The sequence below is a fragment of the Candidatus Palauibacter sp. genome, assembly GCF_965197445.1.
Classification (GTDB): Bacteria; Gemmatimonadota; Gemmatimonadetes; order Palauibacterales; family Palauibacteraceae; genus Palauibacter.
In genome coordinates, this window is sequence record NZ_CBDANE010000004.1 from 346,030 (window position 1) to 403,700 (window position 57,671).

The 57,671-nt window shown below is 68.8% G+C and carries 51 protein-coding genes, 2 pseudogenes and 1 riboswitch (2 of these 54 only partly in view); of the genes and pseudogenes, 51 read left to right on the plus strand and 2 right to left on the minus strand.

All coding sequences use genetic code 11. The annotated features are described in order from the left end of the window. The 14 genes from ACN9M6_RS05300 to ACN9M6_RS05365 form a co-directional block, all read left to right on the plus strand. On the plus strand, positions 1–1,871 hold the 3' portion of the coding sequence (locus ACN9M6_RS05300) for a hypothetical protein (protein ID WP_419161878.1). The gene continues 1,495 nt to the left of window position 1, outside the view; only the last 1,871 of its 3,366 coding nucleotides appear in the window; its start codon lies beyond the left edge, outside the window; its stop codon occupies positions 1,869–1,871. Between the two features lie 5 nt (positions 1,872–1,876). Then, on the plus strand, positions 1,877–3,664 hold the full coding sequence (locus ACN9M6_RS05305; RefSeq protein ID WP_419161879.1) for a hypothetical protein: 1,788 nt from the start codon (positions 1,877–1,879) through the stop codon (positions 3,662–3,664). Next, on the plus strand, positions 3,664–4,932 hold the full coding sequence (locus ACN9M6_RS05310) for an asparagine synthetase B (protein ID WP_419161880.1): 1,269 nt from the start codon (positions 3,664–3,666) through the stop codon (positions 4,930–4,932). Before ACN9M6_RS05305 ends, ACN9M6_RS05310 begins: the two co-directional genes overlap by 1 nt. 87 nt (positions 4,933–5,019) lie before the next feature. Beyond that, a complete protein-coding gene (locus ACN9M6_RS05315) occupies positions 5,020–5,916 on the plus strand; it encodes a hypothetical protein (RefSeq protein WP_419161881.1) in 897 nt (298 codons plus the stop codon). A 153-nt stretch (positions 5,917–6,069) separates the two neighbouring features. Next, positions 6,070–8,763 (plus strand): valine--tRNA ligase, encoded by a 2,694-nt coding sequence (locus tag ACN9M6_RS05320; RefSeq protein WP_419161882.1) that lies wholly within the window; start codon positions 6,070–6,072, stop codon positions 8,761–8,763. 98 nt (positions 8,764–8,861) lie between these two features. After that, a complete protein-coding gene (locus ACN9M6_RS05325; protein ID WP_419161883.1) occupies positions 8,862–10,526 on the plus strand; it encodes an Ig-like domain-containing protein in 1,665 nt (554 codons plus the stop codon). Continuing rightward, positions 10,523–11,908, plus strand: coding sequence for an L-seryl-tRNA(Sec) selenium transferase (selA, locus tag ACN9M6_RS05330; RefSeq protein ID WP_419161884.1), 1,386 nt, complete (start codon positions 10,523–10,525; stop codon positions 11,906–11,908). The genes ACN9M6_RS05325 and selA overlap by 4 nt, the downstream gene beginning before the upstream one ends. After that, the gene (purN, locus tag ACN9M6_RS05335) at positions 11,901–12,569 is read left to right on the plus strand and encodes a phosphoribosylglycinamide formyltransferase (RefSeq protein ID WP_419161885.1); all 669 of its coding nucleotides are present in this window, start codon (positions 11,901–11,903) and stop codon (positions 12,567–12,569) included. The genes selA and purN overlap by 8 nt, the downstream gene beginning before the upstream one ends. A 6-nt stretch (positions 12,570–12,575) precedes the next feature. Beyond that, the gene (purH, locus tag ACN9M6_RS05340) at positions 12,576–14,165 is read left to right on the plus strand and encodes a bifunctional phosphoribosylaminoimidazolecarboxamide formyltransferase/IMP cyclohydrolase (RefSeq protein ID WP_419161886.1); all 1,590 of its coding nucleotides are present in this window, start codon (positions 12,576–12,578) and stop codon (positions 14,163–14,165) included. Positions 14,166–14,279: 114 nt separating this feature from the next. Further along, complete coding sequence (gene msrP, locus ACN9M6_RS05345; protein WP_419161887.1) at positions 14,280–15,314, plus strand: protein-methionine-sulfoxide reductase catalytic subunit MsrP; 1,035 nt, start codon at positions 14,280–14,282, stop codon at positions 15,312–15,314. Between the two features lie 221 nt (positions 15,315–15,535). Further along, on the plus strand, positions 15,536–16,573 hold the full coding sequence (gene coxB, locus ACN9M6_RS05350) for a cytochrome c oxidase subunit II (RefSeq protein WP_419161888.1): 1,038 nt from the start codon (positions 15,536–15,538) through the stop codon (positions 16,571–16,573). Further along, positions 16,570–18,396: a cytochrome c oxidase subunit I gene (gene ctaD / locus ACN9M6_RS05355; RefSeq protein WP_419161889.1), complete on the plus strand. Its 1,827-nt coding sequence runs from the start codon at positions 16,570–16,572 to the stop codon at positions 18,394–18,396. Before coxB ends, ctaD begins: the two co-directional genes overlap by 4 nt. Then, positions 18,396–18,965, plus strand: coding sequence for a cytochrome c oxidase subunit 3 (locus tag ACN9M6_RS05360; RefSeq protein WP_419161890.1), 570 nt, complete (start codon positions 18,396–18,398; stop codon positions 18,963–18,965). Before ctaD ends, ACN9M6_RS05360 begins: the two co-directional genes overlap by 1 nt. 7 nt (positions 18,966–18,972) lie before the next feature. Beyond that, positions 18,973–19,269 (plus strand): cytochrome C oxidase subunit IV family protein, encoded by a 297-nt coding sequence (locus ACN9M6_RS05365; protein ID WP_419161891.1) that lies wholly within the window; start codon positions 18,973–18,975, stop codon positions 19,267–19,269. On the opposite strand, the gene ACN9M6_RS05370 is transcribed toward ACN9M6_RS05365, so the two are convergent. Next, complete coding sequence (locus ACN9M6_RS05370) at positions 19,266–20,039, minus strand: DUF4159 domain-containing protein (protein WP_419161892.1); 774 nt, start codon at positions 20,037–20,039, stop codon at positions 19,266–19,268. The two genes, ACN9M6_RS05365 and ACN9M6_RS05370, sit on opposite strands and share 4 nt — an antisense overlap. A 157-nt stretch (positions 20,040–20,196) precedes the next feature. Here ACN9M6_RS05370 and ACN9M6_RS05375 point away from each other — a divergent pair, with 157 nt between their 5' ends. The 37 genes and pseudogenes from ACN9M6_RS05375 (at position 20,197) to selB (ending at position 57,575) form a co-directional block, all read left to right on the plus strand. Then, positions 20,197–21,336: a thiamine pyrophosphate-dependent dehydrogenase E1 component subunit alpha gene (locus tag ACN9M6_RS05375; protein WP_419161893.1), complete on the plus strand. Its 1,140-nt coding sequence runs from the start codon at positions 20,197–20,199 to the stop codon at positions 21,334–21,336. After that, complete coding sequence (locus tag ACN9M6_RS05380; RefSeq protein WP_419161894.1) at positions 21,333–21,791, plus strand: hypothetical protein; 459 nt, start codon at positions 21,333–21,335, stop codon at positions 21,789–21,791. The genes ACN9M6_RS05375 and ACN9M6_RS05380 overlap by 4 nt, the downstream gene beginning before the upstream one ends. Further along, positions 21,779–22,711 (plus strand): ribonuclease Z, encoded by a 933-nt coding sequence (rnz, locus tag ACN9M6_RS05385; protein ID WP_419162257.1) that lies wholly within the window; start codon positions 21,779–21,781, stop codon positions 22,709–22,711. Before ACN9M6_RS05380 ends, rnz begins: the two co-directional genes overlap by 13 nt. A 52-nt stretch (positions 22,712–22,763) precedes the next feature. After that, the gene (gene aroA / locus ACN9M6_RS05390; RefSeq protein WP_419162258.1) at positions 22,764–24,743 is read left to right on the plus strand and encodes a 3-phosphoshikimate 1-carboxyvinyltransferase; all 1,980 of its coding nucleotides are present in this window, start codon (positions 22,764–22,766) and stop codon (positions 24,741–24,743) included. Between the two features lie 229 nt (positions 24,744–24,972). After that, positions 24,973–26,829, plus strand: a complete 1,857-nt coding sequence (locus ACN9M6_RS05395; RefSeq protein ID WP_419161895.1) for a 30S ribosomal protein S1 — start codon at positions 24,973–24,975, stop codon at positions 26,827–26,829. Beyond that, entirely contained in the window at positions 26,810–28,720 is a 1,911-nt protein-coding gene (locus ACN9M6_RS05400) for an ABC transporter substrate-binding protein (RefSeq protein ID WP_419161896.1), read from the plus strand. Before ACN9M6_RS05395 ends, ACN9M6_RS05400 begins: the two co-directional genes overlap by 20 nt. Before the next feature lie 2 nt (positions 28,721–28,722). After that, a complete protein-coding gene (locus ACN9M6_RS05405; protein WP_419161897.1) occupies positions 28,723–30,264 on the plus strand; it encodes an acyl-CoA carboxylase subunit beta in 1,542 nt (513 codons plus the stop codon). 16 nt (positions 30,265–30,280) lie between these two features. Beyond that, positions 30,281–31,771 (plus strand): acetyl-CoA carboxylase biotin carboxylase subunit, encoded by a 1,491-nt coding sequence (locus ACN9M6_RS05410; protein ID WP_419161898.1) that lies wholly within the window; start codon positions 30,281–30,283, stop codon positions 31,769–31,771. A 10-nt stretch (positions 31,772–31,781) separates the two neighbouring features. Continuing rightward, entirely contained in the window at positions 31,782–32,285 is a 504-nt protein-coding gene (locus ACN9M6_RS05415; RefSeq protein ID WP_419161899.1) for a biotin/lipoyl-containing protein, read from the plus strand. Then, complete coding sequence (locus ACN9M6_RS05420) at positions 32,282–33,844, plus strand: acyl-CoA mutase large subunit family protein (protein WP_419161900.1); 1,563 nt, start codon at positions 32,282–32,284, stop codon at positions 33,842–33,844. Before ACN9M6_RS05415 ends, ACN9M6_RS05420 begins: the two co-directional genes overlap by 4 nt. Positions 33,845–33,855: 11 nt before the next feature. Next, positions 33,856–34,188 carry an FmdB family zinc ribbon protein gene (locus ACN9M6_RS05425; RefSeq protein WP_419161901.1) on the plus strand — a complete coding sequence of 111 codons (333 nt, stop codon included), beginning with the start codon at positions 33,856–33,858 and terminating at the stop codon, positions 34,186–34,188. Beyond that, positions 34,185–35,894, plus strand: a complete 1,710-nt coding sequence (gene argS, locus ACN9M6_RS05430; protein WP_419161902.1) for an arginine--tRNA ligase — start codon at positions 34,185–34,187, stop codon at positions 35,892–35,894. The genes ACN9M6_RS05425 and argS overlap by 4 nt, the downstream gene beginning before the upstream one ends. Continuing rightward, positions 35,891–36,841, plus strand: coding sequence for a PfkB family carbohydrate kinase (locus ACN9M6_RS05435; protein WP_419161903.1), 951 nt, complete (start codon positions 35,891–35,893; stop codon positions 36,839–36,841). The genes argS and ACN9M6_RS05435 overlap by 4 nt, the downstream gene beginning before the upstream one ends. Further along, positions 36,838–37,863, plus strand: a complete 1,026-nt coding sequence (purM, locus tag ACN9M6_RS05440; protein ID WP_419161904.1) for a phosphoribosylformylglycinamidine cyclo-ligase — start codon at positions 36,838–36,840, stop codon at positions 37,861–37,863. Before ACN9M6_RS05435 ends, purM begins: the two co-directional genes overlap by 4 nt. Continuing rightward, positions 37,860–39,020, plus strand: coding sequence for a bifunctional diaminohydroxyphosphoribosylaminopyrimidine deaminase/5-amino-6-(5-phosphoribosylamino)uracil reductase RibD (gene ribD / locus ACN9M6_RS05445; protein WP_419161905.1), 1,161 nt, complete (start codon positions 37,860–37,862; stop codon positions 39,018–39,020). The genes purM and ribD overlap by 4 nt, the downstream gene beginning before the upstream one ends. A gap of 19 nt (positions 39,021–39,039) precedes the next feature. Next, positions 39,040–39,648 (plus strand): riboflavin synthase, encoded by a 609-nt coding sequence (locus ACN9M6_RS05450; protein ID WP_419161906.1) that lies wholly within the window; start codon positions 39,040–39,042, stop codon positions 39,646–39,648. 49 nt (positions 39,649–39,697) lie between these two features. Further along, positions 39,698–40,912 carry a bifunctional 3,4-dihydroxy-2-butanone-4-phosphate synthase/GTP cyclohydrolase II gene (locus ACN9M6_RS05455; protein WP_419161907.1) on the plus strand — a complete coding sequence of 405 codons (1,215 nt, stop codon included), beginning with the start codon at positions 39,698–39,700 and terminating at the stop codon, positions 40,910–40,912. Continuing rightward, the gene (gene ribH, locus ACN9M6_RS05460) at positions 40,909–41,409 is read left to right on the plus strand and encodes a 6,7-dimethyl-8-ribityllumazine synthase (protein ID WP_419161908.1); all 501 of its coding nucleotides are present in this window, start codon (positions 40,909–40,911) and stop codon (positions 41,407–41,409) included. Before ACN9M6_RS05455 ends, ribH begins: the two co-directional genes overlap by 4 nt. Beyond that, positions 41,406–41,840, plus strand: a complete 435-nt coding sequence (gene nusB, locus ACN9M6_RS05465; protein WP_419161909.1) for a transcription antitermination factor NusB — start codon at positions 41,406–41,408, stop codon at positions 41,838–41,840. The genes ribH and nusB overlap by 4 nt, the downstream gene beginning before the upstream one ends. A gap of 29 nt (positions 41,841–41,869) precedes the next feature. After that, positions 41,870–42,991 (plus strand): glycosyltransferase family 4 protein, encoded by a 1,122-nt coding sequence (locus tag ACN9M6_RS05470; RefSeq protein WP_419162259.1) that lies wholly within the window; start codon positions 41,870–41,872, stop codon positions 42,989–42,991. Further along, entirely contained in the window at positions 42,988–43,335 is a 348-nt protein-coding gene (gene hpf, locus ACN9M6_RS05475) for a ribosome hibernation-promoting factor, HPF/YfiA family (RefSeq protein WP_419161910.1), read from the plus strand. The genes ACN9M6_RS05470 and hpf overlap by 4 nt, the downstream gene beginning before the upstream one ends. Next, the gene (hprK, locus tag ACN9M6_RS05480) at positions 43,332–44,288 is read left to right on the plus strand and encodes an HPr(Ser) kinase/phosphatase (protein ID WP_419161911.1); all 957 of its coding nucleotides are present in this window, start codon (positions 43,332–43,334) and stop codon (positions 44,286–44,288) included. The genes hpf and hprK overlap by 4 nt, the downstream gene beginning before the upstream one ends. Continuing rightward, a complete protein-coding gene (locus tag ACN9M6_RS05485) occupies positions 44,281–44,679 on the plus strand; it encodes a PTS sugar transporter subunit IIA (protein WP_419161912.1) in 399 nt (132 codons plus the stop codon). The genes hprK and ACN9M6_RS05485 overlap by 8 nt, the downstream gene beginning before the upstream one ends. 11 nt (positions 44,680–44,690) lie before the next feature. Next, positions 44,691–45,164 carry a PTS sugar transporter subunit IIB gene (locus ACN9M6_RS05490; RefSeq protein WP_419161913.1) on the plus strand — a complete coding sequence of 158 codons (474 nt, stop codon included), beginning with the start codon at positions 44,691–44,693 and terminating at the stop codon, positions 45,162–45,164. Beyond that, positions 45,164–45,862, plus strand: coding sequence for a hypothetical protein (locus tag ACN9M6_RS05495; protein WP_419161914.1), 699 nt, complete (start codon positions 45,164–45,166; stop codon positions 45,860–45,862). Before ACN9M6_RS05490 ends, ACN9M6_RS05495 begins: the two co-directional genes overlap by 1 nt. After that, positions 45,859–46,587: a PTS system mannose/fructose/sorbose family transporter subunit IID gene (locus ACN9M6_RS05500; RefSeq protein ID WP_419161915.1), complete on the plus strand. Its 729-nt coding sequence runs from the start codon at positions 45,859–45,861 to the stop codon at positions 46,585–46,587. Before ACN9M6_RS05495 ends, ACN9M6_RS05500 begins: the two co-directional genes overlap by 4 nt. Before the next feature lie 79 nt (positions 46,588–46,666). After that, positions 46,667–46,975, plus strand: coding sequence for an HPr family phosphocarrier protein (locus ACN9M6_RS05505; RefSeq protein ID WP_419161916.1), 309 nt, complete (start codon positions 46,667–46,669; stop codon positions 46,973–46,975). Then, positions 46,972–48,720 (plus strand): phosphoenolpyruvate--protein phosphotransferase, encoded by a 1,749-nt coding sequence (gene ptsP / locus ACN9M6_RS05510; RefSeq protein ID WP_419161917.1) that lies wholly within the window; start codon positions 46,972–46,974, stop codon positions 48,718–48,720. Before ACN9M6_RS05505 ends, ptsP begins: the two co-directional genes overlap by 4 nt. 94 nt (positions 48,721–48,814) lie before the next feature. Further along, positions 48,815–49,960 (plus strand): methionine adenosyltransferase, encoded by a 1,146-nt coding sequence (gene metK, locus ACN9M6_RS05515; RefSeq protein WP_419161918.1) that lies wholly within the window; start codon positions 48,815–48,817, stop codon positions 49,958–49,960. 18 nt (positions 49,961–49,978) lie between these two features. After that, complete coding sequence (locus ACN9M6_RS05520; protein WP_419161919.1) at positions 49,979–50,518, plus strand: bifunctional nuclease family protein; 540 nt, start codon at positions 49,979–49,981, stop codon at positions 50,516–50,518. Between the two features lie 86 nt (positions 50,519–50,604). Further along, positions 50,605–50,738, plus strand: a riboswitch (cobalamin riboswitch). A 99-nt stretch (positions 50,739–50,837) separates the two neighbouring features. Further along, a pseudogene (locus ACN9M6_RS05525) lies at positions 50,838–51,137 on the plus strand (ABC transporter substrate-binding protein); the annotation flags it as partial. Positions 51,138–51,184: 47 nt separating this feature from the next. Then, positions 51,185–51,763 (plus strand): annotated as a pseudogene (locus tag ACN9M6_RS05530) (ABC transporter substrate-binding protein); the annotation flags it as partial. Then, on the plus strand, positions 51,751–52,749 hold the full coding sequence (locus ACN9M6_RS05535) for a FecCD family ABC transporter permease (protein WP_419161920.1): 999 nt from the start codon (positions 51,751–51,753) through the stop codon (positions 52,747–52,749). The pseudogene ACN9M6_RS05530 and the gene ACN9M6_RS05535, both read left to right, overlap by 13 nt. Continuing rightward, a complete protein-coding gene (locus ACN9M6_RS05540; RefSeq protein WP_419161921.1) occupies positions 52,742–53,587 on the plus strand; it encodes an ABC transporter ATP-binding protein in 846 nt (281 codons plus the stop codon). The genes ACN9M6_RS05535 and ACN9M6_RS05540 overlap by 8 nt, the downstream gene beginning before the upstream one ends. 189 nt (positions 53,588–53,776) lie before the next feature. After that, positions 53,777–54,907: a hypothetical protein gene (locus tag ACN9M6_RS05545; protein WP_419161922.1), complete on the plus strand. Its 1,131-nt coding sequence runs from the start codon at positions 53,777–53,779 to the stop codon at positions 54,905–54,907. 24 nt (positions 54,908–54,931) lie between these two features. After that, a complete protein-coding gene (gene recO, locus ACN9M6_RS05550; RefSeq protein ID WP_419161923.1) occupies positions 54,932–55,672 on the plus strand; it encodes a DNA repair protein RecO in 741 nt (246 codons plus the stop codon). 7 nt (positions 55,673–55,679) lie between these two features. Next, positions 55,680–57,575, plus strand: coding sequence for a selenocysteine-specific translation elongation factor (gene selB, locus ACN9M6_RS05555; protein WP_419161924.1), 1,896 nt, complete (start codon positions 55,680–55,682; stop codon positions 57,573–57,575). 16 nt (positions 57,576–57,591) lie between these two features. Here the strand turns inward: selB and ACN9M6_RS05560 are convergent, their stop codons facing one another. Beyond that, positions 57,592–57,671 carry the 3' portion of a C4-type zinc ribbon domain-containing protein gene (locus tag ACN9M6_RS05560; RefSeq protein WP_419161925.1) on the minus strand. The gene runs 283 nt beyond the window's last position, so the window shows 80 of its 363 coding nt (coding positions 284–363); the start codon falls outside the window, past its right edge; the stop codon is at positions 57,592–57,594.

Genomic DNA, 57,671 nt, shown 5'->3' on the forward strand with positions numbered 1-57,671 from the left:
TGTCGGACGTCTTCCTGCTGCGTGTGCCGACCTTCACGGAGATTCGCGATGCGCGCGCCGAGCAGACGGCGGAGCTGTCCGACGCGGCGCAGTCGCTGGAGGACGCGATGGATGCGTTGTCCGAGGCCGCCGCCGATGCGGCTCGGCAGACGGACGCCGAAGCCGACGACAGCGAGGAAGTGCGATTCGAGGCCACGGAGGAGGCGAGAAGCGTACTCGACGAGGCCCAGCGATCGGAGGAGGAACTCGCCGAGTTCGCGGAAGACCTCGATTCGATGCGGGAAGAGCTTGAGGCCTCGTCGCTGTCGGACCCCGCGCTGCAGGAGCAGTTGCGGCGCCTGGCCGAACGGTACCAGGAACTGGCTGGCAGCGGACTCGAAGAGCAGATCGAAGCTTTGGCGGAGGCGTTGCAGAATCTGGACCCGGAGGCGGTCCGGGAAGCGCTGGAGCGCCTGGCCGAAGACTACGAAGCCCTGCGCGAACAGGTGGACCAGACGCTCGGGACCCTGGAGCAGGCCGCGCTGGAGCAGGCGATGAAATCGGCACAGGCCAACGCGGACGAACTGGCCCGTGAACAGCGGGACGTGGCGGAGGAGTCCGATGCCGAGGCGTTTCAGCGCGAGCAGCAGGCGCTGGCCGAGCAGGCCGAAGCTCTTGCGGAGCGCCTGTCGGAACTGGAGCAGGAGTTGGCGGCCGCCGACCGGGAGGCCGCCGCCGACTCGGCGCGCGTGGCGGGCGAGCGCACGCAGGAGGCGCTCGGAAAGATGGCCGACGCCCAGAGCCAGTCGGGGGAGGCGAGCGCCAGCGGCCAGAGCGAGGTAGGCGAAGCCGAGCGACAGGCGGCAGAGGAGGCGGCGGAAGCTCTGGAACAGGCGGCAGGTGCGCTCGGCTCGGCTCAGCAGGAGATGAGCGGGGAGCAGGGCGAGTCCGCTGTCGAGTCCCTGGCCCGCGCGAGCAGCGAGGCGCTCACCCTGGCAGAGGAAGAGGGTCGTCTGTCCGACCGGACGAGGGGAGAGGACACCGCCGATCCCGAGTCCTGGCGGGCTCAGCAGAGTGCAGTCCGACAGGGGCTCGAGAATCTCGTGGAAGGTCTCTCGGAGGCGGGGAACGAGGCTGCCATGCTCGACCAGCGTACAGGAGCGGCCGCGGGCGAAGCCGCCGAGCGCATGGACCAGCTGCTGGAACGGCTGGCCGGCGACGGCGCCAGGCGTCTTCCCTCCAGGGCGGACACGGAGGCCATCCAGGAATCGCTGAACACGCTGGCCCGACACCTGCTGGCCAGCGAAGAGGCGGCGCGAGCGGCGCAGCAGGAATCCGCCGGGCAGGACGCGGCCGAGCAGATGAACCAGCTAGCCCAGCAGCAGCAAGCGGTGACGCAGCAGACGAGTTCGCTTCTGGTGCCGGGTCCGCGTCCGTCTGGAGAGGAGCGCCGTCGCGAGGAGGTCGTGCGTCGCCAGGAAGAGATCGCGGAAGAGCTCGGGCAGCTCGAAGACCCGGAGGGCGACCTGCTGGGAAGGCCTGAAGAACTGGCGGAAGAGGCCGCGGAGCTTTCCCGAGATCTGGAACTGCAGGGGCCGACCCAGGAAACACTCGAGCGACAGCGCCAGCTCTTCCGGCGCATGCTGGACGCCGGGCGCTCGCTCGAGGATGAGGACCTCGACCCCAACCAGAGGGAATCCCGCCAGGCGACGGCCTCGCCGCGTGCGCCGCCGCCGATCGACCCCGCTCTGCTGCGGGGACGCCGGTTCCCGCTCCCGTCCGAAGCTGTGCTCCGGGAACTGCCGTTGTTCTATCGATCGCTGATCTTCGAGTATTTTGATCGTCTGAACCGCGTGCCGCCGGCCGGAGCCGGTGCGCGTCGCGAGCCCTGACCGGGATGCGCTCCCGCTTCCGCGTACGCGGATTTCGAACCGCCGCCGCCCTCGCGGCCGCCTGCGCCATGCAGGTCGTGAACGCCCCGGTTCTGGAGGGTCAGGCGTCGGCCGCGTCGGAGCAGCGGACGGTGGCCCGGGCTGAACGCCTCCGTGCCGCCGGGCGCCCCGCCGAGGCCTCGGCGGCTCTGCGCGAGCACCTTGATCGAGCTCCCGCCTCACCGGCCGCCCTCGCGTTGTTCGGCGAGCTGGCTCTGGAGACGGGGGAGGCGCGGACGCTCGTGCATTACGCGGAAGCCGCCCTCGCGGCCGCGCCGGAAGATCAGGTGGCCCGACTCTGGTGGACGCGGGCGCTGACCGGCGCGGACATGCCCGACTCCGCGCTCGCGGTCACTGAGCGCTGGCTCGCCGATGGGTCCGGGCGTGGCGAGGCGCGGCTCGCCCGCGCGGATGTCCAGCTCGCGGTGGGCGACTCCGCAGGAGCGGCCCGTACACTGGGTGGCGCGTTGGTACCGTCGCGCGAGCTCCTCACACGTTTGGCGGATATCCTCCTTGCCTCGAGCGATGGCGACCGAGTCGCGGCGGCGTGGGCCGAACTCCTCGCGCTCTCCCCACCGGAGACGGACGAAGTCGAGCAGGATCTCCGCCGGGCGGGAGAAGCAGGGGAGGCGCACCTCGACCGGCTTTGGGAGCGGCTGCGCGGACGGACGGATGATGCCGCCCGAGCGGGAGCGATCATCGCGTTGCGCCTGGGCGATCCCGCCCAGGCGCGGGAGTTGGCCGATGGGGTGCGCGGGGCCGGCGACATCGAGGACGCGGCGTTTCTGCGCGAGTACGTGCGGGAAGCCGACGCGGCCGCCCTGTCGGCCGAGATCGCCTGGGCCGCTCAGCTCCTCGCCGGGCTGAGCCCGCGGCCGGTCGACCGATTGCGTTGGCAGGCCCTGGCTGCCGAACAGTCGCTCGTCGCCGGCGACACGGGAGCGGCCAGGCGAGCGCTCGAGGACCTGACCCGCGAGAGCGACCCGGGCGACGGTCCTCACCAACTCGCCTCACGTCGGCTGTTCGGCCTGCTTGCGGCGGAATCCGCCTCGCTCGATGCGGCGGCGGCCGCTCTCGACCGGTACGTGAGGCAGTATCCGGACTCGACCCTGGCCGAAGCCTCAATGCGGGGCCAACTCGCGTTGGGTCGCGCCCGGGCGGGGGAGCTGGTCAAGGCCGAGGCGGTCCTGTCCGAAGCGCGGACCCGCCTTCGGGTCGCCTCGACCGGGCCGCTCGACGCCGCGGCCGCGCGGCTGTCGCTGTACGCCGGACGGCGCGACTCCGCCCACGAGCGGGCGAGGCGCAGCGTGCGCGAGGTCAAGATCGAGGCAGCCGAAAGAACGCGCCGCCTCGAACTGCTGACGCTCGTGCAGGCTGCGGACACGGCAGAGGTGCGGATCGCCGGAGCCGCCGCGCTCGGGCTTCTGGCCGACCCGGAGGCGTTCGACCCCGGGCCGGCCCTCCGCGATCTGGCCGGCGCCCCCGCATCGAGCGGCCGCCCCGTCGTGCTGGCCTTCCTGGCCGACGAAGCGGCGGCGACGGGCCGGCACAGGATCGCGGAAGCACTCCGCCGACAGGTCGTCGAGCGACATCCCGCAAGCCCGCAGGCGCCCGCGGCACTCCTCGACCTCGCTCGCGCGGCGCCCCCGCCCGAAGCCGCCCTGTGGCTCGAACGGCTCATAGTCGGGTACCCCCGAAGCGCGCTCGCACCTGTGGCACGCCGACTCCTGACCGAACTCGACGGAGGCCTCTGATGACAGGGAGATTCTTGTGCCGAGCCGTGCTGGCGGGCCTGGCTCTTCTCGCGGGCGCGGCCGGCCTCCGGGCTCAGCTCCTCGTCCCCATGGACCGCGAACAGGAGAATCACCTGAAGGCCTACGGATATGCTTTCGGGATTCTTTCGGAGGGGCAGTCGGCCGAGTGGCTGCTCAACTACCGTTCGGGTTCCTTCCTCGTGTCGGACCTTCCCGCCAACCGGCGAAGGGCCGCTTTGATGGGAGTGACGGTCGAGACGCTCAGCGGCTCGGAGGTGGCGGGGATCCGCCGTGAGATCGAGACCCGCAACATGGAGACCGTGCCGCTGGAGAAGGCGCCGCTGATCGCCGTCTATACGCCGCCGAACAGTTCTCCGTGGGATGATGCCGTCACGATGGCGCTCGAATACGCCGAGATCCCGTACGAGAGAATCTGGGATCCCGAGGTGCTGTCAGAGGAACTGGAGAACTTCGATTGGCTGCACCTGCACCACGAAGATTTTACGGGGCAGTACTCCAAGTTCTATCTGACCTACGCCTCGTCGGCCTGGCTCCAGGAAGAAGTGACGCGAAACGAGACGATCGCCCGCGAACTCGGGTATCCGAACGTGCCCGCGCTGAAGAAGGCCGTTGCGGCCCGTCTCCGGGCATACGTGGAAGGCGGTGGGTTCCTGTTCGCAATGTGTACGGCGACCGAGACGCTCGAACTGGCGCTCGCAGCCGCTGGAACCGACATCGCGGCCTCCTTCGCCGACGGCTCGCCTCCGGACCTGGCGGCGAGCGACAAGCTCCGCTGGGGGGACGCGCTCGCCTTCCGCGACGCGGTGCTCGTGACGGATCCTACCCTCAGCGCCTTCAGTGATATCGATGGGCACCAGGTCAACACGCCCTGGCGGGTCGATCTGGGCAGCTTCTCCCTGTTCGAGTTCAGCGCCAAGTTCGACCCGGTGCCGGCGATGTTGACGCAGAACCACAGGCGCGTGCTGCCCGACTTCTATGGCCTTACGACCACGTTCCGCGAAGAGCGCCTTCAGCCGGGTGTGACCGTGCTCGCCGAGGAGGAGGCGCGCGGGCGCGTGAAATACCTGCACGGGACGTTCGGCGAGGGCACGTTCACCTACCTTGGCGGACACGACCCTGAAGATCCGCGGCACCTGATCGGTGACGCCCCGACGGACCTGGATCTTCACCGGCATTCGGCCGGCTATCGACTCATCCTCAACAATGTCCTCTTCCCGGCGGCGAAGAAGAAGAAGCTGACCACGTGAACGGTGCTCCCCGTGGGACCCGCCGCCAGGTGACGGAGGCCGAGGCGGAGGCAGCGGCGCCGTACCGCGCGGCCGGCTGAGAGACCGGTGCCTTCCGTCAGAACCACGAAGGCCAGGGGTGCCTCGGACCGGAAACGCGAGCGCGAACGGATCCAGCGGCGGACGGTGGCGGCCGGCTTCGCCGCTTCCATCCTGGTTCACGTACTGTTCGTCGTGTTCGCGGGCCGCATTCGCGTCGAAGCGCTCCCGCTGAGACTTCCCCCGGTCGAGACCGTGCCGGCCCCGAACGCCCTCGTCGTCGTGGAGATCGCGCCCCCTGAACTCGAGGACACCTTGGAGGATCCCCGGCCGGAGCCCGTGCCGCCGCCCGAGGAAACGCCGCCGGAGCCCGAGCCGGTGGAGCCGGAAGAGGAGGAAGAGGAGGAGCCCGAGGAGGTCGAGGAAGGTGACCCACTGCCCGGGGCGCCGGGCCTTATCCTGCCCGGCCGTCCGACCCCTGCGGGAGAAGGGGAGGGCAGGAGCAACGCCTCTCGCCTCAAACTGCGTTACAGCGATGCGCGCCTCTGGTTCGACCCTCAGTCTCCGCGATTGATCGGGGAACGGCTGGTTCAATTCGCGCGCGCGGACAGCGCGGTGCGGGCCATCCTGCGGGACTGGCTCGACAGCCTGACCCTCGACCAGGAGCTGTGGCAGCGGGCGATGGACTGGACGGTCGAACGAGACGGGAAACGCTGGGGGTTCTCGCCGGAGGGCATCCATCTCGGCGACGTGATGATCCCGATTCCCATCGGCTTCGCCCCTACGGGTCCGCAGCGCCGGGCCTACGAGCAGGCGATCCGCGACCTGACGGCGATCCAGCTCCAGAATCTTCGCGACGACGTAGAGGCGGCGGAGGCGTTGGCGCGCGAACGCATGCGGGAGCGTTCCGAGGAGGAGGTGCGGCGGCGGCGCGGCGACACGCTGCGCGTCCGCGGACCTCCCTGACCGCCCGCCGTCCGGTGACGCGCCCGTCGAGCCTCTCCCGGCATGGACTGCTATACTGAGGCGCGCACCGGACTCCGGGGTCCGCCGGGGCCTCGTCCCCGTCGCTCCGGCGTCGTCACGCAAACACCGCAACCGTCAGTCAGGAGCCGTCCCTTGGGGGACTCGCAACCCGCGACCGAACTCTCTTCACGTTACGATCCGGCAGGGCTCGAAGGACCGATGTACGAGCGCTGGGTTGACGCCGGCCTCTTCCATGCCGCTCCCGAGGACGCCGAGCGACCCTATGTGATCGTGATCCCGCCGCCCAACGTCACCGCGGCACTCCACATGGGACACGGGCTCAACAATACGCTGCAGGACGTCCTCATCCGTCGGCGGCGCATGCAGGGGTACGATGTTCTCTGGGTGCCCGGTACCGATCACGCGGGCATCGCGACCCAGAACGTGGTCGAGCGGCAGTTGCGCGGCCGGAATCTCACCCGTTTCGATCTCGGACGGGAGGCCTTCGTCGACCGCGTGTGGGAGTGGGTTGAGGAGTACGGCGGGCGAATCATCGATCAGCTGCGCACCATCGGCTGCTCCTGCGACTGGCAGCGCACGCGGTTCACGCTCGACGAAGGGCTCTCCAACGCGGTGCGCGAGGTCTTCGTCCGTTTGTACGAGAAGGACCTCGTGTATCGGGGCCGCTACATCATCAACTGGTGCCCTCGCTGCCGGACCGCCCTCTCAAACGAGGAAGCGGAGCACCGCGACCTGGACGGCAAGCTCTTCCGCATAAAGTACCCACTGGTTGCCGGCGGCCACGTGGAAGTCGCGACCACGCGTCCCGAAACGATGCTGGGCGACACCGGGCTCGCGGTGTCCCCCGACGATGACCGGTATTGCGAACTCGTCGGCCGGGAAGCGGAGCTGCCACTGGTCGGTCGCCGCCTCCCGATCGTGGCGGACGACCACGTCGACCCCGGCTTCGGTTCGGGCGTGGTGAAGGTGACGCCCGCCCATGACCCCAACGATTTCGAGATCGGGCGACGGCACGGTCTCGAAGCCGTCGATGTGATGACGGACAGCGGTGCCATGAACGACGCGGTGCCCGAGGCCTACCGTGGACTCGACCGTTTCGAGGCGCGCGAGCGCGTAGTAGCGGACCTCGATGCAGGGGGGTGGCTCGTGTCCGCGGAGGACCATCCGCATGCGGTCGGCCGTTGCTACAGGTGCGACACGATCGTCGAGCCGCGGCTGAGCCTGCAGTGGTTCGTCCGTATGAAGCCCCTCGCGGCACCGGGGCTGGCGGCGTACGAGAGCGGCGACCTCCGCTTCCACCCGCCGCGCTACGGCCGGGTCTACCGGAATTGGATGGAGAACATCCGCGACTGGTGCATCAGCCGGCAGTTGTGGTGGGGACATCGAATACCGGTCTGGTACTGTGAGGCGCCGGACTGCGGCGAGATGGTTGTTGCGATGGAGGATCCGGATGACTGTCCCGCCTGCGGAGGCGATGTCCGGCAGGATGAGGACGTGCTGGACACATGGTTCAGTTCATGGCTGTGGCCTTTCTCGACCCTGGGGTGGCCGGAGCGGACCGAGGATCTGCGCGCCTTCTACCCGACGGCCACCCTCGTCACGGCCCCCGAGATCCTCTTCTTCTGGGTCGCTCGCATGATCATGGCGGGGTTCGAGTTCATGGGAGAACTTCCCTTCAGCGACGTGCTCCTGAACGGGACGGTCCGGGACCATCTCGGCCGACGCATGTCCAAGTCGCTGGGAAACGGGATAGATCCGCTTGAAATTGTTGAATCGTATGGAGCTGACGCCATGCGCTTCACGCTGGTTCGAGGCTCGCCGCTCGGGACCGACATCCAGTTGGACTACGAGAACCTCGAGGCCGCGTTCCGGCCGGGCCGCAACTTCGCGAACAAGATGTGGAATGCTGCGCGCTTCGCCCTCCCCCACGCTCGCGCGGACGCCTCGGAGGGGGGTTCGCTGTCGATGGCGCTCGCGGACCGCTGGATTCGGAGCCGGCTGGCCCGTCTCGCCCGAGAGATGGATGCGGCCTACGAGGGTTTTCGGCTCCACGAAGCCGCGGAGATCGGTCACGCCTTCGTGTGGGGTGATTTCTGCGACTGGTATCTCGAACTTTCCAAGCGCCGCCTGGGCGGGGAGGGCGAGAAGGCCGGCGACGCGGGGCGCACCATGACGCTCGTGATGCGCGGCTGGCTGTCCCTCCTGCATCCCATCATGCCCTTCGTGACCGAGGCGATCGCCGGGCGGTTGCCGGACGCGGCCGCGACGGATTCGCTGGTCACCGGACCGTGGCCCCGCTATCCGGACGACTGGATCGATTCGGAAGCGGACGAGGCGATCGAGGCGTTGCAGGAATTCATCGGCACGGTCCGAGCGCTCCGCGCGGAGTACGGCGTGGCGCAGGGAGTCCGGGTGCCGGTCCGGCTGACGGATCCGTCCCCGACCCTTGAGCGCTCGCTCGCCGAAGAAGAGGGGAGCGCGGCGCGCCTGGCCGGGTTGTCCTCCATCGCAAGAGTGGCCCGTGTGAGCACGGACACGGAGACGGCGGTCGTAGCGGGGGCGCACGCGGTGCTCCGGACCGGCGGAGAAGTCATCATCCCGCTGGAGGGGGTGATCGATCTGACGACCGAGCGCCGACGCATTGGGAAGGAGATGGAACGGGCGGTCGATCTGCTCGCGCGGACGCGGAGGAAGCTCGAGAACCGTGGTTTCCTCGACAACGCGCCGCCCGAGGTGATCGAACGGGAGCGGGAAAAACTCGTCTCGCTGGGAGACCAGCGGTCACGCCTCGAGGAGAAGCTCCGATCGCTGGGGTCGGCGCTCTGACCTCGCTCGGACGGCGGGGATCCGCGCGCCTGCCGGGCGCGAGCGACGCTCCGGCCAGCGGAGCCGGCGGCCTGCGGACTTCCGCGGCCCGGGGTTGTGTGGCCCTCGCCTCGGACGGCCGGGGTACGGCGGGGCTGCTGACCGCGGCTATCCTGCTCGGCTGCGCCAAGGAGATGCCGCCCCCCGGGGCGCATCCTGACGAACTGCCCCCCTCGATCCTGACGATCCGCCCGGCGCCGGATTCGATCGTCGTCGATTTCGACGACCAGCTGGAAGTTCGCTTCGACGAGCCCGTGCGGATTCCGAACGACATCACGCGACAGATGTTCGTCTCTCCCATGGAGACGTACGAGGTCGAGATGGGCTTCTCCGGCATGCGCCTCATGCCCGAGGACGGATGGAGGGAGGGCGTCGTCTACTGCTATACGATTCCGACCGAAGGGATCTCCGACCTGTTGCGAAACCGGATGGAGGATCCGGAGGAATTCTGCTTCTCGACAGGCTCGGAGATCCTCGACACGCACGTCGGAGGGTCGGTCATCGACGTGCTGACCGGACAGCCCCCGAGGGAGGCACGCGTACTCTTCTGGGCGGGCCCCGATTCGGTCCCGTACGGCGCCATCACGGACAGCGTGGGAGAGTTCGTGGCGCGCGGCCTGCCACCGGGCGAGTACGAGGCGTTCGGATTCGTTGACCGGAACCGGAACCTGGTTCCGGATCGCGAACTCGAATCCTACGACAGCGTGTCCGTGGTGGCGTCGATCGATGCCGGTCAGTCGCTGCATTTCGTCCTGGTGGCACCCGACACGACGCCCCCGCTCCTGGCGCGCGCCATCAGCGCCGGCCGCGAGACCGTGCAACTCGAATTCGACGACTACTTGCTCAGTCCCCAGCCCGGCGAGCCCGTGATTACGATCCGGGATTCGGCCGCAGCCAGCGACCTTGAAATCGTCGCCTTTCTGGTCGGCTCGGCCGACGCTGTGGAGTTCCCATCCGACTCCGCGGTCGTCGATTCGACAGGAGTAGCCGAAGATTCAGCAGCGGTCGCGGACTCCGGAGCCGTCGCGCCCGCGGGCGCGGATTCGACGTCGGAGGCCGCTGCGGATTCGGCTGAGGTGGAGGAAGATCCGATTCTGCCCTCGCGATTCATCACTGTCAGGTTGGCGCAACCGCTGGATTCCGCGACCTACCTGGTGTCGGTGAGCGGCGCGGTCAACGTGCGCCGGCTTACCGGAGGTGGCGACACTTCGTTCGTGGCCGAACCGGAACCTCCCGCGGTCGACTCAGCCGCCGCGGCCGCTGCGGCTGGCGACTCCGCGGTAGCGCCCGCGGACCCGGGCGCCGAGGACCCGGTCGGGCTGCCGAGCGATTCGGCCGCCAGGGGGCAGGACACCCTGGGCCTGCCCCCGGACACCCTGGGCCTGCCCCCGGACACCCTGGGCCTGCCCCCGGACACTCTGGGCCTGCCGCGGGACACTCTGGGCCTGCCGCCGGACACTCTGGGCCTGCCGCGGGACACTCTGGGCCTGCCCCCGGATACCCTGGGCCTGCCGCCGGACACTCTGGGCCTGCCGCCGGACACTCTGGGCCTGCCACCGGACACTCTGGGCCTGCCCCCGGACACTCTGGGCCTGCCACCGGACACTCTGGGCCTGCCACCGGACACTCTGGGCGCCCCGCCGGATACGGTGGGGGGGCGGCGGCGTTCCGGGAATGGGCGGGATCGGAGCCGGGACCCCGCGGTGGCCAGGCGCCGCGAATGACCGATCCGCGCCGGGGATTCCCGTCGATGGATTCGCTCCTCAAGCGGCCCGAGGTTGCGCCCTGGCTCGGCCGGTATGGGCGCCAGACCGTCAAGGAGTCGCTGCGAAGGGCCCTCGATCGGGCCCGCGCGGCAGCCGGGGCCGAGCGTCAGGGTGTGGAGGACGTACTCTGCGGCGCGCGGCATGACCTCGCCGCCCGATCCCGCCTTTCGCTGCGGCAGACGCTGAACGGTACGGGCGTGGTCCTGCACACCAACCTTGGCCGTGCGCCGCTGGCCGAAGAGGCCCGCAGCGCTCAGGCAGCCGCCTCAGGCTACGGCAACGTGGAACTTGCGCTCGCGACCGGACAGCGCGGCTCGCGCTACGACCACTGTGCGGACACCGTGTGCGAACTCACCGGGGCAGGCTCCGCCATCGTGGCGAACAACAACGCGGCGGCGGTCGCGCTCGTGGTGAACGAACTGTCCCGGGACCGCGAAGTGCTCGTATCACGGGGCGAGCTCGTCGAGATCGGCGGATCGTTCCGGATCCCCGACGTGGTGGCCCGGAGCGGCGGGCGTCTGCGTGAAGTCGGCACCACCAACCGCACGCGCGTGGCCGACTACGAGGCGGCGATCGGCGACGCCACCGGTCTTATTCTCCGCGTCCACCCCTCGAACTACCGGGTCGAGGGGTTCGCCGCCCGGCCTTCCCTCGAGGCGCTCGTGTCGCTCGCGCAGAGTCGGGGGATCCCGCTTGCGCACGACCTGGGATCGGGGCTCCTCGACGCGGATCTGCTGCCCGGCTTCCCGCTCGGACCCACGGCACGCGGGTCGCTGGCAGCCGGCGTGGACCTGGCGACCTGGAGCGGCGACAAGCTTCTGGGAGGACCGCAGGCCGGCATCATCGCAGGCGATGCCGAACTCATCGCACGGCTTCGACGTAACCCGCTGCTACGGGCGTTCCGCGTGGACAAGACGACCTTGGCCGCGCTCGAGGCCACGCTGATGCTCTACAGGGATCCGGATCTCGCGGCCCGCCGCATTCCGACGCTCCGGATGTTGCGCGAGCCCGTCGGCACCGTCGAGGCACGCGCACTTGCCGCGGTCCTCGAACCTCCGGCCGGCAGCCCGGCCCGGGTGGAAGTCACGCGGATGGAGGCGATGGTAGGTGGCGGCGCCTTCCCCGGCTTCGCCATCGCGTCGGCGGGTTGGGCGGTGACAGGGGTCGACGCCGACCGGCTCGCGGCGGAGTGTCGCGCGGTCACCCCCCCTCTCATCGGACGGATCGAACGCTCGGCGTTCATCGTGGACGTCCGAACGCTGCCGGAGGATGAGGTGACCCGAGCCGCGGGGGTCGTTGAACGGGCGCTCGCGCGCCTGGCGGAGGATGCGGATGGCTGAGCCGGTCCGCATCGCGGTGCTGGCGTCCGGGGGTGGCAGCAACTTCCAGGCGCTTGTCGACCGCTTCAATCGTGCAGGGGGCCCGCAAGGGGCCGTGGTCGGCGTGATCGCGAGCCGCGCGGACGCCGGCGTGCTGCGGCGGGCCCGCCGGGCGGGCGTCGCTTCGGCCGTGCCACCCCCGCAGGCCGGCGAGGAGGAAACGGCGGAATTCCTCCTCGAGACGCTCGCCGCCTGGCGGAGCGACATCGTGGTCCTGGCTGGCTACATGAAGCTGGTGCCCGAACGCGTCGTGCGCGCGTACTGGGGGCGGATCGTCAACATCCACCCGGCCCTCCTGCCGGCATTCGGGGGCAAGGGGATGTACGGCGGTCGCGTCCACCGAGCCGTGATCGAAGCGGGCACACGCATTACCGGTGCGACCGTTCATTTCGTCGACGAGGCGTACGACAGGGGTCCGATTCTGTGCCAGTGGCCGGTACCGGTGCTGGCGGGCGATACTCCGGAGTCCGTTGCGGCCCGCGTGCTGGCTGTGGAGCACCAGATCCTCCCGGCGGCGGTCGAGTCGCTGGCAGCGGGGATCGTCCGTCTCGGCGCCGATGGTCGCGCCGAGTGGGCACGAGAGTGGTTCGAGACCGAAGTATTCACCAACCGGGAAGGATGAGTGGGGATGCCGATCGCGCTCGCGAGCGTTTCGGACAAGAGGGGAATCGAGGAGTTCTGCAGGGGGCTTATTGCGCGCGGCTGGAGCATCGTTTCGACGGGAGGGACGAGGCGGACTCTGCGCGCTGCGGGGCTGGAGGTTCGCGGTGTCAGCGACCTCACGGGGCAACCCGAGATGCTGGAGGGGCGGGTGAAGACACTGCACCCGACCGTGCACGCCGGAATCCTCGCGCGCCGCGAGGTGCCGGACGACCTGGACCAACTGACTGCGCACGGAATCGCTCCGATCGACCTCGTCGTCGCCAATCTGTACCCGTTTCGCGAGACCGTCGCGCGGGAGGGCGTGCCTCTGATGGAGGCGCTCGAGCAGATCGATATCGGCGGGCCCACGCTGCTCCGGGCCGCGGCCAAGAATCACCCGTCCGTCTGGCCCATCTGTGATCCGGCCGACTACGAGCGGGTGCTCGCCGCGCTCGACTCGGACGAGAGGACGGCGGCGAAGAAGCTGAGGCGTGAGTTGGCCTCCACCGTGTATCGGCACACAGCGTCGTACGACGCGACGATCACGGCGTACCTGTCACAGACGGAATCGGACGGCGGTCCGCGGCGTATCCCCGGACACGAGGCCCTCGCCGCGCTCGTCCGTGTCCAGCCGCTGCGCTATGGCGAGAATCCCGACCAGGACGCCGCGTTCTTCCGCGACGGATCGGGCCCGCCGCGCGGGATTCCCGCGCTCGCCCAGCTGCACGGCAAGGAGCTGTCGTTCAACAATATCCTCGACGTGGATGGCGCCCTCACCGCGATCGCTCCGTTCGTCGGCGGTAACCAGGCCGCGTGCGCGATCCTCAAGCACTCGACACCGTGCGGGCTGGCTGTCGGCTGCTCAGCGGAGGAAGCCTACCGAAAGGCTCTCGCCTGCGATCCGGTATCGGCTTTCGGCTCCGTCATCGCTCTCACCGATCCGGTGACCGAAGCGACGGCCGAGGCCCTTTCGGGGAACTTCGTGGAGTGCATCCTGGCGCCCGACTACTCGGACGACGCGCTGCTCGTTCTGCGTCAGAAAAGGAATCTCCGGATCCTGAAGCCGGGAGCGGACACACGGCTCGAGGCCGGAGGCCATCTCTGGGACGGCGTCGAGATTCGCGGTGTGCGCGGAGGGGTGCTGGTCCAGGCCGCTCCCCGGCCGGCGCGGGATGTCGATCGGGAGGCGCGGGTGCCTACGGCCCGAGCTCCCGCGGACGCTGAATGGGATGATCTCGCATTCGCCTGGTCGGCCATTCAGAGCGTGAAGTCGAACGCGATCCTGCTCGCCCGCGATGGCGCGTCGATCGGGATCGGGGCCGGGCAGATGAGCCGGGTCGATTCCGTGGAACTCTCGATTCGAAAGGCCGGGGCGCAGGGACTCGAGGTGGCGGGAGCCGTCCTCGCCTCGGACGCCTTCTTCCCGTTCCGCGACGGAATCGACGCCGCCGCCGCCGCCGGTGTAACGGCGATCGTACAGCCGGGCGGGTCGAGACGTGACGACGAGGTCGTGGAGGCGGCGAACGAACACGACATCGCGATGGTGTTTACCGGACGACGCCTGTTCCGGCACTGAGAGACGGGACGCGTTGCGAAACACCGAACGCAAAACCGGGTTATACTCACACATGTGAAGAGGCAAGGTCCCCGGCAACGGCGCCCGGGTACCGAACGGCAAGGGAGAAGCTCCATGGCGAACATTCACATCCCCCCCGGCTGGAGGCTCAGGGAGAGCGAAGCAACTCCGGAGTCGATCTACCTCGACCGCAGGCAGTTTGTCGCCCGCATGGGCGGAGGCGCGGTTCTCGCCGCCGCCTCGCTTGCTTGCGGGCCGGGCCGCGGTGCGGCGGAGACCCATGAGCGCGGTCCGCTGGACAACATCCCGGACACCCCGACGGCGGACCTCTATCCGGTGGCGGTGAACGATCCGCGCTTCACGCCCGGCGATCGCCACAAGGAAGTCTCTCCCGAAGAGATCGTCGCCACCTACAACAACTTCTATGAGTTCGGCACGGACAAGGACGGCGTGTGGCGTAACGTGGGCCCGTTCGAGGCCCGTCCGTGGGAACTGGAAGTCACCGGCCTGGTCGAGAATCCGGGCGTCTACGACCTCGTCGAACTCGAGCGCGCGTTCCCTCTGGAGGAGCGGATCTACCGGCACCGCTGCGTTGAGCGGTGGTCCGTGGTCGTCCCGTGGATCGGCTTCCCCATGGCCCGGCTTCTCGAGCGTGTGCAGCCGCAGAGCAACGCCCGCTACGTGGGCTTCGTCACCTTCAACCGGCCCGAGCAGGCGTTCGGCCAGAAGACGCAGAGCTGGTATCGCTGGCCGTACTACGAGGGCATCCGGATCGAGGAGGCGATGAACGAACTGGCGTTTGTCGTGACTGGCATGTACGGCCACCCGCTGCAGAAACAGAACGGGGCGCCGGTGCGGATTCATCTGCCTTGGAAGTACGGCTACAAGAGTCCCAAGAGCATCGTCCGCATCGACTTCACCGACGAGCAGCCGGCGACGTTCTGGAATGAGCTGCAGCCGGCCGAGTACGGCTTCTACTCCAACGTGGACCCCGGCGTGCCGCACCCGCGGTGGTCGCAGGCTCAGGAGGAGATCGTCGGGACCGGCGAGCGGATTCCCACGTTGCCCTTCAATGGATATGGAGAGTGGGTCAGCGACCTGTATGGCGGTCGTGTGACGCCCGTTGGAGACGTGCCGCACGCCCGCTGACCCGGGCGGCTTGCGGCGCCGGTTTGAGGCCCGGGAGCGCCCCCGCCCCTCCGCCAGGAAGGCGCCGCGGGGCGCTCCTTGACCTGCCCGCCATTCCCGACTACAGTCCCGCGGGCGCTGCGGGATGCAGGGCCCATTCCAGTCGAGACATTTCCCGAACGTTCATAGATACGCCCTTGTCCGGCAGCCCGTGGCGAAAGCCCCGCCGCAGCTCCTTCGTCGTGCCTTTTCGACCGACCGTCTCGCCACGGACGGCCGGCCTCCCCGCATTCGCGGCGGTCCTGCTTTGTCTCGGGGTGCTGGTCCTACAGGGCTGTGGCGGCGAATATCCGCAGTCCGCCCTGCATCCCGGTTCGGATGCCGCCACACGTCTTGACCGGCTGTTCGACCAGATTTTCTGGTGGGCGGTCGGCGTCTTCGTCGTGGTGGAGGGCATCCTCGTCTACACGATCTTCCGGTTTCGGGAGCGGCCCGGCGGCCGGCGCCCGCGACAGGTTCACGGTCACGTCCTGCTGGAAGTCGGCTGGACGCTCGCGCCCGCGCTCATCCTGGTGGCCATCGCCATCCCCACCATGCAGACGATCTTCGTCATCGACCGGGCGACGGACGATCCCGACGCGCTCGTGGTGGAGGTGATCGGCCGACGGTGGTGGTGGGAGTTCCGCTATCCGGAACTGGGGATCGTGACGGCCAACGAGGCCCATCTTCCCGTGGGACGCACCGTCGACCTGCGTCTGAGGAGCGCGGATGTCCTGCACTCGTTCTGGGTCCCGCGCCTGGCGGGCAAGCGCGATCTGGTGCCCGGGAAGGAAAACCAGCTCTGGTTCCGTCCGGATTCGGTCGGCGTGTTCCCGGGACAGTGCGCCGAGTTCTGCGGTACGGCCCACGCTCTCATGGGGATGCGGGTGATCGTGGACGAGCCCGCGGATTTCGAGAGCTGGGCGCAGGCCAACGCAGGCAGCTCGGTTACGCCGGCGGACGCCGAGGCGCGGGCGGGACGGGGCGTCTTCATGGCAAACGCGTGCGTGAGCTGTCACAGCGTACGCGGGACGCCCGCCGAGGGTCGGTTCGGCCCCGACCTTACGAACTTCGGGAGCCGTCTTACGATCGCCTCGGGAGTGCTCGAGAACACGCCGGCCAACCTGACGCGATGGCTCGATTCCACCCAGCACGTCAAACCCGGCAACCTGATGCCCGAGGTGCAGCTGAGTGCGACGCAGATCCGGCAGCTCGTCGCGTACCTCGGTTCTCTCCGGTGACGGCATTGGCATGGCTCCGGAGCTGGCTGACCACGGTCGATCACAAGCGGATCGCGGTCATGTACTTCGTCGCGGCCTTCCTCTTCCTCCTCATTGCCGGCTTCGAGGGGCAGATGCTGCGGCTCCAGCTGGCCGCGCCCGGGCGCGATTTTCTGGATCCCGACCTGTACAACCAGCTGTTCACCATGCACGGCACGACGATGGTCTTCTTCGCCGGCATGGGACTCGTCGCGGCGTTTCTCAACTTCGTCGTGCCGCTCCAGATCGGGGCGCGCGACGTGGCGTTCCCCAGGCTGAACGCCCTGTCCTTCTGGGTCTTCCTCTTCGGCGGCCTGTTCCTCTACGCCAGTGTGCCGTTCCGTACCATGCCGGACGGCGGCTGGTTCGCCTACATGCCGCTGACGAACCCCGAGTATTCTCCCAGCCTGGGGATGGACTTCTATCTTCTCGCGCTCCTGATCGCGGGTGTCGGGTCCATCGCGGGCGGGGTGAATTTCCTGGTTACGATCCTCAACCTGAGGGCGCCCGGGATGACGTTCATGCGGATGCCGCTGTTCGCCTGGATGGCGTTGATCGTCGCCGCCCTCATCCTGCTCGCCTTCCCGCCGTTCACGGTCGGCCTCATCTTCATGCTGTTCGACCGGAGGTTCGGGACGCACTTCTTCGACGCGGCGGCCGGGGCCGATCCCGTCCTCTGGCAGCACCTGTTCTGGGTGTTCGGGCACCCGGAGGTGTACATCCTCATCCTCCCGGCGTTCGGCGTGGTCTCCGACGTCATCCCGTCCTTCTCGAGGAAGGGTCTGTTCGGGTATCCCATCGTCGTGTTCTCCGGGATCCTGATCGCGTTTCTCGGCTTCGGCGTCTGGGTTCACCACATGTTCTCGGTGGGGTTGGGGCCCGTGGTGAACGCGGTGTTCGGCGGGACGACGATGCTCATCGCGATCCCGACCGGGATCAAGATCTTCAACTGGATTGCGACCATGTGGGGCGGCCAGCTGCGGTTCCGGACCGCGATGCTGTTCGCCATCGGCCTGGTGGGAACGTTCACGATCGGCGGCCTGAGCGGGGTCATGCACAGTTCACCGCCCGCAGATCTGCAGCAGACGGACACCTACTTCGTGGTGGCGCACTTCCACTACGTACTCGTTGGCGGGACCGTGTTCGGTCTGTTTTCGGGATTCTACTACTGGTTCCCGAAGGCCACCGGCCGGCTTCTGCACGAGGGGCTCGGGAAGGCCCATTTCTGGCTCACGTTCGTAGCCCTGAACGTGACGTTCTTCCCGATGCACTTCTCCGGGCTGTTGGGCATGCCGCGCCGCACCTACACCTACGCGGAGGGGCTGGGCCTCGACACGTTCAATCTGATCTCGACCATCGGGGCCTTCATCTTCACGCTCGCCTTCGTGCCGCTGATATGGAACCTGTGGCGGACCTGGCGTCGCGGGGAGGCGGCCGGACACAACCCATGGGACGCGTCGACCCTCGAGTGGACGACTCCTTCGCCGCCTCCGCACTACAACTTCGCGGTCATCCCCAGTGTCGACCGGCGTGATCCCCTGTGGCATCCCTATGTCGAGCCCGAGTTGCGCGAGGAGGGGGACGAGCCCGGTGGCGTCTTCCCGCGCCGGCAGCCGGACGAGCCGCCCGAGCCTGTACACATGCCGGAGCCCTCGTACTGGCCACTCGTGCTCGCCACGGGAATGCTCCTCATGACCATCGGCGGACTCGGCTCGCTCGGTCTCACGCTGTTCGGCCTTCTGGTGACGGCGGTGGGTCTGTTCGGCTGGGCCTTCGAGCCCCCGTTCGGCAGGGAGGCGAGCTGATGGAGGGGCCGACCTCGACGGGGATCCCGAATCGCAAACTGGCCATGTGGACCTTCATCGGGTCCGAGTGCATGCTCTTCGGTACGCTGATCGCGACCTACATGATCTACCGCGGCCGCAATCTCGTACCGCCCTATCCGCACGATCTGCTCAACATCCCCTTCATCACCGTGACGACGTTCGTCCTCCTGATGAGCAGCCTGATGATGGTGCTCGCGCTGGCGGCGGTGCAGAGGAACGACCTGCGGCAGACGAAGCGCTGGCTCGCGCTCACGGCGCTGTTCGGGCTCATCTTTCTCGGTGGCCAGTACTACGAGTTCAGCCACTTCGTGCACGAGGGGCTGCCGTTGTCGCGGAACCTGTTCTCGTCGACCTTCTTCGTGCTCACCGGGACGCACGGCGCGCACGTCGCCGGCGGGGTGATCTGGCTGGGCACCCTCTACCTGCGTACCGCGTCCGGGAAACTCGATGTGCGGCACGCCGAGACGGTGGAGATCGCCGGCCTGTACTGGCACTTCGTGGACGCCGTGTGGATCGTCCTCTTCACCCTCATCTACCTGCTGGTGTAAGGCGTCCGTGAACAGCCATTCCGCCGGGTCCCACCCGAGCACGCGTCTCTACATCGCCATCGCGGTGATCCTGGCCGCGCTGACGGCGCTGGAAGTGATGGTGTTCTACATCGAGGCGCTCGCTCCCGTGCTCATCCCCATCCTGCTCGTGATGATGGCCGCCAAGTTCGCCCTCGTCGCGATGTTCTTCATGCATCTGAAGTCGGACGGGCCGCTGCTGACCGGGGTGTTCGCCTGGGGGCTCTTCATCGCCACCGCCATCGTCGTCGGGCTGATGGCGATCTTCGGAAAACTGGGCGGCTAGCCAGCGGGGGTCGCGGCGAGCGCGTAGAGGAAGAGGTTCACGCCCATCTTCAGCGCTTCTTCGCGAACTTCCGGTGCATCGCCGTGTACGCCCTCGTCCTCCCACCCATCTCCCAGATCGGACTCGAAGCTGTAGAAGAGGGCGAGCCGGCCCTCGAGGAAGATGCCGAACCCCTGCGCCGGGTTTCCGTCGTGCTCGTGGACCTTGGGCAGACCATCGGGGAAGTCGTAGAAGACCCGATAGATGGGGTGCTCGAGCGGTACCTCGGCCAGGGGCATCTCGGGGAAGAGGCGGGCGACCTCGCGACGGAACGATTCGTCGAGTCCGTAGTTGTCGTCCACGTGCAGGAAACCGCCCCCGTAGAGGTAGGCGCGCAGGCGTTCGATCTCGAGTGGGCGGAAGGTCATGTTTCCATGCCCGGTCGCGTACAGATAGGGGTGATCGGCGAGATCGGGGTCCGCCGCGCCCACCTCGGCGGGGCGGTCCGCTACGCCGATCCCTGTCCGGAGTTGAATCTCTTCGAGCAGGTTGTCGAGGCTGGAGGGGTTGGCGTACCAGTCGCCGCCGCCGTCGTAACGCAGGCGCGCGATCGTCGGAAGCTCCACCCCCGGAGTCGTCGCTCGTGTCTGGCCCGACAGGTCGGGGCAGGACGCCATTGCCCCCAGCGCGGCGGCCACTGTGGCCGCGACGCCGAGCACGATCTGCGGCAGTCGCTCGCCACGCGGCTGCGGCGCCCGGCAGTGCGGGCAGGCCCGGGTGGCGTCCGGCACACGGCGTCTGCAGCGGCGACACGGTTTCAAGCGAATTCTCTCATCATGTCCGAAGGTAACGGAACCCGCGCTCCGCCGAGAGCGGGGCGGCGCTTGCTTCACGCGGCGCGACGAGGGAGCATATTCCGGATTACCCACACTACGAGGACCTTGCCGAATGCGTCGATACGCGGCCTACGACCCCCCCGAGTACACATCCTGGCAGCCCGACCGCGGGCTCGTCGAGGAGTACCGGGTGCGCGTCTCCGCCGACCCGGACCGTGAGCGCGAGATCGTCGCGCTGCCGCCCGAAGCGCTGCTCGCCATGTACCGGGGGCTGCTCCGCTTCCGCCTCAGCGACATCGCGCTGGCGAGGTGGGTGAAGCAGGGGGTGATCTCCAAAGCGTGGCTCGGGACGGGCGAGGAGGCCGTGACGGTGGGTGCGGTTCATGCGCTCGACCGGCGTGGCCCGGAGGGGGATATCGTCGGCCCCATGATCCGCAACCAGGGTGCGAATCACGAGATGGGGGTGCCGATCATCGAGTTGTTCCGCACCTACCTCGCGACGGCGGACGCCCCGGCGGGCGGACGGGACCTGCACCTCGGCGACCTGCGCTACGGCGTCTGTCCTCCGATCAGCATGGTCGCCACGCTGTCGACGGTGATGAACGGCTTTGCCCTCGCGTTCCGTATCCGCGGTGAGCGGCGTGTCGCGCTTACATGGGTCGGAGACGGGGCGACGAAACATGGCGAGGCGCACGAGGCCTTCGCCTTCGCCGCGTCGCTGAAGCTCCCGATCGTCTTCATCATTCAGAACAATCAGGTGGCGCTCGGGACGCGGCTGGATCAGCACCACGCTCCGCCGGACTTCTCGGACTGGGGGCCGGCGTACGGGATCCCCTCCCGGTCGGTGGACGGGAACCACGTCCTCGATGTCTACGCGGCGACGCGGCTCGCCGCGGAGCGCTGCCGGCAAGGTGGCGGTCCGCAGCTGATCGAGGCGCGCACGTTCCGCATGGGAGGACATGCGACGCACGACGTGCACGAAGCCCGGGCCACGTTCGCGCCCGAGTTGTTCGAACGGTGGGGCCGGCGCGACCCGATCGGCCAGTACGAAGAGTACCTGGCGGACATCGACCTCGGCGCCGAAGGAGAGGGCGAGTTCCGCGAGCGGAATCTGGCCCTGCTCGAATCGGTGGAGCAGGAGGTCGAGGCGGAAATCGAGGCGGCGGCCGAAGAGGCGCTGGCGAGCCGAGACCTGGCGGTTCCCCGCGCAGAAACGGCGGCTTCGGGCGTGTACAGCGAGGCGCCGGCGTGAGCGGCGGGACTGCGCGGCCGCGCCGCACGGGCCGGATCGACGGGTCGCCGTGGACTCTGTTCGACGCGGGTCGCGCCCCCTCGGGCCTCGGCCTGGGCTATTTCGTTCGCGGGGATCCGGGAGGGGGAGATCGTCGCACGGAACTCGCACCCGAGGTGGATGTCGAACGGCTGGACGACGACGGGTTCCGGCACCTGTGGGAGGCGGGTCGCTCGCTCACGCCGACCGAGCGGCGCGTGGTCGATGGCGAGGGCGCGGTGTGGCTCGCGCAGAGCGTGGGACCGGTGTGGGCGGAGGGAGGGGCCGCGGCGGGAGCGGTGGGCGTCCGCTTGCGTTGCCTCTCCGCGGAGCGCGCGGTCGTGGAATCGAACGGAGTGATCCTCGCGGACATGTCCGACGACGGCCTCATCGCCCTGACCACGGCTATCGAAGGAGCCGTCCCATCCTCCGGCTGACCTTCCTCGGAACGGCTTCCTCGCGGCCGACCGTGTCGAGGAACGTCGCCTCCCTCGCCCTGAAGCGGGAGGGGCGCATGTTCCTGCTCGACTGCGGTGAGGGGACCCAGCGGCAGATGATGCGGTATGGGGTCGGTTTCTCCCTGGGGGACATCCTCATCACCCATCTCCACTCCGATCATTACCTGGGGCTGGCAGGCCTGCTACGGACGATGAGTCTCCAGGGACGCGAGGAGCCGCTCCGGATCTGGGCCCCCCGGGGGGCGGGGGATACGCTCCGGGCGCTCCGGGATCTGGGAGGCGACCGGCTCTCGTTCGAGGCGCCGGTCCGGGAGCTGCGGTCCGGTGAAGCGATCGAGGGGGACGGATACCGACTGATGGCTTTCGCGACCGACCATACGCGCGTGTCCCTCGGGTACGCGCTCATCGAGGACCCGCGCCCCGGAAGGTTCGATGTGCGGGCGGCGCGCAAGCTGGGCGTGCCCGAAGGGCCGCTCTTCGGCCAGCTCCATCGCGGCGAGAGCGTTGAGCTGGAAGATGGGCGGCGGGTCGCTCCGGGCGACCTCGTGGGGCCGGTGCGACCCGGGCGCAAGCTGGTCTATACCGGTGACACGCGGCCCTCGTCCGAGACCGTCGAGATTTCGAGGGGAGCCGATCTGCTGGTCCACGAGGCGACCTTCGCGGACGAGCAGGCGCGGCGGGCGCGGGAGACAGGTCATTCAACCGCCGCCGGGGCGGCCCGCGTCGCGGTCGAGGCGGGTGTGCGTCGGCTCGTCCTCACGCACCTGAGTGCTCGCTACGCGGAGCGGCCGGGGCGACTCCTCGAAGAAGCGCGGGCCGTCTTCGCCGGCGCGGAGCTGGCTCGGGATGGCTGGACCGTCGACGTGCCGTTCGAGGATCCGGATAGGGGCCCGTGGTGAGACTCCGCCGCCCTGGAACGGCGCTGCCGGGAAGCGGGGCGCCTTGATCCGCGTGCGGCTGCCGGGGGACAAGTCGATTTCGCACCGCGCCGCGCTCGTCGCGCCCCTGGCGGGGTCGGCTTCGGTGATCCGGGGCCTGTCCACAGGCGCGGATGTGCGCGCCAGCGTGCGCGTGATGCAGCGGCTCGGGGCTTCCATCGACTGCGCCGAAGAAGAGGGCGGGCTCACGATCCGCTGCGCCGGTGGCGGGCTCGATGCGGGTCCGCCGCCCGCGCTCGATTGCCGGAACAGCGGAACGACCGTGCGGCTGCTGGCGGGCATCCTCGCCGGGACCGGGGTCGCGGCCGTGCTCGACGGCGACGCATCGCTTCGGAGTCGGCCCATGCGCCGGGTCGTCTATCCCCTGCAGGCCATGGGTGCCCGGATCGAATATGAAGGAGAGCCGAACCGGCTGCCGATCCGCATCCGGGCACGCGCCACGGGGTCCCTGCGGACGCTCCGGCATCGCGCGAGGATCGCGAGCGCGCAGGTCAAGTCGGCCGTACTGCTGGCCGGCGTCCTCGGCCGCGTCCGCGTGGAACTGAGTGAGCCCGCCCTCTCGCGGGACCATACCGAGCGCATGCTGGCCGCGATGGGCGCGCCGATGGTGTTCGACCCCGTCCGCTCTGGTGCTGGCTCCGTCCGCTTCGATCCGGCGGGATGGGACGGGACCCTGCACGGGCTCCGGATGACCGTGCCGGGCGATCCCTCTTCCGCCGCCTTCCTGATCGGCGCGGCCATGCTGAGCGGCCGGTCGGTGTACGTCGAGGAGGTGGCAGCCAACCCTGGGCGGACAGGGTTCCTGTCGGTGCTCGAGGAGATGGGGGCTTCCGTCCGCCGGGAGCCTCTGCCCGACGAGGGCGGCGAGCCGCGCGAGACCTGGACCGTACACCCTCCCGACGGCCTGCGGGCTTTCTCTATCGGCGGCGCCGAGATCCCGGGCGTGATCGACGAGATTCCGCTGCTGGCGGCGCTCGCCGCGCGGGCGGCGGGGCGTTCCGAGATTCGTGGTGCGGCCGAACTCCGGGTGAAAGAGAGCGACCGGCTGGCCGTGCTGGCCCGAACGCTGGAGACATTGGGCGTCGAGATCGAGGAACGCGAAGACGGCCTCACGATCACGGGCCGTACCGGACAGCTCTCGGGCCCGGTCGAGACCCGGGGAGATCACCGGATCGCGATGGCCTTCGGGGTGCTCGAGGCGGCGGGAGACGCCGACCTGCGAATCGACGATCGCGCGTGTGCCGCGGTCTCGTTCCCCGGCTTCCAGGAAGCCCTCGCGCCGTTCCGGCGCCATCCGGCGCGACGGCCCGGATCGCGGGGCGGGCGCGTGATCGCCGTGGACGGCCCGGCCGCCTCCGGGAAGAGCAGCACGGCCCGCAGCGTCGCCGACCGGCTCGGGTTCGTGCACGTGAACTCCGGGCTGCTCTACCGCGCGATCACATGGTGGGCGCTCGAAGCGGGGATCGGCCGGGACGAGAAAGCGATCGAGGGCGGGGCGCCCGCGCTGGATATCGACCTTGTGCCCGAGCGCGACGGGCTCACGGTGGGCGTCGAGGGGGTGCTTCCGGGGCCCGCGCTCCATTCCCCCGAGGTGACGACCCGGGTCTCGGCGGTGTCCGCGATACCGGCCGTCCGCACGGTCGTGCTGGACCGGCTGCGCCGAGCTGGCCGCCGGTACCGAATCGTGTGCGACGGGCGGGACATCGGGACGACGGTCTTCCCCGATGCGGAACTCAAGGTGTTTCTCGTAGCCGAGGCCCGGGAAAGGGCTCGCCGGCGCCTCCTGGAGCGCGGTGCGGAGCTCACCACGGAAAACATCGAGGCTGAGACCGAACGCCTCGAATCGCGCGATCGCCTCGACCGCTCGCGTGCCGTATCGCCGCTGCAACGGGACCGGGATGCGATCGAGATCGACACCACCGCGATGGACCGGGAGGCGGTCGTGGAAGCGATCGTACACCTCGCCGCGGAGCGTGGTCTCGCGCCGCGTTGAGCCCTCTCCACTCGGTTGACGCAGGGTATCCTCAAATCTAAGTTGGCGTACTGTCCGAGGACCGTGGAGGGTGAATGTGGCGGCCCGCCCCGGTCCTGCTCGTAACCCCGAGACAAGGGATCGACCGGCGGCCGGGCGGAGGTGCGCGATGCTCGGTCAGGGTCGATCTTTTTTTGCCACAAAGGCCCGGTGGGACCGATCCCGGCTCCATTCGGAAAGATGACTTCCAATGCCTGACGACACGACCACACAGAACGACGACGTTACCGATAGCCCCGACGCCGGCGGCGCGGGCAGCGAGACGCCCTCGGAGGGGATTGCCGTCGTAGCCCCTGAGCCCTTCGAGCCCAGCGCCATCGACCTCGATCTCGACGCCGATCCGCGCGATGATTCGCAGCACGATGCGGCGGAGTATCAAGAACTCCTCGCCCTCTACGAAGACACGCTGAGCCAGATCACCGAGGGCGAGATCGTCACCGCGCAGGTGATCGGCAAGACGGAGACCGACATCATTCTCGATGTGGGTTTCAAGTCCGAGGGCGCCGTCCCCCTCGACGAGTTCCACGATCCGGACGAAGTGAAGCCCGGCGACTCGGTGGATGTGTTCCTCGAGAGTCTCGAGGACGACGAGGGTGTCGTCGTGCTCTCCAAGAAGAAGGCGGACTTCCTCCGAGTCTGGGAGAAGATCAAGGATGCCTTCGACAACGATCGTCCCGTCAAGGGCCGAATCAAGCGCAAGATCAAGGGTGGCGTGACGGTCGACTTGATGGGCGTGGACGCGTTCCTTCCCGGATCCCAGATCGCGCTACGGAGGGTGCCGAACGTCGACGATCTCCTCGGCGACGAATACGACTTCAAGATTCTGAAGCTCAACAAGCGTCGTCGGAACATCGTGGTCAGCCGCCGCGTGCTCCTCGAGGAGGAGCGGGCGGGCAAGCGGGAGGAGCTCAAGGAGGAGCTTTCGGTCGGCGACGTGCGCGCCGGCGTGGTCAAGAACATCACCGACTTCGGGGCCTTCATCGACCTCGGCGGGATGGACGGGCTGCTCCATATCACCGATATGTCCTGGGGTCGCATCGGGCATCCATCCGAGGTCTGCGACATCGGTGCGACGGTCGAGATCAAGATCCTCGACATCGACTGGGACCGGGAGCGGATCTCGCTCGGCCTCAAGCAGCTTCAGGAATATCCCTGGAAGAACGTGGCGGAGAAATATCCGGTCGGGACGCGCGTGCTGGGGCGGGTGGTGTCGATCACCAACTACGGCGCCTTCGTCGAACTCGAGCGCGGTATCGAGGGCCTCGTCCACATCTCGGAGATGTCCTGGACCCGCAACGTCCGCCATCCCTCGCAACTCGTGGGCATCAACGACAAGGTCGAATGCGTGGTGCTGCGCGTGGACGAGGATGCACAGAAGATCTCGCTCGGGATGAAGCAGGTCGAGGAGGATCCGTGGCTCGCGCTCCCGGCGCAGTACCCGCCGGGGACGAAGATCCGCGGGCTGGTCAGGAACCTCACTTCGTTCGGCGCGTTCGTCGAGGTCGAAGCGGGGATCGACGGCCTCGTACATATCTCGGACATGAGTTGGACTCGCCGCGTCCAGCACCCCGCGGAAGTGCTCCGCAAGGGCGACGAGGTGGATGTCGTGGTCCTCTCGATCGATCCCGACCAGAAGCGGATCTCGCTCGGGCTGAAGCAGGTGCAGGAGGATCCCTGGTATCAGTTGGCCCAGTCCTACGGGCCGGGGAGGGAAGTGGCGGGCACGATCACGCGGCTGCTGGAGAAGGGAGTGGTCGTGGACCTGGGGAGCGACCTCGAAGGCTTCGTGCCGGTCTCGCAACTCGGCGTCGAAGGGCCGGTCGCCGACCCCGCCGAGCACTTCTCGGAAGGGCAGGGACTCGAATTGCGCGTGCTCGAGACGGATCCCATAAACCGTCGCATCGTACTCGCTGTCGTCGATGCCCCGGAGGTCCCATATGATGCCGCCGAGGTGGAGTACGAGAGCATGGGGGCGTCCAGATCCGGATCGGCTGACGACGACGAGGACGGGAGCAAGTCCGATTCCGATGGCGAGGCGGAGGCGTAGCCGCTTCAACGCGAAGCGGTGCGCAGCGGGGAGACAGGTCGCCCTCGGCTGCAGCGCGGCGCTGATCGCCACGGTCGGCTGCGTGCTGACCACCGGCAGTCCCCCGGAGGATGCCGGCGCGCCGGTTGCCGTCGATACGGGTCAGGCCGAGATCGCGCTGCAGGTGGTCGAGTCCGACTACACGCGGGGGAACTTCGCAGCGGCCTCCGGTCATGGGGATTCGCTGAGCCTCGCCTGGGCGAACCAGGATCTGCTGCGCCCCCTCGCCGATCGTGCCCTCTCCCTCGCCGGCCGGGCGCTGGAAGCGCAGAACCTCCCCGGTGCAGCGGCCGATCGCTACGGACGCCTCCTCGTCCGGGCCCCTGCCGGGCCGTTGCGGGACGAAACCGTGGAGCGGCTCGTTCGCGTCCTGGCTGACACGGGCCGGGAGCCGGAAGCGGTCGGGGTGATGCTCGCGGATCCGCAAGCGCTGGAGGCGGTCGGGCCGGACACGTTCCGCGAGCTGACCTCGGCGCTCACCGTCGCTCACCTTCGTGACCTCGCCGACCGTCACCCGCCCCGGACGGCTGCGGCTTCGATCGTGCACGTGCAGCTCGCCAGGCTCCTGTTCGTCGCACGCGAGTCCGACGAGGCGCGGCGACTGGCGGCGGGAGTCCTCGAGGGACGTCCGGCCGAGCCCGAGCGGACGACCGCGGAACTGATCGCGGCCGCGGGGACGGAGCTGAGTAGCGGCACGGCCCGAATCGGTGCGATCCTTCCGCTCACAGGCGATCTGGCCGATGTGGGCGAGCTTCTGCGCGAGGGAATCGAGCTCGCCGTGGACCGGCATCACCTGGCGCGTCCCGATGGGTTCGACGTGGCTCTTGTGCTGCTCGACGACGAGTCGAACCCGGAGAACACGCCGAGTCTGGTCCGCTCGCTCGAGCGCCGCGGTGTCGTTGCGATCATCGGCCCACTGCGCTCCGAGTCATTCGCGACGGCGACACGGGCGCGCCGCAACCCGCGGCTCCCGATCATCAGTCCGACGGCGACGGAAGTCCTGAGGCCCGGTCCGGGGAGCTATACGCTCGACGCCGGGGCGACCCGCGAGTCGGATGTCGCGGAGGCTCTCGCGCGCTGGACGATCGAACGACTTGGGCTTCGTCGGGTCGGCGTCCTGGAACCGCTCGGGGCCGGTCTCGGAGGCGGCGTTCGGAGGTTCATACGTACAATCCGCGAGCACGGCGGCGAGCTGGTGGGGCACGAGCGATATGACCCCTCGCTCACGACCTTCCAGGAACCGATCGAGGCGCTCGCCGCGGTCGAGCCCGACGTGGTGTTCGCACCGTCGCCGTCCGCGACCGGAGTCCTTTCGGTAGCGCCCCAACTCTTCTACTACGGCCTGTACAACGTGATCGTGCTGGGAAGCGAGGCCTGGGCCGACCCTGCGGCCCTCCGGCGTCTCGAGGAGTTCGCGACCGACCACCGTGTGGTGGGTCTCACCATGGACCGGGTGAGCGCCGGCACCCCGTGGCGACGATTTGTAGCGGATTATGAGAGAAAGTACCGAAAGTCATTGCGAGACAACGTAATTCCAGCATTGGCACACGATGCGACTGCCCTGGCGCTCGCCGCGCTTGAGGGAGGCCGCTTGCCCATCCCGGCCGCGCTCACCGCGTATCTTGAAGAGGAGCCCGAAGTCGAGGGGGTGACCGGCCTGCTCCGGCCGGAGACCGGCCGGTCGGTCGTGCACCGGGCGACGGAGATCCGGATGCTGGTCGAGGGTTCCCCGGTGGACGCGGATCGCGGAGAACTCCTGCAGTGGCTTGCGGAGGTACGGGGGGGGCCGTCGCCGTTTGCCCCGAGGGACACGGTGCGGGCGGACACCCTCCGGCGCGTGCGTCCCCGGTGAGCATGCGGGAGAAACTGGCCGACCTCGAAGCCCGGTCCGCGCAAGCTCTGCGCGGAGATCCGGAGCGCCTCGCCCGGCAGCATGCGCGCGGCAAGCTGAGCGCCCGCGAGCGCCTCGACATCCTGTTGGATGAGGGAAGTTTCGTGGAGTTCGACCGCTTCGTCGAGCACCGCTGCACCGATTTCGGGCTCGAGGACCGACGCAGCCCGGGCGACGGCGTCATCACGGGATACGGGCGCATCGACGGCCGCACCGTGTACGTGTTCAGCCAGGACTTTACGGTGTTCGGAGGGTCGCTGTCGGAAGCGCATGCCGGGAAGATCGTAAAGGTCCTCGATCTCGCGACCCGGAACGGGGCTCCGTTCATCGGGATCAACGACTCCGGCGGAGCCCGGATTCAGGAGGGTGTCGCCTCCCTCGGAGGCTATGCCGACATCTTCCTCCGGAACACGCTGGCGTCGGGGGTCATCCCGCAGCTCAGCGCGATCCTGGGACCGTGTTCGGGCGGGGCCGTCTATTCCCCGGCGATCACCGACTTCGTGTTCGTGGTCGACGGCGTGAGCCACATGTTCGTGACCGGACCCGGCGTCGTGAAGACGGTGACCCACGAGGAGGTGACGTTCGACGAACTGGGCGGGGCATCCGTGCACGCCAGCCGTTCGGGGGTGGCGCACTTCCGGTCGGCGACCGAAGTCGATGCGCTGCAGGCGATCCGGCGACTCCTGGGCTACCTGCCCTCGCACAACCAGGAGCTTCCGCCCTGGCGCGAGACGGCCGACCCCGCGGACCGGGCCGACGAAGAGCTGCTGGACATCGTGCCGGACGATCCCAAGCTCCCGTACGACATGCTGGACATCATCGCCCGGGTCGCGGACGAGGGGAGTTTTCTCGAGGTCCACGCCGATTTCGCCCGCAACATCATCACGGGCTTCGCGCGGCTCGGCGGGCACGCGGTGGGGATCATCGGAAACCAGCCTGCGGTGCTTGCCGGAGTCCTCGACAGTGACGCGAGCATCAAGGCCGCCCGCTTCGTTCGATTCTGCGACGCCTTCAACGTTCCCCTGGTCACGTTCGAGGACGTGCCCGGCTTCCTGCCGGGAGTGCGCGAGGAACACCAGGGGATCATCCGCAACGGAGCGAAACTGCTCTTCGCCTACTGCGAAGCGACCGTGCCGAAGCTCACCGTCATCACCCGCAAGGCGTACGGCGGCGCGTATGATGTCATGTCATCGAAGCACATCCGGGGCGACCTCAACCTTGCCTGGCCGAGCGCGGAGATCGCGGTGATGGGGGCCAAGGGAGCCGTCGAAGTCCTCTATCGGCGCGAGATCGCGGCGGCGGAGGATCCGGAAGCGCGGACGGCCGAACTCGAAGCGGAGTTTCGCGCCAAGTTCGCGAATCCCTACCTCGCGGCGATGCGCGGATTCATCGACGATGTGATCGATCCTCGGGAAACGCGGCGCCGGCTCGTGTCCGGGCTGGAAGCCATGGCCGAAAAGCGGGACCGCAATCCGCCGAAGAAGCACGGGAACATCCCGTTGTGAGCCCCCTCGAGGCCGGATGTTCGACAAGGTCCTGATCGCGAATCGCGGCGAGATCGCGGTCCGCATCATCCGGGCTTGCCGCGAAGAGGGGCTGAGGGCGGCCGCGGTCTACTCGGACGTGGATCGAGCCGCCCCGCACGTACTTCTGGCGGACGAGGCCGTGAGGATCGGTACGGCGCCCTCCGCCGAGAGCTACCTGTCGGTCGAGAAGCTGCTCGAGGCGGCGGCCCGCGCCGGGGCGGACGCGGTCCATCCGGGGTACGGCTTCCTGGCCGAGAACGCGGACTTCGCCCGCGCCGTCGAGGCCGCCGGATTCGTCTTCATTGGCCCCCCCGCGGAAGCGATCGGGATCATGGGTGACAAGACCCGGGCCCGCGCGCGGATGATCGCCGCGGGTGTGCCGGTCATCCCGGGTACGGATCCGCTCGCATCGGAAAGCGAGGCCATCGACGGAGGGCGCGAGATCGGCTTCCCCGTCATGCTGAAGGCAGCCGCCGGCGGAGGTGGAAAGGGCATGCACGTGGCCGGCGACGAGGAGGAACTCGCGGGCGTGTTCGACCGTGCCCGGCGCGAAGCCCGAAGCGCCTTCGGTGACGGTCGGGTCTTCGTGGAGCGATTTCTGCCGCGTCCACGACATGTCGAAATCCAGGTGCTCGCCGACGAGCGGCGCACGGTGGATCTCGGCGAACGGGAATGCTCGATCCAGAGGCGGCATCAGAAGCTGATCGAGGAGGCGCCTTGTACGGCCATCGATGACGGTCTCCGCCGGAGGATGGGCGATGTGGCGGTCCGGGCGGCGGAGGCGGTCGATTACCGTGGCGCCGGCACAGTCGAGTTCATGGTCGAGGGGGACGACTTCTTCTTCCTGGAGATGAACACGCGGATTCAGGTGGAACATCCCGTCACCGAATGCGTCACGGGGGTCGACCTTGTTCGCGAGCAGCTGAGGATCGCGGCCGGCCTCCCGTTGCTTTCCGGTAGCGAGCCGCCCGCGGCCCGCGGGCACGCGATCGAGTGTCGGATCAACGCCGAGGACCCGGCGGCCGGGTTCCTTCCATCCGCGGGACGGGTCGAACGTCTCGAGCTCCCCGCCGGCCCCGGCGTCCGCTGGGATGGCGGGATCCGGCCCGGTTCGGAGATCGGCCTTCACTACGATTCGCTGCTGGGCAAGCTGGTCGTCCATGCCGCGAACCGGGAAGCCGCGATCCGGCGCATGCGGGCTGCACTGGAAGGACTCGTCATCGACGGGGTCGAGACCACGATCCCCCTGCACCTCGCGGTCATGGACGAACCGGACTACCGGGCGAACGATGTCTCCATCCGCTACCTGGACGATCATCCCGGGCTTGGAGGGTCTTCGGACCCGGCCCTCCGCGACGCGGCGATCGCCGCCGCGGTGCTGCTGGCGGATCGCACCCGCGGGGCCGCGGCCCTCGTCGACGGCAAGAGTTCCCGGGACGGTCGCCGCGGACTCTCGGCCTGGATGAGCGCTTGCCGGGAATGGTGAGGCGATCGCGGTGAAGTACCACGCCGGCGTGGAAGGTGAGAGCTTCGAGGTCGAGCGCCTGGCCTCCGGTCTGCGGATCAATGGGTTCGACCGGGAAGCCGAGCTGATTCGGGTCGGCGACGGGGAGCTGCGGCTGATCCTCGATGGACGGAATCACCGCGTATTCGCACGCCCGACGCCCAAAGGGTGGCGCGTGACCGTGCGCGGCCGGACGTTCGAGGTCGCGGTGGAGGACGAGCGGGCCCGGGCGCTTCGGGCGCTGGCGAGCCGCAGCGCCGATGGCACGGGAGCACGTGAAGTGCGCGCGCCCATGCCCGGGTTGATTTCGCGCGTCCTCGTGCGGCCCGGGCAGCGTGTCGCGGGCGGTGAAGCGCTGGTAGTGGTCGAGGCCATGAAGATGGAGAACGAACTGCGGTCCGAAGGCTCCGCCACCGTAGCCGAGATCAGGGTCGGTCCCGGGGACATCGTGGATCGCGACGATGTCCTCGTCACGCTCGAACCGGAGAAACCGTGAGCGAACGGCGCCCGGCGTTCACGACCTCGAGCGGGTTCGAGATCGAGGCGGTCTACGACCGACGGGAAGCGGCGCTCGATGCCGGCCATCCCGGCGAGTTTCCCTACACGCGCGGCGTCTACCCGACCATGTACCGGGGCCGGCTGTGGACCATGCGTCAATACGCCGGATTCGGGACCGCCCGGGAGACGAACCGGCGCTTCCGCTATCTGCTGGATTCCGGCCAGACCGGCCTCTCCGTCGCCTTCGACCTGCCTACCCAGATGGGGTATGACTCGGATGATGATCGTGTGCGGGGCGAAGTCGGACGGGTCGGGGTGGCGATCGATTCCATCGAAGACATGCATCGCCTGTTCGAGGGCATTCCGCTCGAGGGCGTGTCGACCTCCATGACGATCAATGCGACGGCGCCTCTGCTGCTCGCGATGTACGCGGGCGTCGCGGAGGAACGAGGCATCGATCGGTCCACCCTGCGCGGAACGGTTCAGAACGACGTGCTGAAGGAGTTCATCGCGCGGGGCACCTATATCTTTCCGGTGGAACCCAGCCTCAGGTTCGTCACGGACGTCTTCGACTTCTGCGCCGGGGAAATGCCTCGCTGGCACTCGATTTCCATCAGTGGCTACCACATGCGCGAGAGTGGGGCCACCGCGGCCCAGGAACTCGCGTTCACCCTGGCCAACGGACTGGAGTATGTGCGCCGCGCCGTCGAGCGCGGCCTGGCGGTCGAGGATGTCGCTCCCGGATTCAGCTTCTTCTTCTCCGCCGACCGCGTATTCTTCGAGGAGGTCGCCAAGTTCCGGGCCGCCCGCCGCCTCTGGGCGCGGCTGATGCGAGACCGGTTCGGAGCGCCCGAGGCCGGCTGCCAGCTCAAGTTCCACGCCCAGACGGCCGGGTCCTCGCTTACGGCGCAGCAACCCCTCAACAATGTGGTCCGTGTCGCGATCCAGGCGCTCTCCGCCGTACTCGGAGGGGCGCAATCTCTCCATGCGAACAGTTACGATGAGGCGCTCTCGCTGCCCGGCGCCGAGGCGGCCCGCCTCGCGCTGCGGACGCAGCAACTCCTGGCCGCGGAGACCGGAGTCGGCGATACGGCCGACCCCCTGGGCGGCTCCTATTTCATCGAGTCGCTTACGGACGACCTGGAAGCGCGGGCGCGGGAGTACATCGCGCGCGTCGACGACCTTGGCGGTCCGGTGCAGGCGATCGACTACATGCGCGAGGAGATCCACCGGGCCGCCTACCGGCATCAACGGGCCATCGAGAGCGGCGAGCTCGAAGTCGTCGGCGTGAACATCCACGACGACGATGCTCCGGTCGAGATGCCGAAGCCGCCCGATTTCGCCCGCCTCGAGGGCGACCAGCGCCACCGGCTCGCCGAGCTCAAGGCTGCCCGGGATGCGTCCGAGGTCGAGGGGGCGCTGACGCAGATCCGGCAAGCGGCGGCCGGAGATGCTAACCTCCTCCCCGTCCTGATCGACGCCGTCCGGCGCCGGGTCACCCTGGGTGAGATCAGCCACGCTCTTCGCGATATCTGGGGCGAATACCGGCCCCGCTGACAGGGGTTGCAATGCCGACGTACGAGTACCGATGTCGTGGTTGCCGTCACGAGTTCGAGAAGTTCCAGCGCATGTCGGACGCGCCCGTGCGTCTGTGCCCGTCGTGCGGGGAATACGAGGTCGAACGCCTGATTTCCGCCGGAGGCGGCCTCGTCTTCAAGGGGCCCGGCTTCTATGCGACCGACTACCGGCAGGCGGACAGTCGTGAAGGAGATTCAACGGGGCCGAAGTCCTCCTCCTCCGCGAAGGGCGAGGCGAAGCACGACGGCGGCGAGGCGAAGGGTGGCACGAAAGAGAGTGCCGGCAGCGGCGGCCAGGCCGACAGGAAAGACGGCGGTTCGTGACCGGTGACCCCGGTTTCGCCCGACTGTCCGCGGCGCTCGCGTGCGCGCTCCGTGCCGCGGGTGCCCCGGAGGGCTTCTCGCCGGGCCTCGAACGGCCGCGCGATCCGTCGCACGGGGACTGGGCGTCCAACGCCGCCCTCGTGCTGGCAGGAAGACTGGAACAGCCACCCCGTAAGCTGGCGGAGCGCATCTGCGAACTCCTCGATGCGTCCGCCGCCGGCCTCGACGCGGTCGAGGTCGCGGGCCCCGGCTTCCTCAACTTCCGGCTCGCGGACGATTCAATCTGGCCCCGGCTGGATGGGATTCTCGAGGCGGACAGGGGATGGGGGCGGAGTCCGGCCACGCCGCCCCTACGCATCAACGTGGAGTTCGTTTCCGCCAACCCGACGGGGCCACTGCACGTCGCTCATGGGCGGGGCGCCGCCCTCGGCGACGCCGTGGCGTCGCTTCTGGAGTGGGTCGGGCACGAGGTCACGCGCGAGTTCTACGTCAACGATGCGGGGCGGCAGATCCAACTCCTCGCGGAGTCCGTCGAGGCCCGTCACGAAGAAATGGCCGGTCGTCCGGCCGCTGTGCCCGAGGGTGGGTATCACGGGGAGTATGTTCGCGGCGTGGCGGCGGCGATCCGCGATGCCGCCGGCGCGGAGTCCCTGGCGTCGCTTTCCCCCGAGGACCGTCTGACCCGTTTCCAGAGCGAGGCCGTACGCTTGCTGCGGGAAGAGCAGGCGGAGGACCTGTCCCGGTTCGGCGTCGAGATGGACGTGTTCTACTCGGAGCAGTCGCTGTACGACTCCGGTGCGATCGGGCGCCTGCTCGAACGCCTGGAGGCGCGCGGACTGACGTACCGCGAGGACGGTGCGACCTGGCTCCGGACCTCGGATCTGGGCGACGAGAAAGATCGTGTCCTCATCAAGAGCGACGGCTCGTTCACATATTTCCTGCCGGATCTCGCCTACCATCTCGACAAGGCGCGGCGCGGTTTCGACGTCGCAATCGATGTATGGGGGGCCGACCATCAGGGTCACGAGAAACGTATGCTCGCGGCGCTCAGAGGGCTGTCGTACCCCGATCTCCTCCAGGTGCTCATCATCCAGCTCGTAACGATCATGCGCGACGGCAAGGAGGTGCGCATGAGCAAGCGGGCCGGGCGGTTCGTCACGCTGGGAGAGCTCGTTGACGAGACGGGGCCGGACGTGGCGCGGTACTTCTTTCTCATGCGACGGGCCGAGGTCCATCTCAACTTCGACCTCGACCTGGCTCTCGATACCTCCGAGGCGAATCCCGTCTACAAGATCCAGTACGCCCACGCCCGGATGTGCAGCGTGTTCAGGAAAGCGGGACTCGATCCGGCTGATGTCCCGGTCGGCGGGGGGGTTCCGGAAGGGTTCGGCACGCCGGCCGAGCGTGACGTGGCGCTCGCGATTCTCCGGCTGCCGGAGATCATCGCGGCCGCCGCGGAGAGTCGGGCGCCCCATGTCGTGTGCGCATATCTGGAGGAGACCGCCGGGTCGGTGAACGCCTGGTACCATCAGGGAAACCTGGACCCCGGGCTGCGGATCCTGGCCGACGTACCGGAGCGGAGCGCGCGGATCGTGCTCGCGCGCGCGGTCCAGATTACGCTGCGGAACGGCCTGCGGGCGCTCGGACTGTCGGCCCCCGAAACACTGTCTCGGGAGCCCGCTGTCGCCGTCGGTCCGCAGCCGTGAGCGGCAGGGGAGATCGCGGTGATCCGATTCTCGTGGTCGGCAGCGTCGCCCTCGACGAGATCTCGACCCCGGTGGGACACAGAGACGAGGTCGTCGGAGGAGCCGCGATTCACTTCAGCGCGGCGGCTTCTCTCTTCGGTGAGGTCCAGCTCGTGGGAGTAGTGGGAGACGACTATCCGTGGAGCGAACTCGATTTCCTGCGGCGGCGGGGGGCCGATCTGGCGGGCCTGGAGAGGCGACCCGGGTCGAGCTTCCGGTGGGGCGGCGTCTACCATCAGAACATGAATACGCGAGACACGACGCACACCGAGCTCGGTGTGTTCGCCGACTTCCAGCCGACGATCCCCGAAGCATTCCGGGCGGCCCCGTGGGTGTTCCTCGGCAATATCGATCCCTCGCTCCAGCTCGCGGTCGTCGACCAGATCGAGTCGCCGATCCTGGTCGGCTGCGACACCATGAACTACTGGATCGACCGGACGCCCGACCGCCTCTCCGAAGTCATTTCGAGAATCGAGATGATCACGCTGAACGACGAGGAAGCGAAGCAGCTCTCCGGCGACCCGAATCTCACGAGGGCGGCGCGTTGGATCCAGAGGCGGGGCCCCCGGCACGTCGTCGTCAAAAAGGGCGAGCACGGCGCCGTCCTGTTCACGGACGACGAGATCTTCTTTACTCCGGGGTATCCGCTCGAGAACGTCGTGGACCCGACGGGCGCCGGGGACGCGTTTGCCGGAGGGCTGTTCGGGTCACTCGCCCGCAGCGGGTCGGTGACGGCGTCCGGATTGCGGCGCGCCGTCGTGTATGGCTGCACGCTCGGGTCCTTCGCGTGCGAGGGGTTCGGCGCGAGTCGCATGGTGGCGCTGACCATGGCGGAAGTCGAGGAGCGGGTGCAAAGCTTCCGGGAGCTGACGAGATTCGACATTCCATCCGAACTGGCGGAGGCATGAGCGGCGGACTGACGTATCGAGATGCGGGGGTGGACCTTGAGGCGGCTCGCGAGACGAAGGCGAGGTTGTCCGACCTCGTGCGGCGCACGCGGACCGACGCGGTGAGTTCGGACTTCGGCTCGTTCGGAGGACGTTTCCGGGCCACGCCCGGACGGGAACTCGTGGCGAGCGCCGACGGAGTGGGAACCAAGCTCAAGATCGCCTTCATGGCGGATCGCCACGACACCGTCGGCGCAGATCTCGTGAACCACTGCGTCAACGACATCCTTGTCGAAGGCGCCCGGCCGCTGGTCTTTCTCGACTACGTGGCCTGCGGCGTGCTGGACCCGGACACCGTGACCAGCGTGGTCGCCGGGCTGGCGGAGGCGTGCCGTGAGAACGGTTGCGCGTTGCTCGGCGGCGAGACCGCGGAGATGCCGGATTTCTACGCGGAAGGGGAGTACGATCTGGCGGGGTTCGTGGTCGGCGAAATCGCATACCCGGAGCTGGCCCGCCGGGAGATCGCGGCGGGCGACCACCTCATCGGACTCGCTTCGAGCGGCATCCACACCAACGGCTACAGCTTCGTACGCGCGCTTTTCTTCGGTCGGCTCGGGCTTGGAGCGCACGATCCCTTCCCCGGTGCGGAGGCGTCCGTGTCGGAGGTCCTGCTGCGTCCACACCGGAGCTACCTGCCGATTCTCGCGCCGAGCCTCGAGGCGGGACGGGTGCGGGCGTTGGCCCACATTACAGGGGGTGGGATTCCGGGCAATCTGGACCGGATCCTCGATCCGGACCTCGACGCCGTGGTGCGATCCGACGCGTGGACGCGCCCGCACGAATTTGCCGTCATTGCCCGTGAGAGTGGGGCGGAAGAGGCCGAGCTGTTCGACACATTCAACATGGGCGTCGGCATGATCGCCGTGGTGCGAGAGTCGGATGTCGGCCCCGTCCTGGACGAGGTCCGGAGTTCCGGCTGCGACGCGTTCGTATGCGGTGAACTGATCGAAGGTGCCGGGAAGGTCCGCATGGAGGGCGCGTGACCGCTCAGGGATTCGACCCCATCGCGGGTGCTCCGCCGAGTCGTACGGAGGATCTCCGGCACATGCGCGAAGCGCTGGCCATCGCCCGGCGTGGTCTGGGTCGCGTGTCGCCGAACCCCCTTGTCGGCGCGATCGTGGCCCGCGGGCATCAGGTGCTCGGCAGCGGTTGGTACGCCGAATACGGTGGCGATCACGCCGAGGTGGTCGCGTTGCGGGAGGCGGGCACGCGCGCGGCCGGCGCGACCCTCTACGTCAGCCTTGAACCGTGCCGCCACACGGGACAGACTCCGCCGTGTACGGCCGCGATCATCCGATCCGGAGTCCGGCGCGTGGTCATCGCGTGCCGAGATCCGAACCCGGAAGCTCGGCACGGGGCCGAAGAACTCCGGCAGGCGGGTCTGGACGTCGAGATCGGGATCGAGGGTACGGCCGCGAAACGGCTGAATGCACCATTCCTCTGGTTTCACCGCGAGTGGGTACCGTTCGCCTCCCTCAAGCTTGCGCTCTCACTCGACGCCAAGCTCGGTGCGGAAAGCGTGCGGACCCCGGTGACCGGCATACGTGCGCTGGATGAAGTCCACCGGTTGCGCGCCTGTCACGACGCGATCCTCATCGGACGCAACACCGTCGCCATCGACGACCCCCTCCTCACCGCCCGGGGTGAAGTCCCGCCGCGCGTCCCGCCGGTGCGGGCAGTGCTGGACACGAGACTCCGCCTGGGTCTGGGGACTCAGCTCGTGCGAACTGTTGAAGAGGCGCCCGTGTGGGTGTTCGCGGACGCTGGGGCGGACGGGTTCGAAGAGCGGGCCGCCCCGCTACGCGACGCGGGCGTGGAGGTCATCGGAGTGCCGGGCCGGGATGAGCATACCCTGAGTGTCGACGCGGTCTGGAACGAGTTCGGGACGCGCGGCGTCCTTTCCGTGCTCATCGAGGGTGGCGGGCAGGTTGCGGCGGCGACGCTGCGCCAGGGACACGTCCAGAGGATCCACGCCTTCCTCGCCCCCATGTTCTACGGCGAAGACGGAGTTCCCGCGTTTCCGGGGCTCGACCCCTCGAAACCGGGAGATTGGCAGCCGGTCCAGCGAGAAGCGCTGGGGCAGGATACCCGGGTCGTGTTCGAGCATCGGCGACTCGAGGAAGTCCTGAGCAAGCTCTGAGCCATCCAGGGGACGACTAGTGTTCACCGGAATCGTGCGGGCCATTGGCGAGGTCGCGGGCCGCGAGCGGACGAACGACGGGCTGCGGGTGAGCATCCGGCGCGTTCCGTTCCTCGACCGGATGGAGGCCGGGGATTCCGTGTCCGTGGCGGGCGTGTGCACCACCGTCGTCGAGGTTGGGGACGACGCGTTCGACATCGACGTCGTGGCCGCGACGCTGGAGCGCACCACGATCGGAGACTGGCGGGTCGGCGACGGCGTGAATCTGGAGCCCGCGCTGCGGGCGGGAGAACCCCTCGGCGGGCACATGGTCCAGGGACATGTGGATGGGGTCGGGACAGTGGCCTCGGCGGTGTGGGAAGGCGAGTCCGGTGTCCTGGACATCGACCTTCCCGGCGGGATCGAAACCGTCTCCGTACCGCAGGGGTCGTTCGCGATCGACGGGGTGAGTCTGACGGTGAATCGCCTCACCGGGCCCATCGCGCGATTCGCGATTATCCCTTATACATGGACCCACACCACCCTGGGGCGCCTCACGCCCGGCGCGCGGGTTAACGTAGAGGCGGACCTGATTGGCAAGTACGTCGCTCGCGCCGCCCGCTCGTACTCGACGCCCGCAGAGGGTTGAGGCCGGGCGCCGGCCTGAATGAACCCGAGAAAGACTTCGGCTGACGGATATGCCCACACACACCGTGGAAGCAGCGATAGAGCGGGTACGCAGCGGGGGAATGGTCATCATCGCTGATGACGAGGACCGTGAGAACGAAGGGGATCTCGTTTGCGCGGCCGACCTCGCAACGGCAGAGGCGATCAACTTCATGTGCACGCACGCGAGGGGCCTGATCTGCCTCACGCTGCCGGACGAGATTGCCGACCGCCTCGATCTTCCCTTGATGACGGACGACAAGCTCTCCGACCCCAACAAGACCGCGTTCACGGTCTCCATCGACGCCCGACAGGATTTCGGGATCTCTACGGGCATCTCGGCGCAGGATCGGGCGCGCACGATCCGCGTAGCGGTGGATCCCCAGACCCGGCCGACCGACCTCATGCGGCCAGGCCACATCTTCCCGCTGCGGGCCAAGCCCGGGGGCGTGCTGCAGAGAGTCGGACAGACCGAGGCCTCTGTCGATCTGGCGCGGCTCGCCGGGCGCACCCCCGCCGGCGTCATCTGCGAGATCCTGAACGAGGACGGGACGATGGCGCGACGGCCTGAGCTCGAGGCGTTCTCGGCCGAGCACGACATCCCGTTCATCACCGTCGCCGCCCTCGTCTCGCACCGCCTGCGTAACGAGAGCCTCGTGCGGCGGATCGCGGAGGCCGAACTTCCCACCCCCTGGGGCGATTTTCGGATCGTGGGGTACGCGAACGACGTGGACGAACGCGAGCACGTCGCGCTCGTGCGCGGTGATGTGACGGCGAAGGAGGATGTCCTCGTCCGCGTTCACTCCCGGTGTCTGACCGGCGACGTGTTCCATTCCCACCGGTGCGACTGCGGAGATCAGCTGGAGGCCGCGATGCGCATGGTCGTCGAGGCCGGGAGCGGGGTCATCGTCTACCTCGACCAGGAAGGGCGGGGTATCGGACTGTTGAACAAGCTGCGCGCCTACGAGCTGCAGGATGAAGGACACGACACGGTCGAAGCGAACGAGGCGCTCGGCTTTCCGCCCGACCTGCGGAACTACGGCATCGGGGCGCAGATCCTCGCCGATCTGGGGCTGCACTCGATTCGGATCATGACGAACAACCCGAAGAAGCTTGCCGGTCTGGAGGGGTTCGGTCTCGTGATCAGCGACCGCGTCCCCCTGGATCTCAGCCCTGTGGACGATCGTGTGATCCCGTACCTCCGGACCAAGCGCGAGAAGCTGGGGCACCTCACCGGGTCCGCGTGAGGACGAAGTCGGACGCCCCCTCGGGCGAGCGCCCCGCCCCCCACGAGGACGCGACCGAGGGGGCCGGCCGGAGGATCTGCGTCATCGTGAGTCGCTTCAATCGTCGCGTGACGGAACGTTTGCTTGACGGCGCGGCGCGGACGCTCATCGAGTGCGGGGTGGCCGAGGAGGATATGGACATCGTGCATGTTCCGGGTGCCTGGGAACTCCCCCTCGCCGCGCGCGAGGCGGCCGCGGGCGGGTACGACGCGATCGTGGCTCTGGGCTGCGTGATACGTGGCGAGACCGCGCACTTCGAGCACGTGAGCCGTGCGGCGATCGACGGACTGGCCCGGGTGCAGCTGGACACCGGCGTGCCGGTGGGCCTGGGTGTGCTTACGCCATACCACCGGGATCAGGCGCTGGCCCGGGCGGGCGGCGAACTCGGAAACGCGGGCGTGGAGGCGGCATTGGCCGCGCTGCGAATGGCTGATCTCCGCGGTCAGCGGAACGCGTGAGCCCACCCCTGCGTTCACACGTCCGATCGCGGTCGCGCAGTTGGACGCTGAACCTGCTCTACGCGTGGGAGGTCGCCGGCGAGGGCACGCCGCTCGAACATGCACGTCGAATCCTGGCGCACCGCAGGATGTCCGCCCGCTATCGGCCGCATGTGGAGCGCCTGCTCGAGACGGTGAGCGGCAACCTGCCGGAGATCGACGCCGCGATCGGGCGGCACGCGTCGAACTGGCGACTCGAACGTCTGCACGTCATCGACCGCAACATCCTGCGTATCGGGATCGCGGAACTGCGCTGGCTCGACGACGTCCCGCCGCGAGTCACCATCCACGAGGCGCTGAAGCTGGCAACCCGGTACGGGAGCCCCGAGAGCCCACGTTTCCTGAACGGAGTGCTGGACGCGGTCCTCAAGGCCGGCGAAGGCGAGCCCTGAGCGACCCCGCGGCGCGGCCGCTCCGGCTCCTGCTCCTCAACTGGCAGGACCGGGAGAACCCCGAGGCGGGAGGGGCCGAGGTCCATCTGCACGAGATCTTCGGTCGTCTCGCGGCCCGCGGCCACGAGGTCCGGGCGGTGGTCGGCGGGTGGCCGGGCGCCGCGCCCTCGGCGAAGCTCGACGGCATCGAGTTCGAACGAGTCGGAGGGCGCTACAGCTACGCAGCGCGCGCCCGGGGCGCGGCCCTCCGTGTCCTGCGGGACTTCGCGCCCGACCTCCTCGTCGAGGACATCAACAAGATCCCGCTCTATTCGCCCCTGTGGGCCGGCGTACCCGTGGTGCCGCTAGTCCCGCACCTGTTCGGCGCCACGGCCTTCACGGAGGCGCGACTCCCCGTCGCAGCGGCGGTATGGGCGGCCGAGCGGGCGATCCCGCGCGTATACCGGGACTGTCCGTTCCAGGCCATTTCGGAGAGCACCGCCCTCGATCTCACCAAACGCGGCCTCCGCGCCCGCGACATCACGGTCATCCCGCCCGGTATCGACCACGGCACGTACCGACCGGGGTCGGAGCGAGATCGGTCGAGAGACCCCACCGTCCTGTACGTGGGCCGGCTCAAACGCTACAAGGGGATCGATCTGTTGTTCGACGTTCTGTCGCGGCTGCGCCCCAGGATCCCCGACGTGAAACTCGTGATCGCAGGCCGCGGCAGCGACGAGCACCGGCTCCGGCGCCTCGCGGGCCGCGCGGGTCACGCGCACACGGTGAGCTTCCGGGGGTATGTATCGGAACAGGAGAAGGTCGACTGGCTCCGGAGGGCCTGGAGCGTGGTCTACCCGTCGCCGAAGGAAGGCTGGGGAATGACCAACGTGGAAGCCGCCGCGTGCGGGACGCCGGTGATCGCCAGCGACGCGCCGGGACTTCGGGAGTCGGTCGAGGTCGGGAAGTCGGGACTCCTCGCGCCGCACGGAGACGTGGAGTCCTGGACTCGTGCGCTCCTCGAGGTGCTTCGAGACGCCGCCCTCCGCGACCGTCTCGGGAAGGGCGGGATCGCGCATGCGGCCCGGTTTTCATGGTCGCGTGCAGCGGACGAGACAGAAGCGCATTTTTGTCGCATACTGGCTGCCGACAACCCACATGAGGGCCGATGAGAACTATCGTCACTGCACGCAACACGGATGTATCGGGAATTCGCGACGTCATCGAGGCGCGCTTCGAAAACCTGCAGCGCTTCGAGCCGCGAGCATCAAAAGCCGAAGTAGTGTTCACCGGCGAGAAGACGCAGGTCCGCGCCGCGGCGGTCGTCAGTATCGACCGGGGGCGGCCGGTGCACGGAGAAGCCGCGGGGCCTGACCCACGCACGGCGCTTGATCGGCTGACCGACAAGCTGGGCAACCAGCTGCGGCGCAACCACGACCGGTACCACCAGCATGCCGCGCCCCCGATGGAGGAACTGTTCGGCAGCCCGTTCGAGCCGCCCGGAGAAACCGGGTGACACTGACCGTGGCGTCGCTGCTGCGGCGCAAACGGGATGCCTTCTCCCTCTCCGTGCTCGTCGGTGAGAGGGGGCTCGAGCGCGAGATCCGCGTGCCGGAGGTCTCCTCGCCCGGGCTCGCGCTAGCGGGCTATAGCGAGCGCTTCGTATCCAACCGGGTCCAGATCTTCGGCCAGACCGAGATCGCCTATCTCGCCAGCCTCTCCGACGCCGAGCGTGGAGCCGCGCTCACATTCGTGTTCCAGTCAGGCGTCCCGTGTGCCTTCATCACCAAGAGTCAGGATGCGCCCGAGCAGTTGCTGGTGGCCGCGGAGGCCGCCGGTGTCACGCTGCTCTCCACGCCGCTGAAGACAGGAGACTTCTACCGACGGCTTCAGCCCTATCTCGAGGAAGAATTCGCGCCGCGAACCTCGATCCACGGATCCCTCGCCGACGTGTACGGGATCGGCCTTCTCTTCATGGGCCCGTCCGGCATCGGCAAGAGCGAGTGCGTCCTCGATCTCGTCGAACGTGGCCACCGGCTCGTGGCCGACGACCTCATCCTCGTGCACCGCCGGCAGAGCGACATCCTCCTCGGCCGCGCTCACGAACATCAGCGTCACCACATGGAGATGCGGGGCGTCGGCATCATCGATATACGGGCGATGTTCGGGATCCGCGCCGTACGCGAACAGAAGCGGATCGAAGTCGTGGTGGAGCTCGAAGTCTGGGGCGCGCGCGACGACTACGACCGGACGGGTCTCGAGACAGAGGAGTGCGAGATCCTGGGCGTGCCGTTGCCGAAGGTCCGCATCCCGCTGAATCCCGGAAAGAACATCACGGTCATCGCCGAAGTCATCGCCATGAACCACCTGCTACGATTTTCGGGAGAGGACCCGGCGGCGGCCTTCGAGCGGGACCTCATCGAGCGCATGCGGCCCGTGCGCGATTACCTCGAATCCGACGATGAGTAGCCGCGTCCGCGGCGTTGTGGTCTCGCACGCCGATCTGGCCCGCGCGCTGGTGTCCGCGGTGGAGACCATCAGCGGAGTGACCGGGGTGCTGCGTCCGGTGAGCAACGAGGGCCTGGGGCCCGACACGCTTCGCGACACCCTCTCCGAGGCGGCCGCCGACGTGGACACCATCCTCTTCGTCGACATCGCGGGCGGGAGCTGCGGCATGGCCGGCCTCAGGCTGGTGCGCGAGACCCGGCGCGCCGCCTGCATCACCGGCGTCAACCTGCCCATGCTGCTCGATTTCGTGTTTCACCGGGAGATGCCCCTCGATGCGCTGGTCCCGCGCCTGATCCGGAAGGGGCAGTCCGGGCAGCAGGCACACCTGGGCCCCGCGGCCGAGACCGACTGACCGGGGGTGTCGTGTCTCTGCAACTCCTGAGGATCGACGAGCGTCTGATCCACGGCCAGGTCCTCGTGGGCTGGGGCAACCACCTGGGCCTCGACTACTACGTGATCGTCGACGACGCTCTCGCCTCCAGCGAGTGGGAGCAGGAGATCTGGGCCAGCGCGCTGAGCGACGACGAGTGCGTGGAGTTCCTGAGTGTCGCGGCGGCGGCTCGCCTGGAGGACTTCGCCGGCCGGGCGGGGCGGGGCGCCCTGCTGACCAGGGATACGGCGGCCATGCGGGTGCTCGCCGAGTGCGGTTGCCTCGACGGGTGCGCGGTCAACGTCGGAGGCCTCCATCCGGCACCGGGGCGGGAGAAGGTCCTCGACTATGTGCACCTGTCACCTGGCGAGCGTGAAGACTTGAGGGCGATCGGGCGCCACTGCCGGGTGTCGGCCCGGGACCTGCCGACGGCACCCGAGGTATCTCTGGAGGAGTTCGAACGCTGATGATGGGCGTCGAACTGTCGCTGAGTCACTGGCTCCTCGCATGCGGTCTGGGAGCCGCGGTCGGCCTGGACGCCGTATCCTGGCCCCAGGGCATGTGGTCGCGGCCGATCGTGGCCGGTGCGCTGGGCGGGCTCCTGTTCGGGGCGCCGGCGGGCGGGTTCCTGATCGGGGCCTGGCTGGACCTGGTCCTGTCGCGACACCCGTCCTTCGGCGGCGCCCGGCACCCCGAGCCGGGGCCGGCGGCGTTCACGGCGGGCGCCGCCTACGGGCTGGCGGAGACGGGGTCGCCCGTGGGCCTCCTGGCGGCGGTCGTCGCCGGGTGGGCGCTCGGCTGGACGGGGGCCTACTCGGTAGGCCTGCTGAGGCGCGTGACGGCCCGCTTCGTGAGCGGGCCCGGCGGAGTCCGGGGCGGGGCAGGCGTACTGGCGCGACGCCATCGGCTCGCCATGCTGCTGGACGGCGTCCGTGCGGGACTGCTCGTGGCGGTGCTGCTCGTGCCCTCCGCCCTGCTCGTCAGCTTCCTCTCCACGCAGTCGCCCGGGGGTTCGGGGCTCGTTTGGACGCCGGCGCTGGCCGCGGTCGGCCTGGCCGGTGCGGCCGGTGTCTCGGCACGCGGGCTGGGTGCCCGGAGCCGAAGCTGGCCGGTCTTCGCAGCGGGCGGTCTGCTCGGCGCGATCCTCGCCCGGGTGCTCGCGTGAGGCCGAGACGGACGGACATCGTCCGCGCCCTGCTGCGCAGTTTTTCGGTCCAGGGATCCTGGAACCACCGGACCATGAGCGGCCCCGGGATGGCCCACGCCATGGCCCCGCTGCTGGCCCGAATCTTCGCGGACGACGCGGACGCCCTGCAGTCGGCCATTGAACGCCATTCGCTCGCTTTCAACGCGCATCCGTACCTGACTCCGGTGGCGATTGGAGCCCTGGCGCGGCTCGAGTACGGCGGCGAGGATCCGGACACGGTGGCTCGCTTCCGGTCCGCACTCCGTGCGCCCCTCGGGGCCTTGGGGGATGAGACGGTGTGGGCCGGCTGGCGACCTTTCTGCGCCTCGGTCGCGGCGGCGGGCTTCCTTCTCGGGCTCGATCCTGTCGTCGCGGCGGCGGGTTTCCTCATCGTGTACAACCTCGGACATCTCGCACTTCGGCTGTGGGGGCTGCGCCTTGGCTGGCGGGCCGGGCGGACCGTCGCGGCGGCGCTCAGGGGAGTCCCCTTCAGGAAAGCGGCGAGGGCCCTTGTGCTCGCCAACCAGTTCCTCATCGGGGCGGTGGCCGCGCTCCTGATCGCGCGCATCCCCGGGGCCACAGCGGACCTCTGGATCGGGGCGCTTGCGGTCCTCGCGGCGTTAAGTGGTTACCTTGTCCCCCGACATGTCTCGGGAGCCGCGATGGCGAGCCTGCTTGCCGCCTGCGTAGTGTGGCTCCTGTGAGAGTTGCGACGGGCGGGGCAGCCCTCGGGGGATTGCGACCCGCCGTCGATCGTTCGCTCGACCGGAGCGGAAGGTTCCTGTGACGACACGACACGAAGGAGCGGTTCGCATCCAGAACCGGCTCGGGCTGCACGCCCGCCCGGCCGCCGAGTTCGTGAAACTGGCCACCAGGTTCGATGCCGAGGTGTGGGTCGAGAAGGCGGAGGTGGAGGTGAACGGAAAGAGCATCATGGGCGTCATGATGCTCGCCGCTGAAGCAGGGTCCTCCATCAGGATCCGCGCCGCGGGTGCCGACGCGGAGTCCGCAGTCGACGCGCTGGTCACGCTGGTGCTGTCGGGATTCTCGGAGGAACTCGTGACGGACGGCTCGGAAGCGGAGACTCGGTGAGCGAGATCATCCACGGGATCGGGGCGTCTCCCGGTCGGGCCCTGGGCTCGATACGGCGGCTGGATCGGCGCGTGTGGCGACCGGAGCACCGGACCATCGCGGCGGACGCCGTCGAGCACGAGGTCGCTCGCTTCGAGGAGGCGCGGCGCTGGGCCGCCGATCGTATCCGCGAGACCCGCGAAGACGCGGCCCGGTCGCTGGGGGACGTCGAGGCACACATCTTCGATCCCCAGATCCTGATCCTCTCCGACCCCGATCTCGTAGCGGGCACCATCCGCTATATCCGCGAGAACTTCCTTTCGGCGGAGCGTGCCTTCGATTGGCGACTGACCGAACTCCGCACGGCGATCATGGACGCGGGACAGGTCATGGTGGTGGACCGTCTGGCCGACCTGCGCGACATCCGCTCCCGCGTGCTGACGCGGCTTGCGGGTCTCGAAACAGACCCGCTCGCGCTCCCGACGGAGGAGGCGCTGATCGCGACGGACGATCTCACCCCCAGTCTCGCCGTTCGTCTCGACCCGGATCTGGTGCTCGGCGTGGCGAGCGGGACCGGGTCCAGAACCTCGCACAGCACCCTCCTCGCCCGCTCCCTCGGCATCCCGGCTGTCGTCGGTCTGGGCAATGGCCTGGCGAAGATCGCCGACGGGGTAACGGCGCTCCTTGATGGGGGGAACGGACGCGTGGTCCTGCACCCGGGAGAAGCCGAGACAGCGGCGCACGTGCAGATGGCGCGCCGCCTCTCGGAGTGTCGGGAGGAAGGGCTGACACGCGACCCCGCCCCCCTGTTCACCGCCGATGGTGTACGGGTCCACCTCCGGGCCAATATCGACCAGCCACACGACGTGCCCGCGGCCCGGCGCGTCGGCGCGGAGGGAGTAGGACTCTTCCGGTCCGAGTTCCTGGTCATTGGCCGGCGTGTGATCCCCAGCGAAGAAGAGCAATACGAGGCTTACAGGGAGGTGATCGAGGGTTTCCCCGACCAGCCCGTAACCCTGCGCACGTTTGATATCGGGGGCGACAAGTTCCCCCTCTTCCTGGACATTCCTCCCGAGGAGAATCCATACCTCGGCTGGCGTGCGATTCGCGTCTGCCTGGACTTGCCGGAGCTGTTCAGCAACCAGCTGCGGGCCGCGATCCGGGCCGGCGGGGCGGAGGGCCGGATGCGGATCCTTGTCCCCTTTATCATCTCCGAAGACGAGATCCTGCGGACGAAGGAGATCGTCGACGGAGTGGCGGAGGAAATCGGGCTGGCGGCGACGATTCCCCTCGGCGTCATGGTGGAGACACCGGCCCTCGCGGATACGCTCGACCTGGTGGGACGACATCTCGACTTCATCAGTCTCGGGACCAACGACCTGACCCAGTACTCGCTCGCCGTTGACCGGGGGAACGCCCGGCTCCAGCACCTGTCGGATCCGCTGCACCCGGCGATGGTGCGCGCCTACCGCCGGGTGTTCGAGTCGGCGAGCGATCTCGAACTCGATATCGGTGTCTGCGGCGACCTGGCCGCCGACCCCGTCGGGCTCGCCCTCCTGCTGGCGCTCGGCTACCGGGACTTCAGCCTCGCGCCGACGTCCGTTCCCGAGATCCGGGAATTCGTCTCCCTGCTCTCCGCGGCGGAACTGGAGCGAGCCCTGGCCACCGCCGACCTCGGCGACGGAGTCTCCGGCCTTCGCCGCCGGCTGCGCGCCTGTCTCGAGGACGCGGTACCGGGAGCCGCCACGCCGCTCTCCATCGCCTAGACGACGTTGCCTGAGGGCAGCACGACGGCGAGTATCTTGGCCGCTACGTGCGCAGCGGCATCCTGTCGCCAACCACTGATTGGGAGAGCCAGCATTGGTCAAGGGGAATCAACCGTTTTCCTCGGAGTCCGTGACGGAGGGACACCCCGACAAGATTGCGGACCAGATCTCCGACGCGGTCCTCGATGAGATCATGTCGAAGGACCCGGCGGGCCGGGTCGCCTGCGAGACCCTCGTGACCACGGGACTCGTCCTCGTTGCCGGAGAGATCACGACCTCGGCCCAGATCGACATCCCGCGCATCGCCCGGGAGGTCCTGCGCGACGTCGGCTACACCCGTGCCGAGCACGGTATCCAGTGGGAGCAGTGCAGCGTGCTCACGGCGATCGACAAGCAGTCCGCGAACATCGCGCTGGGGGTCGATACGGGTGGTGCCGGCGATCAGGGCATGATGTTCGGGTACGCGACGGATGAGACTCCGGAGCTCATGCCCCGGCCCATCATGCTGGCGCACGCGCTCGTGCGACGTCTCGCGGATGTGCGGAAGTCCGCCAGCATCCCGTGGCTGCGGCCGGACGGGAAGGCTCAGGTGTCCGTCGAGTACGCCGACGGCGAGCCCGTCCGGATCACGACCGTCGTCGTCTCCGCCCAGCACGAAGAGGATGTCGAGCAGGAGGAAATCGAGTCGGCGATCCGCGATGAGGTGATTGGGCCCGTGCTTCCCTCGGCGCTGTACGACAGCAACCGGGTGAAGACTCATATCAACCCGACGGGCCGCTTTGCGATCGGCGGGCCGCAGGGGGATGCCGGGCTCACGGGACGTAAGATCATCGTGGACACCTATGGCGGCGTGGGGCGGCACGGCGGCGGCGCCTTCTCCGGGAAGGACCCTTCCAAGGTGGACCGCTCCGCCGCCTACGCGGCGCGCTGGATCGCCAAGAATCTGGTCGCGGCCGGCCTCGCCCGGCGCGTGGAGGTGCAGCTTGCCTACGCGATCGGAGTCGCGGAGCCGGTGAGCGTGATGGTCGACACGTTCGGCACCGGAGGGCTGGGAGATGACGCGCTGGCTCGCCGCGTGGTGGACGTCTTCGACCTGCGGCCGGCCGCGATCATCGATCGGCTCGGACTCCGCAGCCCGATCTACCGCCGGACGGCCGCCTACGGTCACTTCGGCCGGGAACCGGGAGAGGGAGGGTTCACGTGGGAACGCACCGACCAGGTCGACGCGCTCGCAGGGTAGCGTCGGGAGGATGTCGGAGTGATTGAGCAGGGGATGCAGGAGGTCACGGTCGCGAGCCTCGGGCTCGACAAGGTCTCCGGAGCACCGGTCGTGATCCTCAAGGAGAAGCACGGGGATCGGCTCCTCCCAATCTGGATCGGACCGGGGGAAGCCTCGGCGATCGCGATGGAACTCGCGGGAGTCCAGTTCGCGCGCCCTCTGACCCACGATCTGTTCAACGCGGTCGTGCGTGGGCTCGGCAGCGCCTTCGTCCGCGTCCTGATCACGAAGGTCATCGACAACACCTACTACGCTTCGCTCGTCTTCCGGAGAAACGGCGAGTTCATCTCCATCGATTCCCGGCCCAGCGACAGCATCGCGCTCGCCCTTCGCGCAGAGGCCCCCATCTATGCGGAGGAGAGTCTGCTGGAGACGACGGAATACGATATCGAGGAGGCGGCTCCCCCCGAGCATGAGGAACCACTCCTCGAGAGCGGGACGAGCGAGAGCCCGGAAGAGCCCCTGAGCGACTACCTCAAGGGGTTGGACCCGGAGGACTTCGGCCGCTTCGATCCCTAGCGGCCACCGGGTCCGGGGCGGGGTTGCTTGCGCGTTCTGACGGGCCCCGCGCATGTTGGCGCCGACGCTCGGAGACATGGACGGGCAAACGGAAGTCGGTGAGAATCCGATGCGGCCCCGCCACTGTGAGAGGCCCGGGTAGCGGCACACCCACTTTTCTGCGTACGCAGCCACGGCCACACCGGAAGGCGCGCGGAGAGAGCCTCGAGCCAGGAGACGTGCTCGTCCATGCCCTCACGAAGCTCTTCGCGGGAAGAGCGGGGTCGGCCCGCCGTTGTGTGGTTGCACGGCGTACCCCGCTCAGGACCAGGAGCGGGGGATGACGCCTCACACCAGGATCCGTTCGCACGCTGCCCTCGCTGCTGCGGTGGCCCTCGCCTGTGGCACGCCCGAGCCGGAGCCGGCGGGACGGTCGGAGGAAGCGCAGCGACCCGACACGCCGGAGCGCATCGTCTCGCTCATTCCCGCGGTCACGGAGATCATCTTCAACCTCGGCGCTGGAGACCGGCTCGTCGGCCGCACGCATTGGGGCGTGTATCCCCCCGCGGCGCAGCAAATCCCCGATGTCGGCGACGGGATACGTCCGGCCGTGGAGGCTGTGGTCGCCCGGGATCCGGATCTCGTCATTCTGTATGACGGGAGACGAACCGGTCGACCCGCGAACAGCTCGGCCGCCTCGGTGTGCCGACGCTCGCGTTGCGCCATGACACGGTGGAGGACCTGCGGCGCAACATCCTTCGACTCGGTGAGGTCATCGGCTGCGAGGCCGGTGCCCAGGCCCTGGCCGACCGGATAAACCGCGGACTCACGGCGGCCTCGGTCGCGACAGAGGGGCGTCCTCGCGTCCGCGTGTACTACGATGTCTGGTCCCAGCCGCCGATCACGGTCGGGCGCGGCAGTTTCATCGATTCACTGCTCACGATCGCGGGTGCCAAGAATGTGTTCGGGGACCTCGCCGGCGCCGCACCGCGGGTGAGTCTCGAGGCGATCATCGACCGCGATCCGGAGCGGATCCTCGTTGCCGTCCCGCCGGACGCGCTGGACGAGACACCCAACCTGGCCAGCCGGCACGGTTGGGACGGGATCCCTGCCGTATCGGCGGGCCGGATCTCCACCCTCGACCGGGATCTCGTCAATCGCCTCGGTCCACGGGTGGTCGATGCGGCGTGGGCGATCGCCCGCAGAATCGACCCCGGCCTTCCGAAGCCCCCGCCGGACGCCGCGGAGTTCTCTTGCCGAGCGTAAGACGGCCCGTTGGCGGGGCGCTCCTGCTGCTTCTCCTTCTCGGCGCGGCGGCGGCCGCGGGTCTCCTGCTCGGGGCGGCGAACGTGTCCCCATCGGAGGTGTGGGGGGCCCTCTCGGGCCGGGACGTGGACCCATCCGCGCGGACCATCGTCGTCTCGCTCCGTCTGCCCCGGGTCGTCGCGGCCGCGCTCACGGGCATCGCGCTCGCGATCTCGGGGACACTCTTTCAGGCCCTGCTCCGCAACCCGTTGGCCGAGCCCTATCTGCTTGGTGTTTCGTCGGGCGCGGCCCTCGGCGCGGTGCTCGCCCTCACAGTGTTCGGCGGTGCCCTGGGGCCATTGGGAACCGCGAGTTTCGCGCTCGTCGGAGCCCTGGTCGCGATCGCCGTAGTGTTTCGCGTCGCGCTCGGGGTCGGACGCCTCGACACGCACGTGCTTATTCTCGCGGGCGTGGTCGTCGCCGCGTTCTTCGGTGCCGGCGTGATGCTCCTGCTCTCCCTGGCCGAGGCGGATGCCACGCGCTCCGCGATTCTGTGGACGATGGGGAGCCTGGAACGGGCCGGCTGGGAATCCACCGTCACGCTGGCCGTCGCGGCGCTGGGTGGTGGTGCGCTCTCCTATGGGCTCTCGCGACACCTCAACGCGCTCGCCCTGGGTGAGGAAGCGGCGGCCTACCTGGGGGCGCGCGTGGAACTGATCAAGCGCACGGCGTATCTGATCGCCTCGCTGCTCGCGGCGGTGGCCGTGAGCACGGCGGGCGTGATCGGTTTCGTGGGTCTCGTCGTACCGCACGGGGCGCGCATGCTCTGGGGCAGCGACCACCGTCGCCTCCTCCCGCTCGGCGCGCTCGGCGGCGCGGTGGCGCTCGTCGTGGCGGACACCGTGGCCCGCACGGCGCTCCGGCCCCTGGAACTCCCTGTCGGCGTCGTGACGGCGCTCCTGGGTGTCCCCCTCTTCCTCGTGCTCCTCAAGCGGACCCATGCCTGAGTCCGGCGCCGGCGGCGCGCTCGGAGGCCGGTCCATCGAGCGGCGCGCCGCCTACGGACTCGATGAGGTAACGTACCGCTATCCGGGGGCGACGGCCCCGGCCGTCCGAAACCTGACTCTCGATCTCCCCGAGGCCGCCTTCAGCGCGATCATCGGTCCCAACGGGGCGGGGAAGAGCACCCTGGTTCGGCTGCTGGGAGGGCTTCTCAAGCCGGAGAAGGGGACGGTGCGGCTGGATGGCCGGCCCTTGCCCGCCTGGGGCCGGGCCGCGCTCGCCCGCCGGATCGCCGTCGTGTCGCAGGACGCGCCCCCGAGGGGTCTCCGAATCAGCCTCGAGGCGTATGTGGAACTCGGCCGAAACCCATATGTGAGCCCGTGGGCGCCACTCGGACGCCGGGACCGCGACGTCACGCGGGCCGCCCTCGCCTGGACGAATCTCTCGCAGCTCGCGTCCCGCCCGCTCGCCGAGCTGTCCGGCGGCGAAAGCCAGCGCGCCAAACTCGCCCGGGCCTTTGCCCAGGAGCCCGGCGTTCTCGTCCTGGACGAGCCGTCGGCTCACCTCGACTTCCGTCATGCCCTGTGGGTGTTCGACGCCCTCCGCGCTCGCGTTCGGGACGAAGCGCTTACCGTCATCTGCATCACCCACGACATGCAGCTCGCAAGCCGCTACGCGGACCGGCTGGTCCTCCTGTCGGAAGGGCAGGTGGTCGCCTCGGGCCGCCCCGGCCCCGTGCTCGCTTCGCCCGCTCTGGGCGCGACCTACGGCTGCGAAGTCCGGGTCGAAGCGCTGGGGGAACTCGGCCACTCCGTACTTCCGGTCCGCCCGCGTCCCCAATAGGGGTCCGTCAGACGTTACACTTGACGGGGGCCGCGACCAACTTCCCGGACGCGGACGAAGATGCGGGTCCGCTTGCTTGCCGGCACCGCGAACCGGAGCTTCCCCCCCGACGGACCGGTGCGGCGCGGGCTTCCCCGCGGGCGGGATGACCGGGTGCGTACGGGTTCACGGGTGCGACAGGAGAAGAGAATGCGGAGATGGGACTCGGTTACTGTGACGGCGCTCGCCGCCGTCCTGGCCGGCTGCAACGAATCGAGCGCGCCGGGGCCGGACGGCCCCGGGGTCGTCACGCCCGACAGGTCCGACATCGCGGTCCTCAACTCGATTTCGGGGACGTTGCAGCAGTTCAATCGCATCGACGACCGCCTCGTGCCCTTCGGGCAAGATATACAGCTCGGGGCCGGGTTCGACGGAGAGTCGGTCGATTTCCTCCAGGATCTCTGGGTCACGACATCGGACGCTCCCGGCGGCAGCCAGGTCCTGTTCGGATCGTTCTCCACCGGCGAGCAGACGGTCGCGGTCTTCCCGGGCAACGCATCGGTGGATCCGGGCAAGCCCACCGTGATCGCCGATGCCGCGGGCACCCTGGGCGCGCTGGTCCCGGCACGGGGGCTGGACGCGATTTTCGTCGCCTTCCCGGGTGCGCCGATGGCCCAGCTGGTCATCGAGCGGGTGGGCACCTTCGTCGAGCGTGCCGTCCCGGCCGGCCTGTTCATCGTGTCCATCGACGCGAATCTGGACGACGAAGGAGGGGAGCTTCAGCCGCTGGGTCCGCCGCGGATGGCGTTGCACGAGTTCCTCAGCGGCAGCTTCTTCGATGAACTGCGCCTCCCGGAAGGAACGACGGGCGCCACCGAAGCTCTGGTGCTGGAAGACAATCTGCTCTTCCTTGCGGGGGGGAGTCTCGATCCCGCGACCTCGGCCCCCATGGGTAACGGCAGCCTTGTCGAGATCAATGTCACCGCCCGGGGCGTACAGGACATGAGCGCCCTCGGCGGGAACGGTCTGTCGATGGAGCCGGGACGGAACGGCCTCATCTACATCGTGCGAAGCAAGGGCACGACCACCGACACCGACGTGCTCACGTTCAACTTCTCGGTGCGGGTCTTCGAGCGTGGCCCGGACAACCCGATCCAGCCGCTCGACCGCGACGGTTCGAGTCTGAATTGCCGAGTGGTCAGCGCTTTCCTGGACGGTGAAATGCTGTGCTCGACGTACGAGACCGGTTCCCGGGGACGTCTTATCCTCCTTTCGGCGGATGGCGAGTTCATCTCCGACACACCGACCGGAGCGGGTACGACGGATATCCTCCTGCGCTGACGCAGGCCGGCGCCGGCGAGACGGGTGAGCCTCGTCACCACCCGGGCGGTCGTCCTTCAGACGTACCGGTACAGCGAGACCAGCAAGATCCTGCGTCTGATGACGTGGGAGCTGGGGCCCTGTTCGACGCTGGCCCGGGGTGCGCTCCGCCCCCGCAGCCGCTTCGGCGGCCTCCTGGAGCCGTTCGTGGAGGGAGAGGCGACCTTCTACATGAAGGAGGGACGCGATCTCCACACGCTCTCGAACTTCGAGCTCGTGCGAGACCGTCGCGGTCTCGACCAGTCGCTCGAACTCTTCACGATCGCCTCCGTGCTCTGCGAACTCGTGATGCGGCTGGCCCCCGAGCATCGCGACGCCACGCTGTACCAGACGCTGACGCGCGGTCTCGACGGGCTACACGGGCTAGGCGGGAGAGCGGCAGAAGGTCCCGTCAGGGGGGGGCTCGAGTACGTGTGGGGCGTCGTGGACGCGCTGGGTTTCCGTCCCGAACTGGAGCGGTGTGTCGCTTGCCGGCGGCGCGTCGGCAAGGAAAGGGTACGGTTCGATTTCCCGGCCGGCGGCCTCCGCTGCGGGTCGTGCGGCGCCGGCGGTCCACGACTCGATGCGGCCGAGATCGACGCGCTTCGGGCGCTGGTTTCAGGTGTCCCGGCGGCCGCACCCGGCCCCTACGGGAATCAGGGCCGCTGGCTGGCGGAGTTCATTCGGTACCACCTCGCGGAGGGCGCGAAGCTGAACTCGCTGCCCTTCCTGAGCCGCCTCACGTGAATGGGCGATGAGCGACCGGCGCGGGATCGTGATCGGGACCGCCGGCCACGTGGATCATGGGAAGACGGCCCTCGTGCACGCCCTCACAGGTGTCGAGACGGACCGCTGGCTGGAAGAGCGCAGGCGGGGGCTCACCATCGATCTCGGCTTCGCGCGGCTGGAACTCGATCCGGAGATCGAGACAGGTATCGTCGATGTACCGGGACACGAGGACTTCCTCAAGAACATGCTCGCGGGGGCGACCGGCATCGACGTGCTCCTCCTCGTCGTGGCCGCGGACGAAGGGCCGATGCCCCAGACGCGGGAGCACCTCGCCATCGCGGAACTCCTTGACGTGCGGCGGGGAGTGGTGGCGCTCACAAAGCGCGACCGGGTCGATGAGGAGTGGCTCGAGCTCGCGGAGGAAACGACACGTGAACTTCTGGCGGAGGACCCGGCGCGGGCCTCATGGGACGTCGTCCCCGTTTCGGCCCTCACGGGCGAGGGGATCGAGGACCTGCGGCGGGCCCTGTGCGCATCGGTATCCGGCCTCGGGAGGCACGCCGAGGATGATCTCTTCCGGCTTCCGGTCGACCGGTCGTTCTCCATTCGCGGTACGGGCACCGTGGTCACCGGAACGGTGTGGAGCGGTTCCGTAGGGGTGGGGGACACGCTTGGCGTCGTGCCCGGCGGCGCGTCGGCCCGCGTACGAGGCCTCCAGGTGCACGAAGACCCGCGTCGCCGCGTCACGGCGGGCCGCCGGTGTGCCGTCGCGCTCGTCGGCGTGTCGTCCTCGGCGGTGGCGCGCGGCAGCGTGCTCGTCGACAACCCGGAGTGGAACCAGAGCGAGCGCCTCGGCGTGCGCCTGAGAGCGCTCGGAGCCCGCGATCGGCCTCTCGAGCACGGGCAGCGGCTGCGCGTCTACCTCGGTACTCGCGAAGTCATGGCCAGGCTGCACACCGCGGACCGGGCCCCCATCGCGCCGGGGCAGGGAGCTTGGGCCGTGCTCGCCCTCGAGTCCCCACTCCTGGCCCGCGCGCGTGATCGAGCCATCCTGCGCTTCTACTCGCCGGTGGCCACGATCGGGGGGGGCCGTGTCGCGGAACTCGATCCGCCGCCCGACTGGGCTCCGCGCACGGCCGCCTGGCGTTCCGTGCTCGACGGCACCCCCGCGGAGGCCGTGGAGTCAACCGTCGCCCTGGAAGGGTCGCTCGGCCTCCCCGTGGACACCGCGCCGATCCGCCTGGGCCGCCGCGCCGCCACCCTCGAGCGTGCCGCCACCGAGGCGGATTGCCGGCCCATCGGCGGGCGCTGGTTCGCCTCCGGGGCCACTTCCGAAGCCATGCGCGCGGTCGAGCGGGCCGTGGCTCGCCTGCACGAGGCCGACCGGAGGGCCGCCGGGGTGTCCAAGGAAGCCGTCCGGTCCGCGCTCGCCCCTGCCTGCGACGGCGCACTGGCCGAGACCGCCCTGCGGCAGCTGCTTGCGGACGGGCGGCTGGTCGAGAAGGGCCCGCGCCTCGCGCTTCCCGGCCACACTCCCCGTCTCACGGAAGCGGAACAGGCGGCCCGCGCCGAACTGGCCGCGACGATCGCGGAGGCCGGCTTGCAGCCCCCCCTCGTCGCCGAGCTGGGCAAGCAACTCCGGCTGGCCCGTCCGGTGCTCGACGACCTGTTGCGGTTGCTCCAGGAGGCCGGGACGACGAAGGCCGTGACCCCCGAGTTCCACATCTCGGTGGCGGCCCTGGATGACCTGGAAGCGCGTGTCCGCGAACTGCTGGTGGACGGGGTGCCGGCGGCGCCGACGCGGTTCAGGGAGGTGTTCGCACTCTCCCGCAAATACCTGATCCCCCTGCTGGAATATCTGGACCGGGAGGGGGTGACCCGCCGCACCCCTGAAGGCAGGGTCCTCGCCGGACGCCGCTAGCTGCCGCCGCCGGGCGTCAGTCGAGGTGGTACAGGAAGCAGCCGCAGTACTCGCATGATTCCACGCGCCGGTTGCGATCCGCTTCCGAGGCGCGTG

Excerpts from the sequence above, each read along its gene's own strand:
- ACN9M6_RS05305 (WP_419161879.1), top strand. The coding sequence starts at position 1,877 with ATGCGCTCCCGCTTCCGCGTACGCGGATTTCGAACCGCCGCCGCCCTC.
- ACN9M6_RS05425 (WP_419161901.1), top strand. The coding sequence starts at position 33,856 with ATGCCGACGTACGAGTACCGATGTCGTGGTTGCCGTCACGAGTTCGAG.
- ACN9M6_RS05410 (WP_419161898.1), top strand. The coding sequence starts at position 30,281 with ATGTTCGACAAGGTCCTGATCGCGAATCGCGGCGAGATCGCGGTCCGC.
- ACN9M6_RS05540 (WP_419161921.1), top strand. The coding sequence starts at position 52,742 with ATGCCTGAGTCCGGCGCCGGCGGCGCGCTCGGAGGCCGGTCCATCGAG.
- ACN9M6_RS05400 (WP_419161896.1), top strand. The coding sequence starts at position 26,810 with ATGGCGAGGCGGAGGCGTAGCCGCTTCAACGCGAAGCGGTGCGCAGCG.
- ACN9M6_RS05375 (WP_419161893.1), top strand. The coding sequence starts at position 20,197 with ATGCGTCGATACGCGGCCTACGACCCCCCCGAGTACACATCCTGGCAG.
- msrP (WP_419161887.1), top strand. The coding sequence starts at position 14,280 with ATGGCGAACATTCACATCCCCCCCGGCTGGAGGCTCAGGGAGAGCGAA.
- ACN9M6_RS05405 (WP_419161897.1), top strand. The coding sequence starts at position 28,723 with ATGCGGGAGAAACTGGCCGACCTCGAAGCCCGGTCCGCGCAAGCTCTG.
- selA (WP_419161884.1), top strand. The coding sequence starts at position 10,523 with ATGACCGATCCGCGCCGGGGATTCCCGTCGATGGATTCGCTCCTCAAG.
- ACN9M6_RS05545 (WP_419161922.1), top strand. The coding sequence starts at position 53,777 with ATGCGGAGATGGGACTCGGTTACTGTGACGGCGCTCGCCGCCGTCCTG.
- selB (WP_419161924.1), top strand. The coding sequence starts at position 55,680 with ATGAGCGACCGGCGCGGGATCGTGATCGGGACCGCCGGCCACGTGGAT.
- purM (WP_419161904.1), top strand. The coding sequence starts at position 36,838 with ATGAGCGGCGGACTGACGTATCGAGATGCGGGGGTGGACCTTGAGGCG.
- purN (WP_419161885.1), top strand. The coding sequence starts at position 11,901 with ATGGCTGAGCCGGTCCGCATCGCGGTGCTGGCGTCCGGGGGTGGCAGC.
- ACN9M6_RS05485 (WP_419161912.1), top strand. The coding sequence starts at position 44,281 with ATGAGTAGCCGCGTCCGCGGCGTTGTGGTCTCGCACGCCGATCTGGCC.
- ACN9M6_RS05455 (WP_419161907.1), top strand. The coding sequence starts at position 39,698 with ATGCCCACACACACCGTGGAAGCAGCGATAGAGCGGGTACGCAGCGGG.
- ACN9M6_RS05360 (WP_419161890.1), top strand. The coding sequence starts at position 18,396 with ATGGAGGGGCCGACCTCGACGGGGATCCCGAATCGCAAACTGGCCATG.
- ACN9M6_RS05495 (WP_419161914.1), top strand. The coding sequence starts at position 45,164 with ATGATGGGCGTCGAACTGTCGCTGAGTCACTGGCTCCTCGCATGCGGT.
- hpf (WP_419161910.1), top strand. The coding sequence starts at position 42,988 with ATGAGAACTATCGTCACTGCACGCAACACGGATGTATCGGGAATTCGC.
- purH (WP_419161886.1), top strand. The coding sequence starts at position 12,576 with ATGCCGATCGCGCTCGCGAGCGTTTCGGACAAGAGGGGAATCGAGGAG.
- ACN9M6_RS05395 (WP_419161895.1), top strand. The coding sequence starts at position 24,973 with ATGCCTGACGACACGACCACACAGAACGACGACGTTACCGATAGCCCC.
- ACN9M6_RS05310 (WP_419161880.1), top strand. The coding sequence starts at position 3,664 with ATGACAGGGAGATTCTTGTGCCGAGCCGTGCTGGCGGGCCTGGCTCTT.